General features: G+C 65.6%; 52 protein-coding genes and 4 tRNA genes (2 of these 56 only partly in view). 27 read left to right on the top strand and 29 right to left on the bottom strand.

What is annotated here, in order from left to right; genetic code table 11:
• The 10 genes from YH64_RS11335 to YH64_RS11290 form a co-directional block, all read right to left on the bottom strand.
• On the bottom strand, window positions 1-538 hold the 5' portion of the coding sequence (locus tag YH64_RS11335) for a GntR family transcriptional regulator (RefSeq protein WP_046804181.1). The gene continues 170 nt to the left of window position 1, outside the view; only the first 538 of its 708 coding nucleotides appear in the window; the start codon lies at window positions 536-538; its stop codon lies off the left edge, out of view.
• Between the two features lie 64 nt (window positions 539-602).
• Window positions 603-1,991 carry an AtzE family amidohydrolase gene (locus tag YH64_RS11330; RefSeq protein ID WP_143215334.1) on the bottom strand — a complete coding sequence of 463 codons (1,389 nt, stop codon included), beginning with the start codon at window positions 1,989-1,991 and terminating at the stop codon, window positions 603-605.
• Complete coding sequence (locus YH64_RS11325; RefSeq protein ID WP_046804179.1) at window positions 1,988-2,170, bottom strand: DUF4089 domain-containing protein; 183 nt, start codon at window positions 2,168-2,170, stop codon at window positions 1,988-1,990. The genes YH64_RS11330 and YH64_RS11325 overlap by 4 nt, the downstream gene beginning before the upstream one ends.
• A gap of 115 nt (window positions 2,171-2,285) precedes the next feature.
• A complete protein-coding gene (locus tag YH64_RS11320; protein WP_046804178.1) occupies window positions 2,286-3,107 on the bottom strand; it encodes an ABC transporter ATP-binding protein in 822 nt (273 codons plus the stop codon).
• Window positions 3,108-3,902 carry an ABC transporter permease gene (locus tag YH64_RS11315; RefSeq protein ID WP_046804177.1) on the bottom strand — a complete coding sequence of 265 codons (795 nt, stop codon included), beginning with the start codon at window positions 3,900-3,902 and terminating at the stop codon, window positions 3,108-3,110.
• 90 nt (window positions 3,903-3,992) lie between these two features.
• Window positions 3,993-5,000, bottom strand: coding sequence for an ABC transporter substrate-binding protein (locus YH64_RS11310; RefSeq protein ID WP_046804176.1), 1,008 nt, complete (start codon window positions 4,998-5,000; stop codon window positions 3,993-3,995).
• A gap of 240 nt (window positions 5,001-5,240) precedes the next feature.
• Window positions 5,241-6,230 (bottom strand): NAD(P)-dependent oxidoreductase, encoded by a 990-nt coding sequence (locus YH64_RS11305; RefSeq protein ID WP_046804175.1) that lies wholly within the window; start codon window positions 6,228-6,230, stop codon window positions 5,241-5,243.
• Between the two features lie 127 nt (window positions 6,231-6,357).
• Window positions 6,358-7,317 carry a tripartite tricarboxylate transporter substrate binding protein gene (locus YH64_RS11300; protein WP_046804174.1) on the bottom strand — a complete coding sequence of 320 codons (960 nt, stop codon included), beginning with the start codon at window positions 7,315-7,317 and terminating at the stop codon, window positions 6,358-6,360.
• Between the two features lie 130 nt (window positions 7,318-7,447).
• Complete coding sequence (locus YH64_RS11295; RefSeq protein ID WP_046804173.1) at window positions 7,448-8,248, bottom strand: class II aldolase/adducin family protein; 801 nt, start codon at window positions 8,246-8,248, stop codon at window positions 7,448-7,450.
• Between the two features lie 105 nt (window positions 8,249-8,353).
• Entirely contained in the window at window positions 8,354-9,280 is a 927-nt protein-coding gene (locus YH64_RS11290) for a LysR family transcriptional regulator (protein WP_046804208.1), read from the bottom strand.
• Between the two features lie 210 nt (window positions 9,281-9,490).
• On the opposite strand from YH64_RS11290, the gene YH64_RS11285 reads away from it, so the two are divergent.
• The 5 genes from YH64_RS11285 to YH64_RS11265 all read left to right on the top strand — a co-directional run bounded on the left by YH64_RS11285 (window position 9,491) and on the right by YH64_RS11265 (window position 15,549).
• A complete protein-coding gene (locus YH64_RS11285) occupies window positions 9,491-10,789 on the top strand; it encodes an imelysin family protein (RefSeq protein WP_046804172.1) in 1,299 nt (432 codons plus the stop codon).
• On the top strand, window positions 10,786-12,303 hold the full coding sequence (locus YH64_RS11280; protein WP_046804171.1) for a di-heme oxidoredictase family protein: 1,518 nt from the start codon (window positions 10,786-10,788) through the stop codon (window positions 12,301-12,303). Before YH64_RS11285 ends, YH64_RS11280 begins: the two co-directional genes overlap by 4 nt.
• Before the next feature lie 161 nt (window positions 12,304-12,464).
• Complete coding sequence (locus tag YH64_RS11275; RefSeq protein ID WP_046804207.1) at window positions 12,465-13,493, top strand: imelysin family protein; 1,029 nt, start codon at window positions 12,465-12,467, stop codon at window positions 13,491-13,493.
• Window positions 13,483-14,595 (top strand): DUF1513 domain-containing protein, encoded by a 1,113-nt coding sequence (locus YH64_RS11270; RefSeq protein WP_046804206.1) that lies wholly within the window; start codon window positions 13,483-13,485, stop codon window positions 14,593-14,595. The genes YH64_RS11275 and YH64_RS11270 overlap by 11 nt, the downstream gene beginning before the upstream one ends.
• 108 nt (window positions 14,596-14,703) lie before the next feature.
• Window positions 14,704-15,549, top strand: coding sequence for a mechanosensitive ion channel family protein (locus YH64_RS11265; protein WP_046804170.1), 846 nt, complete (start codon window positions 14,704-14,706; stop codon window positions 15,547-15,549).
• A 114-nt stretch (window positions 15,550-15,663) separates the two neighbouring features.
• On the opposite strand, the gene YH64_RS11260 is transcribed toward YH64_RS11265, so the two are convergent.
• Window positions 15,664-16,425, bottom strand: coding sequence for an IclR family transcriptional regulator (locus YH64_RS11260; RefSeq protein WP_046804169.1), 762 nt, complete (start codon window positions 16,423-16,425; stop codon window positions 15,664-15,666).
• Between the two features lie 160 nt (window positions 16,426-16,585).
• Between YH64_RS11260 and YH64_RS11255 the strand changes: the two genes are divergently transcribed.
• Window positions 16,586-17,575, top strand: coding sequence for a tripartite tricarboxylate transporter substrate binding protein (locus YH64_RS11255; protein ID WP_046804168.1), 990 nt, complete (start codon window positions 16,586-16,588; stop codon window positions 17,573-17,575).
• 75 nt (window positions 17,576-17,650) lie between these two features.
• Here the strand turns inward: YH64_RS11255 and YH64_RS11250 are convergent, their stop codons facing one another.
• A complete protein-coding gene (locus YH64_RS11250) occupies window positions 17,651-18,442 on the bottom strand; it encodes an RNA methyltransferase (RefSeq protein ID WP_104144229.1) in 792 nt (263 codons plus the stop codon).
• Between the two features lie 130 nt (window positions 18,443-18,572).
• Here YH64_RS11250 and YH64_RS11245 point away from each other — a divergent pair, with 130 nt between their 5' ends.
• The 3 genes from YH64_RS11245 (at window position 18,573) to YH64_RS11235 (ending at window position 22,019) form a co-directional block, all read left to right on the top strand.
• Window positions 18,573-19,358 carry an inositol monophosphatase family protein gene (locus YH64_RS11245; protein ID WP_046804166.1) on the top strand — a complete coding sequence of 262 codons (786 nt, stop codon included), beginning with the start codon at window positions 18,573-18,575 and terminating at the stop codon, window positions 19,356-19,358.
• A 192-nt stretch (window positions 19,359-19,550) separates the two neighbouring features.
• The gene (locus tag YH64_RS11240) at window positions 19,551-21,137 is read left to right on the top strand and encodes a TerC family protein (RefSeq protein ID WP_046804165.1); all 1,587 of its coding nucleotides are present in this window, start codon (window positions 19,551-19,553) and stop codon (window positions 21,135-21,137) included.
• 18 nt (window positions 21,138-21,155) lie between these two features.
• Window positions 21,156-22,019: an undecaprenyl-diphosphate phosphatase gene (locus YH64_RS11235; RefSeq protein ID WP_046804164.1), complete on the top strand. Its 864-nt coding sequence runs from the start codon at window positions 21,156-21,158 to the stop codon at window positions 22,017-22,019.
• A 107-nt stretch (window positions 22,020-22,126) separates the two neighbouring features.
• Here the strand turns inward: YH64_RS11235 and YH64_RS11230 are convergent, their stop codons facing one another.
• From YH64_RS11230 to YH64_RS11220, 3 genes are all read right to left on the bottom strand, one after another.
• Window positions 22,127-22,900 carry a UDP-2,3-diacylglucosamine diphosphatase gene (locus YH64_RS11230; protein ID WP_046804163.1) on the bottom strand — a complete coding sequence of 258 codons (774 nt, stop codon included), beginning with the start codon at window positions 22,898-22,900 and terminating at the stop codon, window positions 22,127-22,129.
• On the bottom strand, window positions 22,893-23,402 hold the full coding sequence (locus YH64_RS11225; protein WP_046804162.1) for a peptidylprolyl isomerase: 510 nt from the start codon (window positions 23,400-23,402) through the stop codon (window positions 22,893-22,895). Before YH64_RS11225 ends, YH64_RS11230 begins: the two co-directional genes overlap by 8 nt.
• Before the next feature lie 134 nt (window positions 23,403-23,536).
• Window positions 23,537-24,220, bottom strand: a complete 684-nt coding sequence (locus YH64_RS11220; RefSeq protein WP_046804161.1) for a tetratricopeptide repeat protein — start codon at window positions 24,218-24,220, stop codon at window positions 23,537-23,539.
• A 321-nt stretch (window positions 24,221-24,541) separates the two neighbouring features.
• Between YH64_RS11220 and cysS the strand changes: the two genes are divergently transcribed.
• The 6 genes from cysS to YH64_RS11190 all read left to right on the top strand — a co-directional run bounded on the left by cysS (window position 24,542) and on the right by YH64_RS11190 (window position 30,519).
• Window positions 24,542-25,996, top strand: a complete 1,455-nt coding sequence (cysS, locus tag YH64_RS11215; protein WP_046804160.1) for a cysteine--tRNA ligase — start codon at window positions 24,542-24,544, stop codon at window positions 25,994-25,996.
• A 20-nt stretch (window positions 25,997-26,016) separates the two neighbouring features.
• The gene (locus tag YH64_RS11210; protein WP_046804159.1) at window positions 26,017-26,661 is read left to right on the top strand and encodes a DNA-3-methyladenine glycosylase; all 645 of its coding nucleotides are present in this window, start codon (window positions 26,017-26,019) and stop codon (window positions 26,659-26,661) included.
• A 36-nt stretch (window positions 26,662-26,697) separates the two neighbouring features.
• On the top strand, window positions 26,698-27,663 hold the full coding sequence (locus YH64_RS11205; protein ID WP_046804158.1) for an acetyl-CoA carboxylase carboxyltransferase subunit alpha: 966 nt from the start codon (window positions 26,698-26,700) through the stop codon (window positions 27,661-27,663).
• Between the two features lie 61 nt (window positions 27,664-27,724).
• Window positions 27,725-28,927 carry a tRNA lysidine(34) synthetase TilS gene (gene tilS, locus YH64_RS11200; RefSeq protein ID WP_370512737.1) on the top strand — a complete coding sequence of 401 codons (1,203 nt, stop codon included), beginning with the start codon at window positions 27,725-27,727 and terminating at the stop codon, window positions 28,925-28,927.
• A 144-nt stretch (window positions 28,928-29,071) separates the two neighbouring features.
• Entirely contained in the window at window positions 29,072-30,337 is a 1,266-nt protein-coding gene (locus tag YH64_RS11195; RefSeq protein ID WP_104144234.1) for an aspartate kinase, read from the top strand.
• Window positions 30,338-30,426: 89 nt separating this feature from the next.
• Window positions 30,427-30,519: transfer RNA gene (locus tag YH64_RS11190), tRNA-Ser, on the top strand.
• Between the two features lie 140 nt (window positions 30,520-30,659).
• Here YH64_RS11190 and mnmH read toward each other — a convergent pair.
• Window positions 30,660-31,718: a tRNA 2-selenouridine(34) synthase MnmH gene (mnmH, locus tag YH64_RS11185; protein ID WP_046804204.1), complete on the bottom strand. Its 1,059-nt coding sequence runs from the start codon at window positions 31,716-31,718 to the stop codon at window positions 30,660-30,662.
• Between the two features lie 184 nt (window positions 31,719-31,902).
• Between mnmH and YH64_RS11180 the strand changes: the two genes are divergently transcribed.
• Window positions 31,903-31,979: transfer RNA gene (locus tag YH64_RS11180), tRNA-Arg, on the top strand.
• 182 nt (window positions 31,980-32,161) lie between these two features.
• Window positions 32,162-32,238 (top strand) — tRNA-Arg (locus tag YH64_RS11175).
• Between the two features lie 51 nt (window positions 32,239-32,289).
• Here YH64_RS11175 and YH64_RS11170 read toward each other — a convergent pair.
• On the bottom strand, window positions 32,290-32,511 hold the full coding sequence (locus YH64_RS11170) for a DUF3079 domain-containing protein (protein ID WP_046804156.1): 222 nt from the start codon (window positions 32,509-32,511) through the stop codon (window positions 32,290-32,292).
• Window positions 32,512-32,788: 277 nt separating this feature from the next.
• On the opposite strand from YH64_RS11170, the gene YH64_RS11165 reads away from it, so the two are divergent.
• Window positions 32,789-32,865 (top strand) — tRNA-Arg (locus YH64_RS11165).
• Between the two features lie 197 nt (window positions 32,866-33,062).
• Here YH64_RS11165 and YH64_RS11160 read toward each other — a convergent pair.
• Complete coding sequence (locus YH64_RS11160) at window positions 33,063-33,659, bottom strand: short chain dehydrogenase (protein WP_046804155.1); 597 nt, start codon at window positions 33,657-33,659, stop codon at window positions 33,063-33,065.
• Window positions 33,660-33,804: 145 nt separating this feature from the next.
• Here YH64_RS11160 and YH64_RS11155 point away from each other — a divergent pair, with 145 nt between their 5' ends.
• Window positions 33,805-34,689, top strand: coding sequence for a LysR family transcriptional regulator (locus YH64_RS11155; RefSeq protein ID WP_046804154.1), 885 nt, complete (start codon window positions 33,805-33,807; stop codon window positions 34,687-34,689).
• Window positions 34,690-34,749: 60 nt separating this feature from the next.
• Here the strand turns inward: YH64_RS11155 and YH64_RS11150 are convergent, their stop codons facing one another.
• From YH64_RS11150 to YH64_RS11140, 3 genes are all read right to left on the bottom strand, one after another.
• A complete protein-coding gene (locus YH64_RS11150; RefSeq protein WP_185975366.1) occupies window positions 34,750-35,001 on the bottom strand; it encodes a hypothetical protein in 252 nt (83 codons plus the stop codon).
• A 96-nt stretch (window positions 35,002-35,097) separates the two neighbouring features.
• Window positions 35,098-35,697, bottom strand: coding sequence for a helix-turn-helix domain-containing protein (locus YH64_RS11145; RefSeq protein WP_046804203.1), 600 nt, complete (start codon window positions 35,695-35,697; stop codon window positions 35,098-35,100).
• A gap of 120 nt (window positions 35,698-35,817) precedes the next feature.
• A complete protein-coding gene (locus tag YH64_RS11140) occupies window positions 35,818-36,756 on the bottom strand; it encodes an NAD-dependent deacylase (protein ID WP_046804152.1) in 939 nt (312 codons plus the stop codon).
• Window positions 36,757-36,968: 212 nt separating this feature from the next.
• Here YH64_RS11140 and YH64_RS11135 point away from each other — a divergent pair, with 212 nt between their 5' ends.
• Window positions 36,969-37,595 (top strand): cysteine dioxygenase, encoded by a 627-nt coding sequence (locus tag YH64_RS11135; protein WP_046804151.1) that lies wholly within the window; start codon window positions 36,969-36,971, stop codon window positions 37,593-37,595.
• Window positions 37,596-37,674: 79 nt separating this feature from the next.
• Window positions 37,675-38,439 carry an IclR family transcriptional regulator gene (locus YH64_RS11130; RefSeq protein ID WP_082134423.1) on the top strand — a complete coding sequence of 255 codons (765 nt, stop codon included), beginning with the start codon at window positions 37,675-37,677 and terminating at the stop codon, window positions 38,437-38,439.
• Here YH64_RS11130 and YH64_RS11125 read toward each other — a convergent pair.
• Window positions 38,339-40,054: an FAD/NAD(P)-binding protein gene (locus YH64_RS11125; protein WP_255444327.1), complete on the bottom strand. Its 1,716-nt coding sequence runs from the start codon at window positions 40,052-40,054 to the stop codon at window positions 38,339-38,341. The two genes, YH64_RS11130 and YH64_RS11125, sit on opposite strands and share 101 nt — an antisense overlap.
• Complete coding sequence (locus YH64_RS11120) at window positions 40,051-41,016, bottom strand: tripartite tricarboxylate transporter substrate binding protein (protein WP_046804149.1); 966 nt, start codon at window positions 41,014-41,016, stop codon at window positions 40,051-40,053. Before YH64_RS11120 ends, YH64_RS11125 begins: the two co-directional genes overlap by 4 nt.
• A 312-nt stretch (window positions 41,017-41,328) precedes the next feature.
• Here YH64_RS11120 and YH64_RS11115 point away from each other — a divergent pair, with 312 nt between their 5' ends.
• Genes YH64_RS11115 through YH64_RS11095 form a run of 5 tightly spaced genes read left to right on the top strand, consistent with a single transcriptional unit; the run spans window position 41,329 to window position 46,476 of the window.
• Window positions 41,329-42,498: a CaiB/BaiF CoA-transferase family protein gene (locus YH64_RS11115; RefSeq protein ID WP_046804148.1), complete on the top strand. Its 1,170-nt coding sequence runs from the start codon at window positions 41,329-41,331 to the stop codon at window positions 42,496-42,498.
• A complete protein-coding gene (locus tag YH64_RS11110) occupies window positions 42,495-43,217 on the top strand; it encodes an enoyl-CoA hydratase/isomerase family protein (RefSeq protein ID WP_046804147.1) in 723 nt (240 codons plus the stop codon). Before YH64_RS11115 ends, YH64_RS11110 begins: the two co-directional genes overlap by 4 nt.
• Window positions 43,218-43,249: 32 nt before the next feature.
• Window positions 43,250-44,083 (top strand): CoA transferase subunit A, encoded by an 834-nt coding sequence (locus tag YH64_RS11105; RefSeq protein WP_046804146.1) that lies wholly within the window; start codon window positions 43,250-43,252, stop codon window positions 44,081-44,083.
• Window positions 44,076-44,810: a CoA-transferase subunit beta gene (locus tag YH64_RS11100; RefSeq protein WP_046804145.1), complete on the top strand. Its 735-nt coding sequence runs from the start codon at window positions 44,076-44,078 to the stop codon at window positions 44,808-44,810. The genes YH64_RS11105 and YH64_RS11100 overlap by 8 nt, the downstream gene beginning before the upstream one ends.
• 10 nt (window positions 44,811-44,820) lie before the next feature.
• Entirely contained in the window at window positions 44,821-46,476 is a 1,656-nt protein-coding gene (locus YH64_RS11095; RefSeq protein WP_046804144.1) for a class I adenylate-forming enzyme family protein, read from the top strand.
• Between the two features lie 83 nt (window positions 46,477-46,559).
• Here YH64_RS11095 and YH64_RS11090 read toward each other — a convergent pair whose 3' ends face one another.
• Genes YH64_RS11090 through YH64_RS11075 form a run of 4 tightly spaced genes read right to left on the bottom strand, consistent with a single transcriptional unit; the run spans window position 46,560 to window position 53,077 of the window.
• On the bottom strand, window positions 46,560-47,687 hold the full coding sequence (locus YH64_RS11090) for an ABC transporter permease (RefSeq protein ID WP_046804143.1): 1,128 nt from the start codon (window positions 47,685-47,687) through the stop codon (window positions 46,560-46,562).
• A 2-nt stretch (window positions 47,688-47,689) separates the two neighbouring features.
• Window positions 47,690-50,509: a ribosome-associated ATPase/putative transporter RbbA gene (gene rbbA / locus YH64_RS11085; RefSeq protein ID WP_185975365.1), complete on the bottom strand. Its 2,820-nt coding sequence runs from the start codon at window positions 50,507-50,509 to the stop codon at window positions 47,690-47,692.
• A complete protein-coding gene (locus YH64_RS11080; RefSeq protein ID WP_046804142.1) occupies window positions 50,509-51,576 on the bottom strand; it encodes an HlyD family secretion protein in 1,068 nt (355 codons plus the stop codon). Before YH64_RS11080 ends, rbbA begins: the two co-directional genes overlap by 1 nt.
• 16 nt (window positions 51,577-51,592) lie before the next feature.
• Entirely contained in the window at window positions 51,593-53,077 is a 1,485-nt protein-coding gene (locus tag YH64_RS11075) for an efflux transporter outer membrane subunit (RefSeq protein ID WP_046804141.1), read from the bottom strand.
• Between the two features lie 199 nt (window positions 53,078-53,276).
• Here YH64_RS11075 and YH64_RS11070 point away from each other — a divergent pair, with 199 nt between their 5' ends.
• Window positions 53,277-53,879 (top strand): TetR/AcrR family transcriptional regulator, encoded by a 603-nt coding sequence (locus YH64_RS11070; protein WP_046804140.1) that lies wholly within the window; start codon window positions 53,277-53,279, stop codon window positions 53,877-53,879.
• Window positions 53,880-53,887: 8 nt separating this feature from the next.
• Here the strand turns inward: YH64_RS11070 and YH64_RS11065 are convergent, their stop codons facing one another.
• On the bottom strand, window positions 53,888-54,886 hold the full coding sequence (locus tag YH64_RS11065; protein ID WP_046804200.1) for a GntR family transcriptional regulator: 999 nt from the start codon (window positions 54,884-54,886) through the stop codon (window positions 53,888-53,890).
• A 5-nt stretch (window positions 54,887-54,891) separates the two neighbouring features.
• On the bottom strand, window positions 54,892-55,686 hold the 3' portion of the coding sequence (gene pdxA / locus YH64_RS11060) for a 4-hydroxythreonine-4-phosphate dehydrogenase PdxA (protein ID WP_046804139.1). Its footprint extends 258 nt past the window's final position; the window shows 795 of its 1,053 coding nt (coding positions 259-1,053); the start codon falls outside the window, past its right edge — the gene reads right to left on this strand; it ends in the stop codon at window positions 54,892-54,894.

The following is a 55,686-nucleotide window of genomic DNA, read 5'->3' as shown; positions in this document are numbered from 1 at the left end:
GGTCTTGCAGCGTGAAGTCCAGGCGACGCACGATGCGGATGCGCTCGGTGGCCGCGCGATGCACGCGTGCAATCTCCGGGTTGCCGGCAGCCGCCACCAAGTCGATATGAAAGCGTTCGTCCAGGTCGGCCAGCCATTCGCCGTCGCTGGACCGGTCGCTTGGCGCGACCAGCCAGGTGTCGGCCAATGATTGCAGCGCGCGCAGCGGATCGGGGCCCTGGGCCGGCAAACACAAGGCATGGACCGCGGCGGTTTCCAGCACGCTGCGCAGTTCGTAGAAGTGGTCCAGCGTATTGAAGTCCAACGGCTTGACCAGCCAGCCGTTGCGTTGCCGAACCTCCAGATAGCCTTCACGCTCCAGCCGGAACAGCGCTTCGCGCACCGGCGTGCGGCTCACTTGCAGCCGGTCCGCGATTTCGGTTTCGGTAAAGCGATCGCCCGGGGCCAGCCGGAAATCCAGGATGTCCCGTTTCAATGCACCGTAGGCGGTGTCGGCCAGGGTGCGGGGCATGTCGATGGCGGCGAATGCGGATTCCATAACGGGCCTTGGATGTCGAGTGGTGGGACGGTCGGACGGTGGCGGAAGGCGATGAAAAGAAAGCTCAGACCGGGCGCACGCGCGCCGCGCCGGCTTGTTCCAGCGCGTAGGCGGCGGCCAGGCAATCGGCTTCGCGCCAAGGCGCGCCGATCAATTGCACGCCCAGTGGCAAGTGGCCGTCGTGTTCGGTCTCGGGCCAGGTGGGCGCGGTGCAGACGGGCAGGCCGATACATGAGATGGGTTGCGTCAGCAGCCCCATGCTGGCTCGCGCGGGCAGTTCCTTGCCGGCCAGCGTCAGCCAGTCGGTGCCGATGGGCGTGGCGGACACGGGCGTGGCGGGCGCGATCAGCACGTCGTACTGGTCGAACAGCGCCATGGCCTCGCGGTAGACGCGGTGGCGGATGCGTTGCGCCTGCTGCACCCACGCGGCGGGCACCAGGCTGCCGGCGACCAGCCGGTCGCGCGAATAGGGTTCGTAGTAGTCGTAATGCGTGACCAGCTTGCGCCGATGCAGCGCGCCGCCTTCGGCCGCCGTGATGATGAAGGCCGCGGCGCGCGCTTGCGTGGCGCCGGGCATGTCGACGATGGCGGTGGCGTCCAGCGCGCGCGCGGCGATCTCGACGGCGCGGCGGGCTTGCGGGCTGGCCCAGTCGGCGAAGTAGCCGCCCAGCACGGCCACGCGCAATGTGCGCGCGCCCGAGGCTAGCGTGGGCAACACGGGGTCTACGGCATGCTGGGCGCAGGCGGCGTCGTCCGGGTCCGGGCCTTGCAACGCATCGTAGGCGGCGGCCAGGTCGCTGGCGCTGGCGGCAAAGGGGCCCAGGTGGTCCAGGCTGCCGACAAACGGAAACGACCCCGTGCGCGGCAGGCGGCCATAGGTGGGTTTCAAGCCGAAGACGCCGCACAGCGAGGCCGGCACGCGGATGGATCCGTTGGTGTCCGACCCGAGGGTCAGCGGCACCAGCCCGCCCGCTACGGCGGCCGCGCTGCCGCCCGAGGACCCGCCTGCGATGCGGCTGGTGTCGTGCGGGTTGCGGCAAGGGCCGTAATGCGTGTTTTCGGTGGTGAAGCCGTAGGCGTGTTCGTCCATGTTCAAGGCGCCGATCAGGACCGCGCCGGCGTCCCGCATCCGCGCGACCAGTCGCCCGTCTTGCGCGGCGGGCGGATTGGCGGCGTTGACGCGACCGCCTGCCAAGGTCACTTCATCAGCGATGTCGAACAGGTTTTTGACGGCGTAGGGCACGCCTGCCAGCGGCGGCAATGCTTCGCCACGCGCGCGGCGCGCGTCGATGGCGGCGGCTTCCTGGCGCGCGCGGGCTTCGGTCACGGCGGTAAAGCAGTTGTACGCGGGGTCGCGTTCGCGCACGCGGGCCAAGGTGGCGTCCAACACCGCCAAGGCGCTGCGTTCACCGCTGGCGACCTGGCGGGCGATGTCGATGGCGGGGCCGCTCACGGACGAAACACCGATGCGGATTCCAGTTCGACGGGCAGGGGCTCGTCGACGAAGCTGGCCGCAATGTCATGAATGCGCGAGAACTGTTGCACGACTTCGGCCGTGGCGGCCTCGCGCAAGGCGTAGCCCGACAGCGCCAAGGCGCTGCGCACATAATGGTCGATGGTTTCCTGGGTCATGGCGGATGCTCCGATAGACGCGTTGGGGGTTTGCCTGAAGAGGTTTGGCTGATGGTGCTTGCCTGAGGATCTGCCTGCGCAGTCGCGGTGGTGACCGGCCTACCGGCCTACCGGTCTACCGGCGCACCTCGCGCTGGAAAATCTCCAGGCTCAGTTTCTTCATCTGAATAAAGCTGGGCTCGGACAGCGTATCCACCGTGCGCGGGCGGGCATCCGTGTAGTCCAGGATCTCGGCCACGCGGGTGGGGCGCTTGGTCAGCAGCAGCACCTGGTCAGCCAGGTACACGGCTTCTTCCAGATCGTGCGACACCAGCAACATCGTGGTGCCCGTTTGCAGAAACACTTCTTGCAGCTTTTCGCGGATGAACAGCGTCATCTCGAAGTCCAGCGCGGAGAAGGGTTCGTCAAGAAACAGCACCTCGGGTCCGGGGGCCAGCGCGCGCATGATGGACGCCGTCTGCTGCTGCCCACCACTGAGTTCGTACGGGTAGCGCTTGAGGTCGAACTTGACGTCGAACGAGGCGACCAGCTCTTCCACGCGCGCATCCACTTCGGCCTTGCTGCGGCCTTCCAGACGCAGCGGGTAGGCAATGTTGTCAATGGTGCGCAGCCACGGGAACATGGCTTCGCGGTAGTTCTGGAACACGTAGCCGATCTTGGTTTGCGCCAGGGACTTTCCGTCGAACAGGATCTCGCCTGAATCGATGGGAATGAGGCCCGCGATCATGTTGATCAGCGTGGACTTGCCGCAGCCGTTGGGGCCGAAGACCGACACGATCTTGCCCTTGGGGATGTCCAGGTTGAAGTCTTCGTACAGCGGCCAGCCCGCGAAGTACTTGGTCAGGCCACGGATGGTGATGTGCGTGCCCAAGGGGCCGGGCGCGAACGGCGCGGCGGCGGGGGCGGGGGCGATGATGGGGTTGATGACGGTGGACATTTATCGGCCGCTCCAATGGACCACGCGCTTTTCCAGCACAAGAAAAATAATGTTCAGCACATAGCCCAACGCGCCGGCCGCCAGGATGGCCGCGTACATCTCGCGCACGTTCAGCACCTGCTGCGCGTTGATGATGCGATTGCCCAGGCCGCTGTCGGACCCGATGAACATTTCCGCCACGATCACGATCACCAGCGCCATCGACACGCCGCTGCGCAGGCCGACGAACGTGGGTTGCAGGCTTTCCCAGATCAGCACGTCCTTGAAGATCTGCCAGCGCGATGCGCCCATCACGCGGGCCGCCATCACGCGCTGCTTGCGTGCGTTGATGACGCCATAGGCACTGTTGAACAGAATCACCAGCACGGCGGCGAACGCGGCGATGGCGATCTTGTTCATGTCGGTGACGCCAAAGATCATCAGGAACAGCGGGATCAGCGCGGACGACGGCGTCGACCGAAAGAAGTCCACCAGGAACTCCACGCTGCGATACGCCTTTTCATTGCTGCCCAGCAGCACACCCAGCGGCACGCCGATAACGCCGGCGATCACGAAGGCTTGCAGCGTGCGGTTCAGCGACGACAGGAAGTCCCACAGCAGCGGCCCGCCGGCCAGCCCCTTGACCAGGGCCACGATGGTGGCGCTGGGCGTGGGCAGCAGCACGGGGCTGACCAGTTGCAGTCGCACCACCAGGTCCCAGATCACGAAAAGCGCCAGGGGGCCGATCAGCGGCAGAAAGCGTGCGCCGTTGAACTTGCGCGGCGGCTGCCTGGTGGGGGCGGAGGGGGCGGTCATGGCGGTCGGTGCCTTTGTCGCGGTCGCGGTCGTGGTCGCGCTTGCGGGCACGGTTGAGGTTGCGGAAGTCGCGGTCGTGGCTGTCATGGGTCAGCCCTTGTAAAGCATGGTCGACACGTCGACCTTTTGCGCGAAGATGCCCTTCTCGGTGAACAGGTCGAAGAACTTCTGGAAGTACTGGATGTCGCTGGGCGTGAACTCGTTGTAGAGCGTGTAGGCGGCCAGCGGCACTTCTTCGGTCATGGGGCCTTCGATGGCGGTGTAGCCCTTCATGAAGGGGCGCGCCTCGGCGGGCTTGGTGCGGATCAGTTCGATGCCGCGCGCGTAGGCCGCGATGAATTTCTTGCTTTCTTCCGGATGCTTTTTCAGGAACGCGGTGGTCAGCGAGGCCGAGCCGCCAAACCACGGCGCCATCGGATCGCCCAACACGTACTTGGCGATCACGCCTGTTTCCAGCACGCGCGTGGTGCCGTTCAAGCGGCCCACCGTGCCCGTGGGTTCCAGCGTGTAGCACGCATCCAACTGGCCGGCGGCAACCGCGGCCACGTGCTGGCTGATTGCCAACTCGACCACGGTTGCTCCGGTTGCGCCGGCGCGCTCCAGTACTGCTTTGGCCAGCGTGGCGTTCTGGATGCCGGGTCCAGATCCGACCTTTTTCCCCTTGAGGTCTGCTATGGATTTGATGGGACTATCTTTCGCGACGATGAACTCATCCAGCACGTTCTTGGCGTTGCTGGGGTTGGACGCAAAAATCTTGAACAAGCCGGGCGAGGCGATTTCGCCGATGGCCAGGTTGGCCGAGCCGGTGCCGTTGGCGCTGCCGTCCGCGCGACCGGCCAGCATGGCTTCCATGACCTGCTGCGCGCCTGCGAACTTCAGCGGCTCGACGTTCAGGCCCGCTTCCTTGAAGTAGCCTTTTTCGACGGCCGCGTAGAACGGCAGGCCGGCGGCCACCGGCCAGAAACCGATGCGGATCACCGGGCCCGACTGGGCGCGCACCAGCGCGGGCGCGGCCAGCGTCGCGGCGCCCAGGGCAGCGCCCTGGATCAGGCGGCGGCGGGTGGCGTTGAAGGCGAAAGGCGCATTGCGGTTGATCATGAAGGCTCCTGGAGGGCTTGCTGTGAAAGGTGTTGCGACGCTTGCCTTGTAGACAAGCTTGCATACCAGTCATCAAGCAAAACCCGTGCCAGGTTTGCCGGGGTGGGGTTAGCCCTGGGCGGCGCGCGCGGCGGCCTCGCGCCGGTGCCGCGCGTGAACCATTTTGGTGCATGACGCACCACTGAAGGGGACAGTTCGAACGCCGGGCGGGGCGTCGGCAGGCTGGCGGACGCGGCGGCGTCAGCCCACCAGGCGGTTGGCCAGCGGTTCAGCGCGCGTCCAACGGCGCAGGTTGTCTACAAACAGGCTGCGCACGCGCGCGCGATTGCCGTTCGAGAAACCCGCGCTGTGCGGCGTCACGATGACGTTGTCCAAACACCATAGCGGGGACTCCGGCGGCAGCGGTTCTTGCTGGAACACGTCCAGGAACGCGCCGCCCAGTCGACGCGCCGACAAGGCGTCGATCAAGGCCGCTTCATCAATGACGTGGCCGCGCGCCACGTTGACGACCGACGCGTGCGCGGGCAGGGCGGCCAACGCCTGCTGGTCGATCAGCCCACGCGTGGCCGGCGTCAACGGGCAGGCCAGCACCAGCCAGTCGGCCGGTGGCAGCAGGCTGCGCAGGTCGGCATAGGTGACGCTGTGGCGCGCTTGTGGCACGGGCGTGGCGGAATGGCGCACCACCGACAGCGTCAGCCCCAGCGCGCCCAGCAGCGCGCCGATGCGTTGGCCGATGCCGCCCCAGCCCACCACCACGGCGTGTTGCCCAGCCAGATCGCGTGGCGTGCGATCGCCCAACAGAGGCCGCCACGCGTGTTCGCGCTGATCGGTGGCCAGCAGGGGCAGGCGGCGCGCCAAGGCCAGCACGCCAGCGATGGCGGTTTGCGCAACCACGGCGTCGGTCGCGCCTTGTGACGTGGTGATGGCGACGCCGCGCGCGTGCAGTTGCTGATAGATGTCGCGGTCCGCGCCGGCCGAGTGCACATGGACCCATTGCAGCTCAGGCGCGGACAGCAGCGCGTCGTAGTAACGCGCCGTGTCGGGCGTGATCTGGAACTTGGTGGACGCGCCGGTGATGTCGCGCGAAATAAACGCGACGTGCGCGGGGCACGGCTCGCCGGGCTGCGGGTGGCAGAGCGCGATGCGCGGTGCATCAACGCTGGCAAGCGCCTGGCGCAGCGCGCCCGCCTCGGCGGGCGAACAAAGGATGCGGATCTCGTCGTGCGGCATGGATGGCTCGGTGGTGACGCAGTGGGCGGCTGCTGGGGGGCTACTTAGGGGCGAATGCTTAAGGGCGAGTGCTAAGGGCGGCTGCTTGGAGATGTAGCTGCTTAGGCGTGCTGCTTACGCATGCTGCTTAGTTGGCGGCCGGTTGGAACTTGCGCACCAGCGCGGCCCACTTGTCGTGTTCCGCGCGGATGAACGTGGAGAACTGCGCGGGCGTGCCACCCACGGGCTCGGCGCCTTCATGCAGCATCTGCGCCTTCAGCGAGGGCAGGGCGGCGTTGACTTCGCGGTTGATCACGGTGACCACCTCGGGCGGCGTGCCTTTCGGGCCGAAAAAGCCAAACCATGATCCGGCATCAAAGCCCGGATAGCCGGACTCGGCAATGGTGGGCAACTCGGGCAGGGTCGCCGACCGTTGCAGCGTGCTGACGGCCAGCGGGCGCAGCTTGCCCGCGCGTATCTGCCCGATCACCGACGGAATGGTGGCGAACATGAAGTCGATGCGTCCGGCCAGCAGGTCGTTGACCGCGTCGGCCCCCTTGTACGGCACGTGCGTGGCCTGCACCCCCAGTTGGTCCATCAACATATAGCTGGACAAGTGCGACGACGTGCCCACGCCGGTAGAGCTGTAGTTCAAGTGCTGCGCCTTTTTGACGTAAACCAGAAAGCTCTTGATGTCCTTGGCGGGCGAGGACGGCGGCACGACCAGCACGTTGGGCACGGTGGCGATCTGCACCATCGGCACCAGGTCGGTCAAGGGGTCGAACGACAGTTTGGCCAGCGACGCATTCACCGCGATGGGGCCCACGGAATTGACGATCAGCGTGTGCCCGTCGGGCGCGGCGCGCACCACGAACTCGGTACCGATGTTGCCGCCCGCGCCCGGTTTGTTTTCCACCACGAACGGTTGCTCCAGCTTCTTGGACAGCGCGTTGGACATGCTGCGCGTCAGCGTGTCGGTGGTGCCGCCGGCGGTGAACGCCACGATCACCTTCACAGGCTTGTCGGGGTAGTCGGCGGCTATGGCGGGCGGCGCGGTACAGGCGCAGGCCGCCGCTGCGGCGGCGAGCAGGGCTCGGGCAGTATTCATCGTTGTCTCCGTCCGTGGTTGTCGTTTGGATAGGTCGGCGCCGTGCCGCCACGTCGGCCGGCGCCATTGAAATGCAAGATCGAATGCAGGACTCCAATGCAGGAATCCGTCGTCGCTCAGGACGCCGGGGTCAATCCCGAAAGCCGGGGTCGATGCGGTCCAGCTTGCGCAGCAGGGCCGGCCATTCCATGACGCCGTAAGGGCGACGCGTGCCGGGCTGATAGTTGTTCCAGGTTTCTTCCAGCACGGCGGGGCTGACCTGGCGCAGCGGCGAGCCCGTGGCCATGGCCGCCAATTGGGAGCGGCAGGCCAGCTCCAGCCGATGCATCCAGTTAAAGGCCTCGCCCACCGTGCGGCCCACCGTCAGCGCGCCATGGTTGCGCAGGATCAGCGCTTCGCCCTGACCCAGGTCCTGCAACAGGGATTGCTGCTCTTGCAGGTCCAGCACCACGCCCTGGTAGTCGTGATAGCCAATCTTCAAAAAGCGCATGGCCGTCTGCGTCAACGGCAGCAGCCCGCAGTCCAGCGAGGCCACAGCCATCGATGCCCAGCTGTGCGTGTGGATCACGCAGTCCACGTCATGGCGCGCGGCGTGCACCGCGCTGTGGATCACGTAGCCGGCCTTGTTGATGCCGTAGTGCATGTCGCCAAAGTCCGGCTTGGCCAGGATGGTGCCGTCCAGGTCCACCTTGATCAGGCTGGACGCCGTGATCTCTTCGTACATCATCCCGTAGGGGTTGATGAGGAACGCGTTGTCTTCGCCCGGCACGCGGGCCGAGATGTGGTTGGCCATCATGTCGGCCATGCCGTAAAGCTCGACCAGCCGGTAACAGGCGGCCAGATCGACACGGGCCTGCCATTCCTGGTCGGAACAGTGCGGCCGCATGGAAGCAATGGGAAGCGTGCCCGGGCGTCGGGAGTCAGTGGTCATCAGCTTTGCAGAGGTCCGTTGCCGCGGCACCATGCCACGGCGTTCACCAATGCAATGTATGCGTGTGACCTGGCGTGGCCTAGCCCTGCGCCCGGCATGGGGGCATCACGAATCCAGAAGGGTGGCGCCGGGCCAGCCGCCGTGGCGCACCTGCGCACGCATCACGTCCACCAGCACCACGCGCGCGGCCAGCGCGGCGGGTGACAGTTCTTCGTCGTTGATGCAGTAGACGGCGTTGCGGCGGTATAGGAAGGGGTCGTCGATGGGGTGCATGTTCAACAGTCCGGCCTCGGCCCGCGCCACGGCGGCGCCCGGCTGGATGGTGGCGATGGGGTTGGCCTGCACCAGGTCCATCAAGGTCGTCAGCCCGTCCACTTCCACCGCCACCCAGGGCTCGATGCCGACGCGTTCGAAGGCGGCTTCTACCCAGGCGCGCAGGCCATGGGCCTTGCTGGTCACGGCCAGCGGCAGGCCGGCCAACTGGTCGATGGTGGCGGGTTCGCCGTCGGGCAAGGCGAACACGCCGCGCTGGGCCAGCAGGAACAATTTTTCGTCCAGCACCGGGATGGCGCTGCGGCCCTGGCTGCTGTCATTCTGGAACAGCACCGCCAGGTCCAGACGCCGGTTGTTCAGCTGGTCGCCCAGGTTGCCGGACAAGCCTTCGACCAGATGCAGCCGCACGTTGGGATAGCGTTCGGCCATGGCCGCGTAGAACGGCCGGGCCAACATGGACGCCGTGGTGGGCGCAAAGCCCACGCTGACCATGCCCGACAGCCGGGCCTCGCGCGCGGCGGCCACGGCGTGTTCTGCGTGCCGCAGTGTCAGCCGGGCCTGGCGCAGAAACGCGGTGCCGGCGGCGGTGGGCACCACGCCGGTGTGCGTGCGCATCAGCAAGCGCGTCGCCAATTCGCTTTCCAGGCGGCTGATCTGCTGGCTTAGCGCCGAGGCCACCACGCCCAGATCGCGCGCTGCCCGGCCGATGCTGCCAAGTTCTGCCACGCGCACGAAGTAGCGGAGTTGACGCAGTTCCATGGTCTTCAAAACGGGGACGGTAATAGCGGGATAGTAGCGGCACGCTTTGGTGGCGCGCATTTTTTTGCGCGGATGTCGTTCAAAAAAATGTCAGGTATCTGACTTGGCGCTGAACATCAAACGAAAATTGTTTACACTCGCATCCACAAAATTGAAGTCGGAACGGCCCGCCGCGGGGGCGGACACCGTTCGAGTCACGGGAGAAAGTCGATGCGCAAGTTGTTGTTGGGTGCGATGTTGGCCGCAGCGGTATTCGGGGGAACGGCCCACGCGGCGGCGGAACCCCGTGCTGTCGTCGCCACCTATTCGGATCTGGCGCTGGCGGGCTATGAAGATTCGCTGGCCGCCGCCAAGACGCTGCGCTCTGCCATCAACGCGCTGATCGCCAAGCCCAGCCCCGACACGCTGAAGGCCGCCCGCGAAGCCTGGCTGGCCGCGCGCGTGCCCTACCAGCAGACCGAGGCGTATCGCTTCGGCAACCCCATCGTCGACGACTGGGAAGGCCGCGTGAATGCCTGGCCGCTGGACGAAGGCCTGATCGACTATGTGGATGCCTCGTACGGCACCGACAACGACGAAAACGCCTACTACGCCGTCAACGTCATCGCCAATTCAAAGATTTCGGTCGGCGGCAAGACGGTGGACGTCAGCAAGATCACGCCGCAGCTGTTGTCCGAAGTGCTGCACGAAGCCGACGGCAACGAAGCCAACGTGGCCACCGGCTATCACGCCATCGAATTCCTGCTGTGGGGCCAGGACCTGAACGGTACCGGCCCGGCGCCGGCGGACCGCAAGGGCACGCCGCAAGAACGCCATTCGGGCAACCGCCCGCATACCGACTTCGACACCAAGCAATGCACGGGCGGCCACTGCGAACGCCGCGTGCAATTCCTGAAGGCCGTGACCGACCTGCTGGTGACCGACCTGGAAGAAATGGTCGGCAACTGGAAGAAGGACGGCGCGGCGCGCAAGGCCGTGGAAGAAGATCCCAAGGCGGGCCTGATCGCCATGCTGACGGGCCTGGGCAGCTTGTCGTACGGCGAATTGGCCGGCGAACGCATGAAGCTGGGCCTGATGCTGCACGACCCCGAAGAAGAGCACGATTGCTTCTCGGACAACACCCACAATTCGCACTACTACGACCAGATCGGTATCCGTAACGTCTACCTGGGCACCTACACCCGCATCGACGGCAAGCAGGTCACGGGCGCCAGCCTGTCTGAACTGGTCAAGGCGCGCGATCCCAAGCTGGACGCCGAAGTGCGCGCCAAGCTGGACGCCACCGTGGCGGCCATGCAGGCCATGAAGACGCGCGCCGAAACGGTGGAAACGTACGACCAGATGATTGCGGACGGCAATAAGGAAGGCAACGCCGTGGTGCAGGCCGCCATCGACGGCCTGGTGGACCAGACCCGTAGCCTGGAACGCGTGATCACGTTGCTTGAGCTTGGCAAGGTAGCCATCGAAGGTTCCGACAGCCTGGATAAACCTGACGCCGTATTCAAGTGAAACTCGTTCTAGCCGCCGTACTGGCGGCGTCGGCCTGCGCCGGCGCCGCCGCTGCCACCGAAGTTACTGCCGGGCGTGACGACCTAACGCCCGAAGACCAAAAACGCGTCACCGCCATCACCGCGCCCACGCGCGATTTCTCCAAGGTTGAAACCTTCGAGACCATGCAGGCCGGGGCGGCCACCACCAATAAACTGATCAACGCCGATATCTTTTCCCAGCCCTCGGCCAACATGAGCTTCGAGGGCCGCCAGGAATTTCAGGTGGGCAACGGCCTGTTCCGCAAGGACTGGGTGTCGGCGCCGGCATCGACGCAGGCCTCCGACGGCCTGGGGCCGCTGTTTAACGCGCGCTCGTGCCAGGCCTGTCACACGAAGGACGGGCGTGGCACCGTGCCAGGCTTCGACCCCCTGGAACGCACTGACGCCGTGGCGCTGCTGTTGCGCCTTGCGGTGCCGCGCGGGCCGGACCGTGGTCATCCGACGCTGGCGCCCGGCGAACTGGCCGAGTTGCCCGAACCCGTCTACGGCGTGCAATTGCAGAACTTCGCGGTGGCGGGGCTGCCGGCCGAAGGCCGCATGGAAATCGAATACGCGCCCATCGCGGTGGCATTGAACGGCGGCGAGACGGCCACGTTGATGAAGCCCACGTATCGCATCGAAAACCCGGGTTATGGCCCCCTGCGCGCCGACACGCAGATTTCGCCGCGCCTGGCGCCGCCCATGATCGGGCTGGGCCTGCTGGAATCCATACACGAAGCCGACATCCTGGCCAACGTGGGCGCGGACAAGCGCGACGGCATCGTGGGCAAGCCGAATTGGGTGACCGACGCGCGCAGCGGCAAGCGCGTGCTGGGCCGCTTCAATCTGAAGGCGGGCCAGCCCACCGTTGAACAGCAGAGCGCCGCCGCGTTCTCCAACGACATGGGTTTGTCCACGCCGCTGTTCCCGAAGCATTCGGGCGACTGCACGCCCGCGCAGAAGCAGTGCCTGGATATGCCGCATGGCGCGCAGCCGCGCTTTGGTCCGGAAGAGGTGCCGGCCAAACTGATGGACTTCGTGACCATCTATTCCACCAACCTGGCGGTGCCGCAGCGCCGCGATGCCGACGACGCGCGCGTGCTGGCCGGCAAGAAGCTGTTCTACCAAGCCAACTGCGTGGCGTGTCACGTGCCCAAGTACGTGACCAGCCGCAACGCCAAGCAGCCGGAACACCGGTTTCAGCTGATCTGGCCGTACACCGACATGCTGGTGCACGACATGGGCGATGACCTGGCCGATGGCGTGTCCGACGGCCAGGCCACCGGCCGCGAGTGGCGCACGCCGCCGCTGTGGGGCATCGGCCTGACCAAGACCGTGAATCCCACGGCGACGTGGCTGCACGACGGGCGCGCCCGTACGCTGCTGGAAGCGGTGCTGTGGCATGGCGGCGCGGGCAAACCCGCGCGCGATCGCGTCGTGGCGATGACGCCGGACGAACGCGCTGATCTGATTCGTTTCCTGGAGTCGTTGTGATGGCATCTATGACGCAAGCGGGGGTTAAGGCTGCGCGGGGCAGGGCGATTGCGTGGAATGCCCTGGTGACGAAGAGCGCCGCATTGAAGTCCACCGCGCTGAACGCCTTTGCATTGAAATCCTTGGCATCGAAGGCCACCCTGGCGGCCGCGCTGCTGGCCATGCCGCTGGCCGTGCAGGCGCAACTTTCCCCGGACCTGGGCGAGCGGCTGGCACGCGACTACGCCCGCCCGGCCGTCAGCAAGATGGTGGATGCCGCCGCCGCGCTGGATGGCGCGCTGGGCGGCTGGTGCGCCAGGCCGGATGCCGCCGGTGCCACGCGCGTGGCCGACGCCTATACACAGTTGGCGCTGGCGTGGTCCGGCGTCGAGATTCTGCGTTTTGGCCCGCTGGTGCAAGCCAACCGCTTTGAACGGCTGGCGTTCTGGCCCGACACGCGCGGCGTCATGCCGCGCCAGGTGCAGCAGTTGATCGCCGCGCAAGACGCCGCCTTGCTCGCGCCCGGCGCGCTGGCCGGCCGCAGCGTGGCGGTGCAGGGCCTGCCCGCGCTGGAATACGTGCTGTACGGCGACCCCGCGCTGCTCAAGCAGACCGGCGCGCCGACCTTTGCCTACGCCTGCGGCTATGCCCGCGCGGTGGCCGCCAACGTTACGACGATATCGCGCGATGTGGCCCAGGCCTGGAGCCCGCAAGGCGAGTTCGGCCGCCAGTTCGCCAAGCCGCAAGCCGGCAACGACCTGTACCGCGACCCCCAGGAAATTGCCGCCGAGGCCATGAAGGCCTTGTCGACCGGTTTGCAGTTTGCCCGCGACGTGAAGATCCTGCCGGTGTTGGGCGAGTCCCCCGACGCCGCGCGGCCCAAGCGCGCCGCGTTCTGGCGCAGCGGCATGTCCACGCGCTTGCTGGCGGCGAATCTGGATGGCTTGAGGGCGTTCTATCAGGCGGGCGCCTATGCCTTGCCCGCCGGCAGCGACTGGATGGATGTGTCCGTGCGCGGCGAATTGCAGTCCGCCGCCCAGACCTTGCAAGCCGTGCCCGCCCCGCTGGACGCCGCGCTGCAAGACGAAGAAGGGCGCCGCTTGTTGCTGTTGGCCTCGCTGACCATCCAGAACGCCAAGGCCATCGTCGACCAGGATCTGGCCCCGGCGCTGGGTGTCACCATCGGGTTCAATGCGCTTGATGGTGATTGACCGCCGCCGCTTCCTGATGCTGGCCACGGCGCTGGGCTTGTCGCCCAACGCCGCGCGGGCGGTGCTGCCCGCCGATGGCGGCGCGTTGTATCTCAGCGCGCGCAAGCGCGGCGGCCGCGACGAAGCCGTGTTGCTGAACGAGGCCGGGCACGACCGTCTGGTGGTGCCGATGCCCGCGCGAGGCCATAGCTTTGCCATCGACGCCGCGCGCCAGCGCGCGGTGGTGTTCGGCCGCCAGCCGGGCTTTTTTGCCGTGGCGTTTTCGTTGCGTGACAAGGGCCAGCCGCAGGCTTTGCCTGTGCCGGACGAACGCCATTTTTTCGGACATGGCGCGTTTATTGATGGCGGGCGCCTGTTGGCCGCCACGGAAAACGACTTCGAAGGCGGGCGCGGTGTGCTGGGCATCTACGATGCCTCGCCGGGCGGCGCGTGGCGCCGAATCGGCGAATTCGATTCGGCCGGTATCGGTCCGCACGAAGTCGTATTGATGCCGGACGGCAAGACGCTGTGCGTCGCCAACGGCGGCATCCTGACGCATCCCGATTACGGCAAGCTGGAACTGAACCTGGACACGATGCGGCCATCGCTGGCCTATATCGACGCGGCCAGTGGCCGGTTGCTTGAAAAGGTGGAGTTGCCGCCCACGCTGCATCGCTTGTCGATCCGGCATCTGGCGCTGGCGGCCGACGGCTGCGTGTGGTTCGGCTGCCAGTACATGGGACCGGCATCGGATCGGCCCGCGCTGGTCGGGCGGCATCGGCGCGGCGCGCCGCTGGAACTGTTCGAGGGGCCGGCCGAGACGCTGCGCAATATGCGCAACTACGTCGGGTCGGTCACGGTGGATGCGGCGGGCGGCGTCATCGCCACGTCCAGCCCGGTGGGCGGGCAGGTGATGTATTGGGACGCGGCCAGCGGCCGCTGCCTGGGCACGACGCCATTGGCCGACGGGTGCGGCGTGGCGCCCGCGCCCGAAACCGGGTTTCTGATCAGCAGCGGCCTGGGCGCCATGCTGCGCGCCGATGCCACGGGTTACCAGGCACCGGTGCTGCCGCCTTCGCGCGAGCTGTCCTGGGACAACCACTTCCGCGTCGTCAAAGCCTGACACTGCGCACGGCACTTACAAAGCTTGACATAGCAAGCCCGCGCCGCGCCCCTTTGCGTCGGCGTCATCTGATACAGTTTTCGGTTGTTATTTTTTGTGGAAAATTCCATGGAAGACGCCTTGAACGAATTCCACGCCTGGGCCCCCAGGCTGGTTGATATGGGCATCAATCTGTCGGTGGCCCTGCTGATCCTGATCATCGGCTGGTGGGTGTCGTCGCTGCTGGGCAGTTGGGTGCGACGTGCGGCAACGCGATCCAGCAAGATCGACCCGACCATCGTGCCGATGTTCTACAGCACGGTCGTGTGGGCCGTGCGCATCTTTACCGTCATCGCCGTGCTGGCGCGGTTTGGCGTGCAGACGGCCAGCTTGATCGCCGTGTTGGGCGCCGCCGGTCTGGCTGTGGGCCTGGCGCTGCAAGGTACGCTGCAAAACATCGCGGCCGGCATCATGCTGCTGATCTTGCGCCCCATCCGCGCGGGCGAATACATCGCCCTGAGCTCCGGCGCTGACGGCACGGTGGCCGAAGTGGGCTTGTTCCTGACCCGGCTGGTGCAAGGCGATGGCATCCACCTGACGCTGCCCAACAGCACCGTCTGGAACGCCACCATCACCAACTACAGCCGCAACAAAACGCGCCGCCTCGATATCCCGGTGCCGGTGCGCTATGGCGACGACCTGGATCAGGTGATGAACAAGCTTAAGGAAATCGTGGCCGCGCGCCCGGATGCGCTGATGGATCCGGAGCCGCAGATCAAGGTGTTTGAGTACAAGGAAAGCGGCGTCATCGTGAACGTGCGCGTGTGGGCGGAATCCAGCAAGTATTGGGATCTGCGCTGGGGCCTGTACCAGGAAATCCGCACCTCGCTGGAAGCGGCCGGCTTTCAGCCGCCGATTCCGCTGCGCGAAATCCAGAACCCCAAGACTGCCGGCAAGGCTGACGCGGCCACCTGATGGTCGCCAGCTTGTCGAGCATGCAAACGGGCGCCTTCGGGCGCCCGTTGTTTCATGCGGCCAAGAAGGCGTCCGCCATCTGGTCCGCCATCTGGTCCACCCTCTGGTTCGCCATCAAGCCTGCATCGCCAGCCGCGCCAGTTCCGATTTGATCCAGCCCGCGATCTCGCGTTGACGCTGGGCCGGCATGCGGTCGATGATGGCCGTGACACTGACGGCCAGCAGCGGCGAACCGTGCGAATCCAGCAGCGCGCAGCCCACGCCCAGCGCGCCACGTACCGCATGGTTGCCCACCACGGAATAGCCGCGCGCGCGGGTGTTGTCGATCAGCCGGTACATTTCCTGCGGCGTCATGCCGCCGTATTCGTCCAGCCGACCCGAATTGCGGTCGACGATGCCGCGTGCGATGTCGTCCGGCAGCGCGGCCAGCAGCGCCATGCCGCCTGAGCCCACGCCCAGCGGCTGGCGCTTGCCGGCGTAGGTGGCCAGGATCTGCACCGGATAGCTGCCGATCTCGCGATGCAGGCTGATGGAATCATCATCGTCGCGCACCACCAGGAACACGGCGTCGCCCGTGCGGTCCGCCAGGCGGCGCAACACGGGCAGCAGTTGACGCACGCGCGGATCGCGCGAGCGGGTGTCGGGGTCCACGGCCAGCTGGGCGCGATATTTCTTGGTGCCCGTCACGGGCAGCACCAAGCCGGCGTCCAACAGGGCGGCCAACAGGCGGTAGATGGTGGGGCGCTGTATGCCCGTCAAGCGGGCGATATCGGTCACGCTGAGGCCGTCGGGCCCTTGGTCGCGCAGGGCGGCCAGCACGGCAAGTCCGCGCCGCAACGTACGTGGGCCTGCGGCCGCGGCATCACTGTCTTGCATGCAAATCTCTGAAAACTTAGGGTTATTGCGGAACGGTCAAGGGAAAACCATTGTCCGTAGCGTGGACTCTACCTTGATGCAACCGTCGTGTATAGCTCAAAATGCGTCATCAAATAATTCGAATCGTCCATCTAATGGACAGTACCTGCACGGAGACACTATGACTACAGGTCAAAAGCCTGGCCTGCGGCGTTTTGCCGCCACCCTTCTGGCTACCGCCGCAAGCGCCTTCGCAATGGGTTCCGCCCATGCTGCATACCCTGACAAACCCGTCCGCATCGTGGTCGGATTTTCCGCCGGTGGTACCACCGACGTGATCGCCCGCATCATGGCCAAGGAACTGACCGAGGCCCTGGGCCAGTCGTTCGTGGTTGAAAACAAACCGGGCGCCGGCAGCAACATCGCCACCGACCAGGTGCAGCGCGCCGCCCCGGATGGCTACACGCTGCTGTTCGTGGCCGTCACCAGCGCCATCAACCAGACGCTGTACAAGAACGTCACGTTCGATCTGACCAAGGACTTCGCCCCGGTCGCCCTGGGCGCCAAAGTGCCCAATATCCTGGTCGTGAACCCGGAAGTGCCGGTCAAGTCGGTCAAGGAACTGGTCGATTACGCCAAGAAGAACCCGGGCAAGCTGGCTTTTGCCTCGTCGGGCAGCGGCACCTCCATCCACATGGCGGGCGAGCTGTTCAAGATGAAGGCGGGCATTGACGTGCTGCACGTGCCCTACAAGGGCAGCGCGCCGGCCATGACCGACCTGATCGGCGGCCAGGTGCAATTCATGTTCGACAACATGCCGTCGGCATGGCCGCACGCCCAATCGGGCAAGCTGCGCGCCCTGGCCGTCACCACCAGCGACCGCTCCAAGAGCGCGCCGGACCTGCCCACCATGAAGGAATCGGGCTTTACCGATTTTGACGTGTCCTCCTGGTTCGGCCTGCTGGCCCCGGCGGGCACGCCGCCGGAAGTGATCAACACGCTGAACGCCGCCATGCAGAAAGCGCTGGACAAGCCTTCCGTGCAGACCAGCTATGAAAAGCTGGGCGCCGTGGGCGTGAAGACCACGCCGGCTGAATTCGGCGCGTTCATCAAGTCGGAAGTCGAAGGCTGGGCCCCGGTGGTCAAGGCCTCGGGCGCCAAGGTGGACTGATAGCGGGACGCACCCCGGCCAGCACCAGTTGCTGCCGGGGCTGTGATCCCAAAGGGACGGGCCTTGCGCCCGTCCCTATTTTTTTGCGCCGCCGTTGCGCCGCGCGGTGGCCAGCATGGCGGTGCAGACGCCGCGCATCATGTCCACTTCGTCGCGCGTCAACGCCGGCCGCGAAAACAGATGGCGCATGCGCGGCATTAACTTCTTGGGATGCGCCGGGTCCAGGAACTGGACGCTGATCAGCGCTTCTTCCCAATGCGCCAGGAACGCCTGCACGGCCTCGCCCGAAGCGGGCTCGGCGCCGCGCGACGGCTCTTGCGCGGTCGACGCCGGCAACAGCGCCGCGCCTTGTTCCACCAGCAGGGCGTAGCGCAGCTCCCAGGCGGCCAGCTGCAAGGCCTGGGCCACGTTCAGCGAGCTGTATTCCGGGTTGGCGGGAATGTGGCAAATGCGATGGCACAGCGCGATTTGCGCGTTGGTCAGCCCGGCGCGTTCGGTGCCCAGCACCACGGCGGCCACGCCTTCGGCGGTACCGGCCAGATGCGCGCGGGCCAGGTCGGCCGCCTGACGGATGTCGCAGGGCGGAGGACCCAGGTCGCGCACGCGCGCGGTCAAGGCAAATGCCATGGTCACGGGCGCCAGCGCTTCTTCCAGCGACGGATAGATGCGCGCGTTTTCCAGCACGTCCAGCGCGCCGCTGGCCAAAGCCACGGCTTCGGGCTGGCTGGTTACATCTGGAAATTTAGGCTCTACCAAGACCAATTCGGAGAAGCCCATTGTCTTGATGGCGCGGGCCGCCGAACCCACGTTTCCGGGGTGGCTGGGGTTCACCATAATGAAGCGAACACGTGAAAATGCTTGAGTCATTTAAAATGGCGCGTTTGGCTTCACGCCTTCCTGGTTTTTTGGGTCGATTTCCCCGTTGGGGCGACGACGATTCGGGGGGGCGGCAAGTGGCCTATCATCACGCGAACCCACCGCATACGTACGGAATTTTATGCACCCGATGCTCAACATCGCCATCAAGGCGGCCCGGCGTGCCGGCACCATTATCAACCGTGCCAGCATGGATTTGGAACGACTCAGCGTGGCTCGCAAGGGGCCGCGCGATTATGTCACGGAAGTCGATCGCGCCGCCGAGGAGTCCATCGTCGAGACACTGCATGCCGCTTACCCGGACCATGCCGTGCTGGGCGAGGAATTCGGGCTGCAAGGTCCCGACCAGGCCGAATTCCAATGGATCATCGATCCCCTGGACGGCACCACCAACTTCATCCACGGCCTGCCCAACTACGCCGTGTCGATCGCGCTGACCCAGCGCGGCCAAGTCACGCAAGCGGTCATCTATGACCCCTCGCGCAATGAACTGTTCACGGCCAGCCGTGGCAGCGGCACCTTCCTGAACGACCGCCGCGTGCGCGTCTCGGGCCGCACCCGCTACCACGAAGCCCTGTTGGGCGCGCACTGGCCCAACGCCGGCGATCCCGAACAGGGTTCGCAGCGTTTCCGCCATATGGCCGAAAGCGTCACGGGCGTGCGCCGCATGGGTTCCACCGTGCTGGACCTGGCCTACGTGGCCAGCGGCCGCCTGGACGGCTTCTGCGGCGTGGGCCTGAAGCCCTGGGATCTGGCCGCCGGCAGCCTGATGGTGCTGGAAGCCGGTGGCCTGATCGCCGATTTCGACGGCGAACAAGGCTGGATGGACAGCGGCAACGTCCTGGCCGCCACGCCCAAGATCTTCACGCAGTTGCTGACGTCGCTGAACCCGCCGTCCGCCGCCTGATCGCGCGGGCCGATGCGGCCTGCAACAGACCGGCCTTCGGGCCGGTTTTTTTTATGGCCCTCGCACGGCGAACACAAGCCATGCACATGGCTGAAAACCATTGGCCATCAGGCAAACGGAGGGCCGCGTGTCACCGGCATGTCACGAATTTTCCATGTACGATTACCGGTCGTGTAACTTCTGGAGCTCCTGATGGAGTGGCTGCTAGACCCCGCAGCGTGGGTCGGCTTGCTTACCCTGGTCGTCCTTGAGATCGTCCTGGGCATTGATAACCTGATTTTCATCGCCATCCTGGCGGACAAGCTGCCCCCTGCGCAACGCGACCGCGCGCGCATCATGGGGTTGAGCCTGGCCCTGATCATGCGGCTTGGCCTGCTGTCCGTCATGTCGTGGCTGGTCACCTTGACCACCCCCTTGTTCACAGTCGGTCCGGTGTCGCCTTCGGGGCGCGACCTGATCCTGATGGTGGGCGGCCTGTTCCTGCTATTCAAAGGCACGATGGAACTGCACGAGCGCCTGGAAGGCGGCCAGCACGCGGGGTCCTCCGGGCCGCGCGTGTACGCCAGCTTCTGGGTGATCGTTACGCAGATCGTGGTGCTGGACGCGGTGTTCTCGCTGGACTCGGTCATCACCGCCGTGGGCATGGTGGATCACCTTGCCATCATGATGATCGCCGTGGTCATTGCCATCGGCATCATGCTGCTGGCCTCCAAGCCGCTGACGCGGTTCGTCAACGCGCACCCGACCGTGGTGGTCCTGTGCCTGGGCTTCTTGCTGATGATCGGCTTTTCGCTGCTGGCCGAAGCCTTTGGCTTCAAGGTGCCCAAGGGCTACCTGTATGCGGCCATTGGTTTCTCGGTAGCCATCGAAGCGCTGAACCAGGTGGCGCGCCGCAACCTGCTCAAGCTGGACGCCCGCCGCCCGATGCGCGAACGTACCGCGTCGGCCGTGCTGCGCATGCTGGGCAAGCGCCCGCCCACCAGCGACGAAGCCGACCTGCCCAATGCCGACGGCCCGGCCATCCCGGCGTTCGGCGTGGAAGAACGCAACATGGTCAGCGGCGTGCTGACGCTGGCCGAACGTTCCATCCGGTCGATCATGACGCCGCGCACGGATGTGTCCTGGGTCAATATCGACGACGACCCGGAACTGATCCGCCGCCAGTTGACCGAGGCGCCGCACAGCTTTTTCCCGGTGTGCCGGGGGTCGCTGGACGAAGTGCTGGGCATCGCGCGGGCCAAGGACCTGGTCGCCGACCTGATCACCGAAGGCCGCGTGCGCCGCAACCGGCTGCGCGATCCCATCATCGTGCACGAGTCGATCGGCATCCTGCGGTTGATGGACACGCTGAAGCGTTCGCGCGGGCAGCTGGTGCTGGTGGCCGATGAATTCGGCGCCATCGAAGGGCTGGTTACCCCCATCGACGTGTTCGAGGCCATCGCCGGTGAATTCCCCGACGAAGACGAACTGCCCGACATCGTGGCCGACGGCGACAACACCTGGAAGATCGACGGTGCGGCCGACCTGCACCACGTCGAACAGGTGCTGGAAACCGAAGGGCTGGTCGACGAGGCCCAAGACTTTTCCACCCTTGCAGGCTACCTGCTGTCACGCTTTGGCCACCTGCCCAAGCCCGGCGATGTCTGCGAACACGAAGCCCATCACCAGCGCTTCCGCTTCGAGGTGCTGGAAATGGACGGCCGCCGGATCGCGCTGGTGCGCGTTGAAAAGCGGCCACAGGAAATGCTGTCGGACGAAGCCCCGCTGGCCAACGATTAACCGGAACCCCTACCTATCGTGACTGACAACGCGCTCTATCTGATCAAGGCCTTCATTCTTGGCATTCTTGAAGGCCTGACCGAGTTCATCCCCGTGTCCAGCACCGGCCACCTGATCCTGGTGGGCGACTGGATCAACTTTCAGTCCGGCGATGGCAAGGTGTTCGAAGTGGTCATCCAGCTGGGCTCGATCCTGGCGGTGATGTGGGTGTTCCGCGCGCGGCTGATGCAGCTGATCCGGGGCACCTTGACCGGCGTGGCCAGCGAGGTGGCCTTCACCCGCAACCTGATCATCGCGTTTCTGCCCGCCGCGGTCATCGGCGCCATCTTCATCAAGACCATCAAGTCGGTGTTCTATCACCCCGGCGTGGTGGTGGTGACGCTGGTGGTGGGCGGCCTGATCATGCTGTACGTGGAACGCCGGACGCATCACACCCCGGGCGACGCGCCGGGCGCCGCCGACGACACGGCGTCCGACGAACGGGCATCGGCGCACACGCTGGAACAGATCACCTGGAAGCAGGCGCTGGGCGTGGGCGTGGCCCAGTGCTTTGCCATGATCCCGGGCACGTCGCGGTCGGGCGCCACCATCATCGGCGGCATGATCGCCGGCATCCAGCGCAAGACGGCCACGGAGTTCTCGTTCTTCCTGGCCATGCCCACGATGCTGGGCGCGGCCGTTTTCGATATGTACAAGAACTTCGGCCTGCTGACCCAGCACGACCTGTCCGGCATCGCCGTGGGCTTCATCGCGGCGTTCCTGAGCGCGATGGTGGTGGTGCGCGCGGTGCTGCGCTTCGTGGCCAACCACACGTACCGCGTGTTTGCCTGGTATCGCATCGTGTTCGGCGCGGTGGTCGCCGCGTGGATCTTCACGCGCTAGTCCCTTTCAGTCGCGCATAAAAAATGGCCTCGCGGTTGCGAGGCCATTTTCATGGTGCGGCCGTTGCCGGCATTGCACAGCGTTCGGCTTTGTCCTGAGTCTTACTCTTACGATTCCGTTTCCAGGTCGTAGAACGTCAGCCCATCGCTATCGATGATCAGCCAGCCACCGCGCGGGGGCGACACGTGGTCGCAATCCCAGTCGGGCAGCACCCAGCGTTCACGCTTCTTGCCGTCCACGTCCAGCACGTGACGCGCCGGGCGATGCGTGTGGCCATGGACCAGTACGGGCACGCCGCTGTCGCGGAAGATCGCCTCGATGGCGGCGCCATTGACGTCCATGATTTCCATGGACTTCGTCTGGTTGGCTGCCTGGCTTTCGCCGCGAGCCTGCTGCGCCATCGCCAGGCGCTCGGGGATGGTCTTGGCCAGGAACTCGGCTTGCCACTGCGGATTGCGGACCATCTTGCGGAACTGCTGATACGCGGCGTCGTCCGTACAGAACTCGTCGCCGTGCGTCAGCAGCACCGGGCCGGCATCCGTTTGCAGCAGGGCGGGCTCGGGCAAGAGCTTGGCGCCCACCGCCGTAGCCAATTCTTCCCCGATGAGGAAGTCGCGGTTGCCGCGCCCCAGCCATACCGGGATGCGTGCGCTGGTGTCGCGCAGCGCCGTCAGCACCGTGGCAAGCCACGGCGGTGCGGCGCGGATCACGTCATCGCCGATCCAGGCGTCAAAGATGTCGCCCGGCAGCAGCAACGCGGCAGCTTCCTGCCGCGCGGCCTCCAGAAACGCCAGGAATGCCCCGGAGGTGGCCGGCGTGGCCGGCCCCAAGTGCAGGTCGGACGCCAGCCAGATCGGGCCGGGCAGGGCAATCTTAATCAAGAATCTCGGCCTTCTCGATGATCACGTCTTCGTTGGGCACGTTCTGGTGGAAGCCCTTGTTGCCGGTCTTCACGCCCTTGATCTTTTCGACCACGTCGGTGCCTTCGGTGATGGTGCCGAACACAGCGTAGCCCCAGCCGTTCGGCGTGGGCGACGTGAAGTTCAGGAAATCATTGTTGGACACGTTGATGAAGAACTGCGCGGTGGCCGAGTGCGGGTCGCTGGTGCGGGCCATCGCCAGGGTGTACTTGTCGTTCTTCAAGCCGTTGTTGGCTTCGTTTTCGATCGGGGCATGCGTTTGCTTTTGCTTCATGCCGGGTTCGAAGCCGCCGCCCTGGATCATGAAACCGTCGATCACGCGGTGAAACACCGTGCCGTTGTAGAAGCCTTCCTTGACGTAGGTCAGGAAATTCTCGACGGTCTTGGGCGCCTTGGCGGCATCCAGGGTGATGACCATATCGCCTTGGTTCGTAACAAGCTTGACGCGCGGGTTGGTGCTCATGGCTTTTGTGCCTTCAGAAGTAGTGGTGGTGGAGGAGGCCGCTGGGGCGGCGCTGACAAGCGCTGGGGCAAATGCGGCCAGCGCGAACGAGCACGCCGTCAGGCGCAGCAGGTGGAAGGGTGAGTAACGGGACATCATTTGCCTTGTTTATCCTTCAGCATGGTTTCGACTTCACGGGCCTTCTCCTGCATGCCGGGCACGCCATCGCTGGCGGCCTTCTTGTAAGTGCGCAGGGCCTGTAGAAGTTGCAGATCGCCCAGGTTGGCTCGGGCGGCGGCGTAGCCGGGGTCAGCGCGTAGTGCCATTTGGAGGGCGTCTTGCGCTTTTTCAAGTTCACCGCGGCTGGCATATAGAGCGGCCAGGTTGTTCCAAGGTTCCGGCAACTCGGGGAAACGCGTGGTCATGTCGGTGTAGATGTCGATGGCTTCGCCCGTGCGGTTCAGGGCGGCCAGTGCGCGCGCGTGCTGGAACATCAACTGCACATCGGTGCCGCGTTGGTCCTTGATTTCGGCCTCGCGCTTTTCGATCATCGCCAACGCTTCTTCGTTATCGCCGCGGTTCAGCAGCATTTCGATGCGGTTGGTGATCTGTGAGGGCGACGGCGTCAAGCGCGTGTCGACACCGGGCTTGGCTGCTTCCAGCAGTTTGGCCAGACTGTCCCAGCCGCCTTCGGGGGGGATGGGGTCCAGGGTGGTGCGCGTGGCGTTGGGGCTGGCCCCACCGCCGCCGGCCATCGACTGGGCAAGGGCGCTACCGGCCGGCGCGCCGGCAAAGGCCAGCGCGAGCAGGGCGACACAAAAACGCGGCTTGATAGTCACGTGGGTATCCGTTAAAAGTCGTGGCCGGGCAGCACTTACGCGTGCGACCGGGCCGCTTGCTATACTTGACGACCGCCATTTTAGCCCCGGTTGCGTTTTTGTTTCGGCAAGAGCTTGAGCTGGAACAGAGATGTCGAGCTGGAGCCCCCCGGCAGGACGCACGGTACCGGGGATATCACCGGTACCGGGGGTATCGAGGGTATCGGCGGTACCGGGGGTATCGGTGACACCGGTGATACCGGTGATACCGGCGTATCGTCCCGCCCCAGCAACTTTTTCCGATTTCGCCGCGGAAAGCAATCAGACCAATACATAAGCGCCATGCTGCAAATCTACAACACGTTATCGCGTACCAAAGAACCGTTCAAACCGGCCCAGGCTGGTCAGGTGCGCATGTACGTGTGTGGCATGACCGTGTACGACTTCTGCCATCTGGGCCATGCCCGCATGCTGGTGTCGTTTGACGTCGTGCAGCGTTGGCTGCGCGCCAGCGGTCTGGCCGTGAACTACGTGCGCAATATCACCGACATCGATGACAAGATCATCCGTCGCGCCGTGGAAACCGGCCGCCGTATCGGCGAGGTGACCGAGTTCTATATTGCCGCCATGCATGCCGACGAGCGCGCGCTGGGTGTTCAATCGCCCGACCGCGAGCCGCGCGCCACGCAATACGTGGGCGACATGCTGGACATCATCGGCAAGCTGGAGCAGAACGGCCTGGCCTACCAGGCCGACGACGGCGACGTGAACTACGCCGTGCGTGGCTTTGCCGGTTACGGCAAGCTGTCCGGCAAGACACTGGACGACCTGCGCGCCGGCGAACGCGTGGCGGTGGGCTCGGCCAAGCGCGACCCCCTGGACTTCGTGCTGTGGAAGTCGGCCAAGGCCGACGAACCCGCCGACACCAAATGGGAATCGCCCTACGGCATGGGCCGCCCCGGCTGGCACATCGAATGCTCGGCCATGAGCCAATCCTTGCTGGGCCTGCCGCTGGATATCCACGGCGGCGGTCCCGACCTGAAATTCCCGCACCACGAAAACGAAATCGCGCAGACCGAAGGCGCGTTCGGCGGCACGCTGGCCAACATCTGGATGCACTGCGGCCCGCTGATGGTGGATTCTGACAAGATGTCCAAATCGTTGGGCAACTTCCGCACCATCCGCCAGACCGTGGCGTTGGGCGACCCGGCGGCGGACGACGCCGACTACCGCGTCAACCCGCGCGAAGCCGAAATGGTGCGCTTCTTCATTGTGCGCAACCACTATCGCAGTTCGCAGAACTACACCCCCGACAACCTGGTCGACGCGCAAAACGCACTGGACCGCCTGTACCAGGCCTTGCAGAACGTGCCGGCCGACGACCAGGGCATCGACTGGAGCGAGCCGCAGGCCCAGGCCTTCAAGGCGGCCATGGACGACGACTTCAACAGCTCGGGCGCCGTGGCGGCCCTGTTTGAACTGGCCACCGAGGCCAACCGCGACAAAAACGCGCGCAGCGCCGGCCAGTTGAAGGCGCTGGCGTCGTTGTTGGGTTTGTTGCAGCAGGACCCGGCAACGTACTTCCAGTCGCCCACGCGCTATTCGGCCGCCGCTATCGAGCAGGGCCCGCGCGCCACGCTGGACGCGGCCGCCATCCAGTCGCTGATCGATGCGCGCGCCGCCGCCAAGGCCGCCCGTGACTTCGCCGAGGCCGACCGCATCCGCGCCGAACTGCGCGAGGCCGGTATCGAACTTGACGACAAGCCGGGTGGCTTGACGCAATGGCGGCGGGCCTGAGCCCAGTGGATACGCCTGATATGTCCGCTGCCGATCTCGACATTCCCAAGCCTGACTATTGGGAAGCGGCCGTCGCCCATCTGATGCGGCGCGACCGCATCCTGAAAAAAGTCATCCCGCAGCATCCCGAGGTGTGGCTCACGTCGCGCGGCACGCCGTTCGTGACGCTGGCGCGCGCCATCATCGGGCAGCAGGTGTCCACCAAGGCGGCCGACGCCGCCTGGACCAAATTCATCGAAGCCGTCGGCAAGCGCCCCACGCCCGTGGCCGTACTGCGCGTAGGCGTCGATGGCTTGCGCCGCGCCGGCTTGTCCCAGCGCAAGGCCGAGTACGTGCTGGACCTTGCCGTGCACTTCGGCGAACGCCGCGTCCACCCTGAAAAGTGGGCGGCCATGGACGACGAAGCGGTTATTTCTGAATTGGTCGCCATCCGGGGCATTGGGCGCTGGACGGCGGAGATGTTTTTGATTTTCAATCTACAGCGGCCTGACGTCCTGCCGCTGGATGATCCAGGGTTGCTCAAGGCAATCTCGCTTCACTATTTCAGTGGCGAGCCTGTCTCGCGCTTCGAGGCTCGCGAAGTCTCGCTGGCGTGGCAGCCCTGGCGTACCGTGGCGACCTGGTATCTATGGCGCAGTCTGGAACCGACACCGGTTCAATACTGATGCACACCAGGCAGCCCATCTACGGAACCACACTACATGCGCAATACATTTCTGGAATTTGAACAGCCGCTGGCCGAACTTGAAAACAAGATCGAGCAGCTGCGCTATGTGCAGGCCGATTCTGCGGTAGACATCTCCGACGAGATCGGGCGTCTTCAGCAAAAAAGCCAGACCTTGGCCAAGGAGATCTACGCCAAGCTCACGCCGTGGCAGACGGCCCTTGTCGCCCGCCACCCCCAGCGTCCCTACACGCTGGACTACGTGCGCGAAATGTTCACCGACTTCCATGAACTGCACGGCGACCGCATGTACGCCGACGACCAGTCCATCATCGGCGGCCTGGCGCGCTTCAATGGCACGCCCTGCATGGTCATCGGCCATCAAAAGGGCCGCGACACCAAAGAACGCGCCGCCCGCAACTTCGGCATGCCGCGTCCGGAAGGCTATCGCAAGGCCCTGCGCCTGATGCGCCTGGCTGAAAAGTTCGGCGTTCCCGTGTTCACCTTCGTGGACACCCCCGGCGCATACCCGGGCATCGGCGCCGAAGAACGCGGCCAGTCCGAAGCCATCGGCCACAACCTGTACGCCATGGCCGAACTGAAAGTGCCCGTGATCTGCACGATCATCGGCGAAGGCGGTTCCGGCGGCGCGCTGGCCATTGCCGTGGGCAATGCCGTGCTGATGCTGCAATACGCCACCTACGCCGTGATTTCGCCCGAAGGCTGCGCGTCGATCCTGTGGCGCAGCGCCGACAAGGCGCCCGATGCCGCCGAAGCGCTGGCCATCATCGCGCCGCGCCTGAAAGACCTGGGTCTGGTTGACCGCGTCGTCAACGAACCCGTGGGCGGCGCCCATCGCGACCCGCGCGTCATGGCGCGCTTGCTGCGCCGCGCACTGGCCGACGCCCTGCGCCAACTGCAAGGTATGACGCCCGAACAGCTCGTAGAGCAGCGTGTGCAACGCCTGCTGTCCTACGGCGCTTATACGGAAGTGCGCGCGTAGCCCCGGCGAAGGCGCCGGCTGGTACGCCGGCGCCACGGCCGCGCTGCCCGCGCTCCAAATCATGAATGCGCACCCCACGCCCGACACGCCCGACCAGGCCGAGTCGGGCGTGTCGCATTGCGCGTCCGCAGCGCCGTCGGCGTCGACGGAAAAGGGGGCGGTGCCATCCGCTGCGTCTTCGGTGTCGACAGCCGGGCAGACGGTGTTGCCGGCCAAGGCGTCGGTGTCGGCCGCAGGGCGACCGGCGTCAACGGTTGTGCTGCCGACATCGCCCGCGCTGACCGTGGCGTTGCGAGACGCCTTGCACGCGCTGCCCGCCCGTCCCGCACGGCTTGCTGTCGCGTTGAGCGGGGGCGCCGACTCGGCCATGCTCGCCGTGCACGCGGCGGCCGTTGCGCATGATCTTGGCATCGGCCTGTCGCTATTGCACGTGCATCACGGCTTGCAGGACGCGGCCGATGAATGGGGCAGGCAAGTCCATGCGCTGGGCGCATTGCTGGGCCTGCCGGTGCAGGAAGCGCGCGTGCAGGTCGAGCAAGCGGCGGGCAAGGGCATCGAGGCCGCCGCGCGCGATGCCCGCTATGCCGCGCTGGCGCGGTTGGCACAGGCAGAAGGCGCGACTCACGTATTGCTGGCGCATCACCGCAACGATCAGGCGGAAACCGTTTTGCTGCGGCTGCTGCGCGGCACCGGCCTGCTGGGCATGGCCGCGATGTCGCCGGTCTCGCAACGCGACGGCATCGCCTATGTGCGCCCCTGGCTTGCGCAGGACCGCGCGACGATCCTGCTGGCCGCCGACGCCGTGCGGCAAGCGTGCGGCTGGCAACCCGTACAAGACCCCACCAACGCCGATCCCCGCTACACCCGCGCCGCCGTGCGCGAACTGCTGGCGCCCGTGCTGGACAAGCGCTGGCCCGGCTGGCGTGCCATCGTGGCGCGGCATGCCACGCACATGGCCGAAGCGGCGCAGATCCTGGATGAAGTCGCGCGCGAAGATTTTGCCCGTCTGGACCCCGGCCCCGACGGCGCCAGCTTTTCACTGAAGGCGTGGCGCGAATTGTCCCCGCCGCGCCAGTCGCAGGTGCTGCGCTTCTGGTTGCAACAAAACGGTGCGCGCATGCCCACGGACGCGCGCCTGCGCGACCTGCTGCGCCAGCTACGTGAACTGCACAGCCTGGGGCATGACCGGCAACTGCGGGTGCGGCAACCCGGCCATGTCGTGCGCTGCCATCGCGGGCGCGTGTGGATCGAAGCGCAGGAATAAATCCCGGTTTCAGGAAAGAATCCACGAAAAATAGCCGCGCAATGAACATAAATTTCCTCAAACTGAGCAAATTTTTACCGCCGCGCTAGAATATATGGTTTTGCCCGTCACCACTTTGCGGCGGGTTTCCAGCCAGAGTACGAGATGTCCCTGATCGTTCATAAATATGGCGGTACTTCGATGGGCTCGGTCGAGCGCATTCGGAACGTGGCGCGTCGCGTCGCGAAGTGGCACGCCGCCGGCCACCAGGTTGTTGTAGTGCCGTCGGCAATGGCGGGCGAAACGAATCGCCTGCTGGGTCTGGCGCGCGAAATTTCGCCGCAGCCCGATAGCCGCGAACTCGATATGATCGCCGCCACCGGCGAGCAGGCCAGCAGCGGTTTGCTGGCCATTGCGTTGCAGGCCGAAGGCGTGCCGGCGCGCAGTTATGCGGGTTGGCAAGTGCCCGTGCGCACGGATTCGTCCTTCACCAAGGCGCGCATCAGCTCGATCGACGACGCCCGCATCCGCGGCGACCTCGACGCAGGCCGCGTGGTGATCGTGACCGGCTTCCAGGGCATCGACCCCGAAGGCCACATCACGACGCTGGGCCGTGGTGGTTCGGATACCTCGGCCGTGGCCGTGGCCGCCGCCATCAAGGCCGACGAATGCCTGATCTACACCGACGTGGACGGCGTCTACACGACCGATCCGCGCGTGGTGCCCGAAGCGCGCCGTATGGCCGTCGTTTCCTTCGAGGAAATGCTGGAAATGGCCTCGCTGGGCTCCAAGGTGCTGCAAATCCGCTCGGTGGAATTCGCCGGCAAATACCGTGTTCCGGTCCGGGTCCTGTCCTCGCTGACCGACCCGCTCATTCCGCTCGACGAAGAAATGGTCTCGGGCACGCTGATTACTTTTGAGGAAGACGAAAAAATGGAAGCCGCCGTTGTCTCCGGCATCGCCTTCAGCCGCGACGAAGCCAAAATCACCTTGCTGGCGGTGCCCGACAAACCGGGTATCGCTTTCTCCATCCTGGGCCCGGTCGCCGCCGCCAACATCGATGTCGACATGATCGTGCAGAACCAGTCCGTGGCTGGCACGACCGACTTCTCGTTCACCGTGAATCGCAACGAATTCGCGCGTGCCGTCGACCTGCTCAAGCGCGAAGTCATCCCCGCCGTGGGCGCGCGTGAACTGTCCACCGACGAGAAGGTCGCCAAGGTCTCCATCGTCGGCATCGGCATGCGTTCGCACGTGGGCGTGGCCAGCCTGATGTTCCAGACGCTTTCGCAAGAAGGCATCAACATCCAGATGATCAGCACCAGCGAAATCAAGACGTCGGTCATCATCGACGACAAGTACATGGAATTGGGCGTGCGCGCGCTGCACAAGGCCTTTGGCCTGGACCAGGCACCCGCCGCCAAGGAATAAAGGCAGCGGATCGGCACGTTTTTTTTGATTGATGGCCCCGTTGGCGGGCAAGCACCAAAAAATTCGTGCTAGAATCTCGTTCTCTTTTCGGAGACGTGCCCGAGAGGCTGAAGGGGCTCCCCTGCTAAGGGAGTATGTGGCTAAAAACTGCATCGTGGGTTCGAATCCCACCGTCTCCGCCAGATCTTCGGCGCTGGTCCTAAACAACCAGCGCTGAATTAAAAAACCCGCAATCGCGAAATCGATTGCGGGTTTTTTTCATTGGCGCGTGTCGTTCGTGGGGGTATTGGTCGTCGGCGCTTTTTTCATCAGCGTTTTTTCATCAGCGCGTTTTGCATTCCAGCGCGGATAGCAAACCGTGCGCCTGCTCCACGACATCCGCATCGTTCGGCCTGAACGGCATCGGCAACGCTTGCGACAGGCCCTGGTATTGCGCGTGGCTGCTGCGGGCGTAGGCGGGGTCGTAATGGCGGTCGATGAGCTCGCGCGCCAGATCGATGCGGCGGCCGTCGTCCACCATCTGCTGCCAGCCCTGGATCACTTCGCGGCTATGCAGGCCCAGCATGCGTTGCAGCTGGGCTTTCAACCATTCCGGGTTTTCGAATAGCTGCGCGTAGTCCTGTTGAAGGAACGCGGCGCGGTCTTCGCGCGTGGATGCCACGTTGACGCATACGCCTTCATGCATGGCTTGCAGCAAGGCGGGCGGCAACTCGACGGCGCCTATCTTGCGGCTCTCGGCTTCAACGAACACGGGTTGTGATGCGTCCAGCGCGCGAAGGCGTGCGGCAAGCAGCGTGTCGAAGTGCTTTTGCGAAGGCTGCGCCACGCCGGGCAGGGCGCCCAGCAACGAGCCCCGGTGCGAGGCCAGTTGTTCCAGGTCCAGCGTCTGCGCGCCGGCTTGCGCCAGCGCGTTCAGCAAGCGCGTCTTGCCGCTGCCGGTGGGGCCGACCAGCACCACGCAGTGCAAGGCCGCAGGCAAGGTCGCCAGCGCTTGCAGCGTGGCGCTGCGATAGCTTTTGTAGCCGCCGTCCAGCTGCCGCGCGCGCCAGCCTATCATGTTGAACATCAGCGTCATGGAGCCGGACCGCTTGCCGCCGCGCCAGCAATAGATCAGCGGGCGCCAGCCTTGCGGCCGGTCGGCGAAGCGCGTTTCCAGATGCTGGGCGATGTTGCGGGCGACCAGCGCGGCGCCCAGTCGAGACGCTTCGAACGGCGACGCCTGGCGGTACAGCGTGCCGACCTGTACGCGTTCTTCATTACTGAGCACGGGCGCGTTGATAGCGCCCGGGATGTGATCGTCGGCGTATTCAAGCGGCGAGCGTACGTCGATGATTTCATCGAAGTCGTGCAGCTTGTCCAGACTTACCAGCAGGTGTTTCACGATGACGGCCAAGAGATAAGGGGGCAATGGAAGCGGCCACTAGGATAGTGCTTTCTGGCGGCGTGGGTTCACGATTGCGATGGCAATGGCTGCCGTATCCGACCCGCGCCGCCATGCGATATTCCAACGCCCCGACTTGCACGTTTTCTGAAACAACGCTATTATTCAAGGCTTGCTTTTTGACGCGCCCGTAGCTCAGCTGGATAGAGTACCTGGCTACGAACCAGGGGGTCGTAGGTTCGAATCCTGCCGGGCGCACCAAGTTTTCTAGAGTGGTTTTTTTGTAGGGTGGTTTGTAGAACGTAGCGGATTCGTTTCGCGAAATTCGGCAAAAGAACTTGCGAAAAAAACTTCAAAAAAAAACTCAAAAAAACTTAGAAAAAAAAAGCAAAAGCAGTAAAAATGGTGAAATTGTTCTGATATAATTTTGCCTCTTTGTCGGAGCGCCCGTAGCTCAGCTGGATAGAGTACCTGGCTACGAACCAGGGGGTCGTAGGTTCGAATCCTGCCGGGCGCACCAAGTTTCACGTCACACTGAAACGCCGAACAAAGAAAATGAAAAGGCCTTTGATCATTGATCGAAGGCCTTTTTGTTTTGCGCGGACGCTTCTTTGCTTTCGTCTTCAAAGCCCCAGTTCCCAACGCTTGCCCAATCGTCGCCCAGCAGTTCAGCCGGGTGCATCGTGCGGTCGGAACCGTTGCCGCATTTCATGGCGTCGGATGCGCAGTATTGATCGCAGCCCCAGCAGACCCGTTCGGGGCGCTTGGGATGCATCGGAAATTTCTTGGCCATGCTGTGCCTCATCAGGGAATCGCTGTCGCGCAGATGCTCGCGGCCTGCCGTGGCGGGCAGCTGAAATTTCAGCGTACTGCGCGGCCCGCACCGCGTTCCTTGACTTGAAGCAAACGATGATGAAGCCCAGGGCATGAAGCAAACGTGATGAAGCAAACGTGATGAAGCAAAGGGGATGAAGCCGACAAGGGCGCAGCCGTGCCCGCTACCCAGTGCATTTTCCCGCACCGATTTGCACGATGTGGTTTTTCCATGTTATAAACACGCCTCTTTCGGGGCGCCCGTAGCTCAGCTGGATAGAGTACCTGGCTACGAACCAGGGGGTCGTAGGTTCGAATCCTGCCGGGCGCACCAACTTATATCGAACACGTGATGGCAATGCGATAAGCAACGCAATCGCGGTTCCGCCAAAGCGCAACAGCGCGTAGGCCTTGCAAGAAAACGAAGCGGCTTGATGGTCATCCATCAAGCCGCTTTTGTTTTGTCCGGGGCGGACCGTCAGACCCGTATCGTCAGACCCGTATCGTCAGACCCGTATCGTCAGACCCGCATCACCATACCCGTATCACCCGGCCCGTCTGCGCGCCTTCCACGCTGCGGCGATAGGCCAGGGCCACCCGCGATGCGGGCGCCGCTTCAAAGCCCGGAAAATACGGCCCGTAGGCCTGCATGGATTCCTGCAACACCGTCGGGCTGACCGCGTTGATCCGCAAACCTTGCAGCTCTACCGCCGCGCCGCGCACGAAGCCGTCGATGGCGGAGTTCACCGCCGATGCGTTCGCGCCATACCGGATCGGTTCGTCACTGACGATCCCGCTGGTCAGCGTGATGGACCCGCCCGCGTTCAAGTAGTGTTGCCCGATCAGCGCCACGTCCACCTGGCCCAGCAGCTTGTTGTGCAGCCCGATCTTGAACTGTTCGGCCGTCATCTCGGCCAGCGGGCCGAAGTGCATCGCGCCGGTGGTCGAGACAATGGCGTCGACCTTGCCCACGCGTTCGAACAGGTTGCGGATGCTGTCGCTGCGCGTGATGTCCACTTGGTACTGGCCGCTGGTGTTGCCCACGGCGATGATGTCGTGGCGTTGGCCGAGTTCTTCGGCAACCGCGCGGCCGATGGTGCCGGTTGCGCCGATCAGGATTAATTTCATGGAAGCCTCCGGGCCGTGCCCGTTGTTTGGTTAGCATTTGCGAAGCGCTGGCGCCGCGCCAGTGCATAGAGGCATTCTCGCTTTTCGCTATCCGTGGAAAAATCCGCACATGGTGCAAACACTTCACACTCCGGGTGCGTAATTCATGGATCGCTTGCTCAGCATGGAAGTCTTCGTGGCGGTCGTTGAGTTGGGCAGCCTGACCGCGGCGGCGGCGCGGCACGAGATGTCGGCGGCCATGGCGGCCAAGCACGTCAAGGCGCTGGAATCGCGATTGGGCCTGCGCCTGTTGAACCGCACCACGCGCCGACAAAGCCTGACCGAAGCGGGCCAAGCCTATTACGCGCGCAGCAAGACCATTCTGGAAGACATCCGCGACGCGGAGCAGGGCGCCGAGGCCTTGCGGCTGACGCCGCGTGGGCATCTGCGCATTACGTCCACGGTGACCTTCGGTTCGCTGGCGTTGACGCCGGCCATTGCCGACTATCTGTCCGTCTATCCCGACGTGAGCGTCGAGCTGGTGCTCAGCGACATGGTGGAAGACATTGTGGCCGCCCGCTACGACGTGGCGGTACGTATCGGCGAGCCGGCCGATTCTGGATTGATCGCGCGCACAATCGGCCGCTACCAAATGGTGATCTGCGCCGCGCCCGCGTACCTTGAACGCTATGGCACGCCCGCCACGCCAGACGATCTGATGCAGCATCAATGCCTGGATTTTTCGTACTGGAGCCGCCGCACGGGCTGGCAGCTGTCGGGGGACGACGGCAGCCAGGCCGGCTACCCCACCGGCCGCTTCGTGTCGAACAACGGGCAGGCGCTGCGTCAAGCCGCGCTGGCGGGCTTTGGCGTGGTGTTGCAGCCCGAGCTGTTGCTGCGTGAGGATATGCACGCCGGCCGGCTAGTGCCGATCCTGCAACCGTATTGGCCCGCCGCGCGGCCCATTACGCTGCTGTACCAGAAGGACAGGCAGGCGCTGCCCAAGCTGACCACCTTTGTGGACTTTCTGGTCGAACGCTACACACGATAGTGGCCGGCGCCCAAGGCAAGGCGCCTGTTGTCAGCGTTTTGCCGGCCTCTTACCGGCCTCTTACCGGCCTCGTCGCCGGTCCACCGCGGTCAACGAAATACCGTTCTTGATCATCCGATACGCCTGGCCCCCCAGCCACGTGACCTGCTCGCCGGAACTTGTGCGGCAGATGCAGTGCGTCTTGGGATCGAAGCGCGAGGTACCCAGCGCGGAATATGCCTCCAGGTCCGCAACGAAGCGTTCGATGCGATACAGGGTGCCGTCGGGAGATGTGACAAGCACATCGGTCAATCGTCTTGCGGTGCCGAGCATACTCAGTACCTCCAGGGGCCGTCGGTGTTGCGGCGGCAAAGCCTTGTGGACGCTTCTGCGTGTAGCGACGCGTGCGCGTGTGGCGCGTTTGCGGCACTACCGAAGGCGGCCTCCAAACAAAGAATCATCAAGCTGGTCGGGTGACACGCCCAGCGCCTCGGAGATGCGGTCCAGCACTATCTGCCGTGGGCGTGGCCGTGGCCGTTCCAGTTCAATGTATATGGAATGATCAACGCCAAGGCGGGCAGCCATATCAGCGGTAGTGATATTGAGGTGCTCGCGCCACGCGCGTATCAGACTCCAATCGTTGCCGGTTTTTAAGTTGACGACAGCTAGTGGTAGGGGGTTGTGTCCGACGGCCAGTCTGTGGTGCGGGCCTGCCGGGCTGGGGTCGAGCACATTGCGTTTGGTGGCGCCGCTTTTGCGGGGTTCGCCACGAGGCGTTGTGACATCGGGTTCTGCGGTGAATATAGCGCCGCCGTTGATTTGCCGATACTGATCATTGCCGATCCAGGAGATTGCCTCGCCGTTATCGAGCATGCACTCGCAATCCAGGTGGTAATTGCTGGGAACGCTCTCAAGTTTGGCAATGGTTTCCGTGGTCGTGGCGTGGCGCACCACACGATGCAATGCGCCGTCGGATGAACGCACGAATACGTCGGGAAGTCTCCAGGAAAATGGGATGATGATCTCCACGGTCAAAGCCACTTTGCCACTGTAGCCCGGTGGCAAAACGGTGAGATTTGGGGTTTCCCCTCGGCTGTTGTGGCTAGTTCGTTTCTACTCGATCTTCAACGTAAAGATCTTCACAAATGTTCACGGTGCCTGATCGCCCTTTAACCCTTCATCGCGTTGATCGAAGGCGGCCGCCAGCACGCGCGGCATGATGTCGGCGGCGGCGCCATGCAGATTGCAGTGCGCATGCGCGTCCAGCGGTGTGGCGTTGGGATTGACCTGCACGACCGTGGCGCCGGCGGCCAGTGCGCGCTGCGGCAGTTCGGCGGCGGGATACACCAGCGCCGACGTGCCGATACTGAACAGCAGGTCGCATTGCTGCGCGGCGTGCAACGCCGTGCTCCAGGCGTCCGACGGCAAGCTCTCGCCAAACCACACCACGCCGGGCCGCACGGGGGCGCCGCACTGTGTGCAGGCGGGCGGCGGAATGCGGCGGCCTTCGTCGGCGTTGCTGGCGGCGTGGGTGTCGGCTTGGGTGTCGGCGTAGGTGTCGGCATTGCTGCCAGCGCGGGTCTCAGCATGGGTCTCAGCATGGGTCTCAGCATGGGCCTCGGCGTGCGTTTCGATTTCCGAGCTAACCGTTGCCGGGCCGTCGTCGACAACGTGTGGCGCGCCGCATGCCGAGCAGCGTGGGGCGTGCAGGCTGCCGTGCAGATGCACCACTTTGGTGGCCCCCGCGCGCTCGTGCAGATCGTCCACGTTCTGGGTGATGATCGTCAGCGCGGGCACGTGGCGTTGCAGCGCGGCGATGGCGTAGTGCGCGGCGTTTGGCGCGGCGCGCAGCACTTGCGCCCGGCGCCACTCGTACCAGCCCCACACGATGTCAGGATGCTCGCGAAACGCTTGCGGCGTGGCAAGCGCCTGCGCGTCAAAGCGCGACCACAATCCTGTCAACGCATCGCGAAACGTCGCGATGCCGCTTTCCGCCGACACGCCGGCCCCCGTGAATACAACGACGCGCTGCGCGTTGCGCAATGCCTCGATCAGGGCAGGCGGAATATCGTGATGCGTATTTTTCATTTCAAACCTTCAGGACAGTTCGATACGCTGCGCGCGGGGGCGCCTGCCTGTCAAGCTCGCGCTGTGATGGGCACCCGTGATGGGCACCCGCGATGTGCCCCGGCGATGTGCACCCGTAATGTGTACCCGTAATGTGCGCGTGCGCAAGCATCCCGAATGATGGATACTGCTTTTCTCATCTGGGATTTCCCCTCCCGCACTGGAGACCCGCAATGCCCGAATCCGCCGCCGGTCTGGACCGGCTTCGCCACTTTATCGCCACTGCCACCCGCCTGGCCGGCGCAGACTCCCTGGCGCAAACGCCCGCCCTGCAAGAGGCGTTTGCCGATCTGGTGCGCCACGATGACTGGCTGCCCGAGGCCTGTACCGCCCCGCATCCGCAGTATTACCAGCAATATCTGCTGCACTGCGACCCCTTGGAACGTTTTTCGCTGGTCAGCTTTGTGTGGGGCCCGGGCCAGTCCACGCCCGTGCACGACCATGAAGTGTGGGGCTATGTGGGCATGCTGCGAGGCGCTGAAATCAACCAACGCTACGTGCGCCACGCAGACGGCAGCATCGAAACCGCCGGCGAACCCACCACCCTGCGGCCCGGCGACATCGAACGGCTGGACCCCGCCCAGGGCGACATCCACCGCGTGTCGAACGCCTTCGCGGACCAGGTGTCGATCAGCGTGCACCTGTACGGCGGCAACATCGGCGCGGTGTCGCGCCATGTCTACGATCCTCAGACGGGGCAGCCCAAGCCTTTCGTGTCCGGCTATTCCTCGGCCAACCTGCCGAACCTTTGGGACCGGTCTGCCGCCGTGCGCGCCACCATCCCGGGGTTGAAAGCCTGAGCGTGGCGCGTGTGACGCACGTTGTCCGGCGGCCGCTGCCCGTGCTATGTTCGCGTCCTAAATATTAGGAAATACAAAGATGGACAAGACGCTGCTCAAGGGCCTGATGGTATTGGAAGCGGTGACCGACGTGGACAACCCGCCGCGCACCATCGACGCCCTGGCCGCGCGGGTCGGGCTCACGCGCAGCAACACGCATCGCACGCTGCAAACGTTGATCCACGCCGGCTACGTCATCAAGGACGATGACGGCGGTGGCTACCGTGGCGCGGTGCGCCTGTTTGAATTGGCCGCGCGGCAGCTTGCCCAACTGGACGTACGCAAGCTGGCCGCGCCGTTCATGCGCACGCTGGCGGACCAGACGGGCGAGACGGTGCATTTGTCGGTGCTGGACGGATTCGATGTGGTCTACGTGGACAAGATCGACAGCCCGCAACCGATACGCGCGTATTCCATGGTGGGCGGCCGCGCGCCCGCCTATGCGGTGGCCACCGGCAAGGCGCTGCTGGCCTATCAGCCCGAAGGCTATGTCGAGCGCTATGCCGAACAACTGGTGCGCCACACGCCGTCGACCATTGTTTCCATGCCCCTGCTGAAAGACGAACTGCGCAAGATCGCGCGCGCCGGATATGCCGTGAACCGCGGCGAATGGCGCGAGGGCGTGGGCGGCCTGGCCGTGACGCTGTTCAACAGCCTGGACCAGGCGGTGGCGGCGGTGGGCATCTCCGGCCCGCTTGACCGCCTTAGCGCGGCCAGGATGAAGCAGCTGGCGCCGGATGTGTCGGCCTGTGCGCAGTCCATTTCGCAAGGGATGGGCTACCGGCGAGGCTATCTGAATCAATAGCATCCGTGCGCGGCGACAGCGCCGCGGCGATGCGCATGGCCTGGTCGCGCGCCAGCCGCGCATTCACATCCATGGACGTGGTCCAGAAATACGTGCCGCCGGCAAGGCTGCCCAATACCGACACCTGTTCCCACACCGCACCCTGCGCGTTCCTGACGCAGCCCGTGTCGAAGTCCAGCGCCAGTCCGCCAAACGGGTCCGACACCGCGTGGCCGTCGCGTATCAAGCCGGCCACCAGCGCATCGTCGGTGCGCGCCACGTCCACCGAAAAACTGGTGGCGTTGATGAGGGCGTCGCTGCGATGCTCGGCGTTGCCGTCTGGCATGCTTAGCCGGGTATGGAACTGACCGGTGCCTGCGTCATGGCGGCTGTCCACGAAGCCCGCGCGCACTTGCAACTGACCTGTCTTGAACAGCGCTTGCAGCTTCAAGGCGTTGCGCATGGGGAAGGTGGCGCGGCGTGCCATCCACAGCGCACGCCAGCGCGATTGAAAGCGGTGGCGTTCCGTGTCGGGCAGCAGGCGCCAGATTTCGTCCACCGCTGCATTGGTGGCGGCGGCCACGGCCTGCCAGGGGCGCGCGGCTTGCGACGACCGGCGTATCTCGTCGTCCAGGGCGCGCGCCGCGTCGGTGGCCAGGCCGAAGATCTCGTCGGCGTCCAACGCGCCGCCCATGGCCCGCACTTCATCTTGCAAAGCCTGCGCAATGACCTCTAGCGATAAGGCGCCGCCGTGCCGCATGGCAAGCGCCACGGCGCCTTCACGGCTAAGGTGGCGCAGCGCCGTCGGGGGCTGGTTGTGCGGGCTGCGCACCGACGGCAACCGGCCATTGCGCGACACGCACAACAGCGGGCCGCGATGGCCTGCTTGCTGCAAGGCCGCCACCGCGTCCACCGCGCTGAGGCTGGTGCCGACGATGCAGACGGACGCATCGGGTGCGATCCGGGCCGCCAGATCAGCGACGGGGTAGGGGCTGTTGAAATAGCCCGGCGCGTCGCGAAGCGCGGGGAAGGCTTGCGACGGCAAGTTGCCATTGCACAGGACGGCATAACGGGCCACGCACGGGGGCGCGCCGTCGGGCTCGACGTACACCGTGCCGTCCGCCAGCGGCAACACGCGCCGCACGCGGCAGGGTACATGAGCCAGCGCGATGCCCAGTGCATGCGCAAGGTCCCGACAGCGCGCGTAGACCGCGCGCAGATAGGCGCCGAACAGCGGGCGGGGAAGAAAGTCGGAGGGCTGAATATCGGTCACGCCATATCCACGCAACCAGGCGGGGTCCTGCGCGCGCAGCCACTCGACAAAGTCCAGGCGATGATCCGCCCGCGCCGACATATTGCCTGCGGGGATGTTCAACAGATTGCTGGGCAGGTCTTCCTGATAGGCGCCGCCGGGGCCGGGCTCCGCTTGCGGTTCGAATAGCGACACGGTCAGCGATACGGATCGCGACGCCGCCAGCGGGCACGGCACGCCTTGCGCTTGCCATGACAACAGCAACTGATACAGGAAGCTAACGGCGACCGAGCCGCCGCCCACGATGGCGACGTCGACCGGCAACCGCGTATCACCGCCCAGGCCCATCTGGGCCGTGCCCGGCTTCACGTGAGCGTCGCTCATTTGGCGGCCGACATGCGCACCACGTCGCCCCAGCGCGCCACCTCCTGCTTCAGCACACGGCTGGTGTCGGCGGGCGAAGTGGCTACCGCATCCGCGCCCAGCTTCAACGCGGCCTGCTGCACCGAAGGCATCGCGGCGGCTTTCTGCATGCCGGCCGACAGCTTGTCCACCACGTCGGGCGGCGTGCCGGCGGGCGCCAGCAAGGCGTAGGCGGTTGCCACGGAATAATCCTTTACGCCTTGTTCCATCAACGTGGGCAGGTCGGGCAGCGCGGTGGCGCGCTTGGCGGTGGTCACGCCCAGCAGACGGATCTTGCCGCTGGCCACCTGGGGCAGCAGGGCGGGCAGGGTTTCGATAACCATGTCGATCTGGCCGCCCAGCAAATCGGTAATGGCAGGGCCGCTGCCGCGATACGGCACATGCATCAAGCGCGTGCCCGTCACCACCTGGAACAGCTCGCCCGCCATGTGCTGAGAGGTGCCGGGGCCGGCCGAGCCAAACGTGATGGTGCCCGGCTTGCTCTTGGCCAGCGCGATCAGCTCCTGCACGTTGTTGGCGGGCACCTTGCTGTTGACGGCAACGGCCATCGGCATGCTGGTGGCCATGGAAACGCCGACGAAGGCGGTGGCGAAGTCGTAGCCTGGCTTGTCGGGCATGGCCGCGTGGATGGCGTGGCTGCCCACCGCGCCCATCAGCAGCGTGTAGCCATCGGGGGCGGACTTGGCGACGTATTCCGCGCCGATCTCACCGCCCGCGCCCGCCTTGTTTTCAACCACCACGCCTTGTCCCAGGAAGTCTCCCAGGTGCTGCGCATAGATGCGGGCCGCGGCATCGGTGGCGCCGCCCGGCGGAAAGGGCACGACCATGCGTACCGGTTTGGCCGGCCAGGTCTGGGCTGGGGCCGGGGCGGCCGCCAGGGCAAGTACCGCGCCCGCCAGGGCAATGCGCCATGTCTGCTTCATGAATGTCTCTCCTTGGTGTGATCAAACCGTCAGACGTGTACCGGCCCGTGTCGACCGTGCCCGGCACCGCTGCGACTCGTTTTTATAAATCCTAAAATATAGGACTCGTATTCCAAAAGATGGTTTACGTAGAATTCCACACGGTGATATGCTGGTCAACAATTAAGCGCAGCACCTAGGGATTGCACTAGGAAACATGCGGAAACCTGGCGCTTGGTATCGGGCGACAGGCATGATGCCATCGACGAAAGCCGCGCTCTTATATTATTTTTTGCATCCCAAATATTGAATTTTCATAATGAGAGGTCAGACATGACACCCAGTTCGGCACTGGCCGGCATCACCGTGCTTGAAATTTGCAACGTCGCGGCGGGACCCTTCTGCGGCATGTTGTTGGCGGATATGGGCGCCGACGTCATCAAGGTTGAAAACCCGGAGGGCGGCGACACGCTGCGCAGCTGGCCGCCCATTTCCAACGGCTATAGCGAGAACTTCGCGTCGCTGAACCGCAATAAAAAGTCGGTGACGCTGAACCTGAAAGACCCCGCCGACCTGGCACTGGCGCGCGAACTGGCGCAAACCGTTGACGTGCTGATCGAAAACAACCGGCCCGGCGTGATGGACCGCCTGGTGCTGGGTTATGCGCAGTTGCGCAAGGCTAATCCCAAGCTGGTGTATTGCTCGATCTCGGCCTACGGCCAATCGGGGCCGCGCTCGCAAGAAGGGGGGTTCGACCTGACCATCCAGGCCATGAGCGGCATCATGAGTGTGACGGGCGAAGCCGGCGGCGAACCCGTGAAATGCGGCGTGCCGGTAGCCGACTTTTCGGCCGGGCTGTACGGCGCGTTTGCGATTGCGTCGGCGTTGCGCGCGGCGCAGGCCAGCGGGCAGGGCACGCATATCGATGTGCCGATGCTGGGCGCCACGCTGGGCATCGCCGCGTTGCAGACGTCGGAATTTTTCGGCAGCGGTAAAGACCCCGTGAAGCTGGGCTCGGCCCATCCGCGCAACGCACCGTATCAGGCGTTTCGTTGCAAGGGCGGTTACTTCGGCATGGCGGCCGGCAACCAGGCCTTGTGGAAAAGCGTATGCGCCACCGTGGGCCGCGACGACCTGCTGGCCGACCCGCGCTTTACCGACACCAGCGCGCGCGCCCGCCACCAGACGGACCTGCGCGAAATCCTGGAGGCCATCTTCGCCACCGAAGACGCACAGACCTGGTTGACGCGCTTTCGCGCGGCGGGCGTGCCGTGCGCGCCCATCAACACCTATTCCGAAGTGCTGGCCGACCCGCAGGTGGAACACATGGGCTGGGTGCAGCCCGTGGAATTGCCCAACGGCGTGCAGACGCGAACCTTCGGCCTGCCCGTGCGCTTTGATGGTCAGACCACGGCGCTGCGCCTGCGTCCGCCCGCGCTGGGCGAGCACAACGACGAAGTGCTGGGCGCGTTGCGTGCGGCCAGGAAAGGGGTGCCGGCATGAGCGGCGTGTTGCGTATCGACAAGCAGGGCGCGCGCCATGTGCTGACGCTGACGCGCGCTGAAAAAATGAATGCGTTGTCCGCCGAGCTGGTGGACGCGCTGATCGCCGCGCTGGACGAGGCCGAGGCGCAGGGCGCCAAGCTGATCGTGATCAAGGGCGAAGGCAAGAACTTCAGCGCCGGCTTTGACTTTGGCGACTGGCAGACGCAAAGCGAAGGCGACCTGCTGCTGCGCTTCGTGCGCATCGAGACCTTGCTGCAACGCCTGGCCGCGTCACCGTGCCTGACGGTGGCGCTGGCGCACGGCCGCAACTTTGGCGCGGGCGTGGACCTGTTCGGCGCGTGCAAGTGGCGCATCAGCGCGCCCGACGCCACCTTCCGTATGCCGGGCCTGAAGTTCGGACTGGTGCTGGGCACGCGCCGCTTTGCCGCGCTGGTGGGCGCCGAACGCGCCCGCACCGTGTTGGAACAGGCGGCCACGTTCAACGCCGAAGAAGCGCTGCGCGATGGCTTTGCGACGCGCCTGGCCGTTGCCCAGGAATGGGCCGACATTGAACAGCAGGCGGCGGAAACGGCGGTCGCGCTGACCGACGCCAGTCGCATTCAGCTGTATGCCGCGCTGTCCCAGGAAACGCCCGACGCCGACCTGGCGCGCCTGGTGCGTTCGGCGGCGGCGCCCGGCTTGAAGGACCGCGTGGCGGCTTACCTGCAAGCGCGCTAAGGGCACAGGAACCTGCAAGGGAGAGGAAGACGATGGCTTCGGGATTCAACCAAAAGAACAAGCAGTGCACGGTGGCCGAGCTGGCCGCGCTGGTGCCCGATGGCGCGTCGATCGCGCTGGGCGGCAGCTTTCTGCATCGCGGCCCGTTCGCGTTCGTGCGCGAACTGATCCGGCAAGGCAAGCGCGACCTGGAACTGGTCAAGCAATCGCCCGGGTATGACGTGGACATTTTGTGCCGCGCCGGCGTGCTGCGCCGCGTGCGCGCGGGCATCGTCGCCATGGAAGGCAATTTCGGCCTGGCGCCCTGGTATCGGCGCGCGGTGGAACAGCGCCAGATCGAACTGGAAGAACACGCTTGCGCCAGCCTCACGGCGGGCTTGCGGGCGGCGGCGTTCGGCGTGCCGTTTCAACCCTGCGGCGGCCTGCATGGCAGCGGCCTGCCGGAACTGAACGGCTGGGCCTGCCTGGACGACCCTTATGGCAGCGATCAGAAAACGTATGTGGTGCCGGCGATTCGCCCCGACTTCGCGGTGATCCAGGCGTCCGAGGTGGACGCGCTGGGCAATGTGCGCGTGCACGGCACCGCGCATTGGGACCGCATCATGTCGCGCGCGGCGGGCAGCGTGCTGGTGGTGGCGGAAAAGCGGGTCGACAGCGCCGTGTTCGAAGCGCAACCCGAATCCACGCTGGTGCCGTACTTCATGGTGCAGGCCTACGCCGTGGCACCGGGCAGTGCGTGGCCCGGGTCGTGCTGGCCCGACTACGCCATCGACTATCCGGCGGTGGAAGCCTACATGGACAAGAACAGCGATCTACAAGCGCATCTGGCCGCCGCGCCCGAAGCACAAGGGGGCAATCATGGCTGAACAGTGGTCGGGCTTTTCCTACATCGTGACGAACCTGGCGCGCTTCATCCGGCCAGATGAAATCACCTTCAGCGGCGTCAATTCCACCATGCCGATGCTGGCGTGCCTGCTGGCCAAGCGCGCCTATGACTGGGACTTCGTCTACATCAACGTGGCGGGCGGCGTGAACCCGCGCCCCTCGCACATTCCCATTTCAAGTTCCGACCCGGTGTTGGCCGAACACACCGCGTCGATCTTCTCGAACGAAGATTTCTACGACCTGTGCACGCGCGGCCGCATGGACCTGACCTTTCTGGGCGCGGCCCAGATTGACGGCGCGGGCTGCGCCAATAACTCCTGCATCGGCGACTGGCACGCGCCCAAGGTGCGCTTGCCCGGCGGCGGCGGGGGCGCGGTGATGCTGCCCACGGCCAGGCGCGCCTGCACCTGGCGCACGGAGCATTCGCGGCGCACCTTCGTGCCCAAGCTGGACTTCATGACATCGTGGGGCGGCTTTCATGGGGTGGTGACACCCATCGCGGTGTTCATCAAGCGCGACGGGCGCTTGGCGCTGCAATCCTGGCATCCGGAATCCAGCCTGTCGGAAGTGCGCGAGCGCACCGGCTTTGAGTTCGATGCGACCGGCGCGGCGCCGACTGAACCGCCGACCGAGCAAGAGGCTCGCGCGCTGCGCGAACTGGACGCCGACGGCCAATTTGAACGCGACGCCGCCGTTGCGCTGCGCTAGGGAGGCCGCCATGACTCTTGCCGAACCGACGCTGGTCGCGGCGTTTGCGCGTGCCTGGCGCCAGCCGGAGTGGGCATCGCGCACCGCCATCGTCACGGCCGACACGACGGTGACGTATGCCGACCTGCACCAGCGCGTGGCGCGCATCGCGGATGGCATCCGCGCGGCGGGCGTGGCGCCGGGCAGCTATGTCGCCATCGCCATGGAGCGGTCGCTGGAGCAGGTGTTGACCCTACTGGGCGTGATGGCGGCGGGGGCATGCCCCTGCCCGTTGGAACCCCGCTTGTCGGCCGAGGAAACGGCGCGCCGCGTCGCGGCGGTGGGCCTGACCTGGCTGCTGCACGACAAGCCCAATGCCGCGACGGCGGCGGCCAGCGGCCTGGCTCCGGCGCGGGTGCTGGAGGCGGCAAGCGTGGCAAGCGTGGCCGACGTGGCGAGCGTGGCCGACGTGGCGAACATGGCGAACATGGCGAACATGGCGAACGTGGCGGGCGGGGCAACTGTGGCGGACGTGGCGGACCCGGCAACTGTGGCCGATCTGGCGCGCCCGGCACATCCCGCGCGTCCGGACTACGCGCCGGCGCTCGGATGCGCCGACCAGATCTTGCCCGATGCACCCGGCCTGTTGCTGTTCACCTCCGGCAGCACCGGCAACCCCAAGGGCGTGTTGCTCAGCCATCGGGGCTTGGCCAACAATGCGCGCGGCGTGTTGGCGCATACCGGCCTGACGCCTGACGACCGCTTGCTGCACGTGATGCCGCTGCATCACACCAACGCCTTGAACAACCAGATCTTCGCGCCGTTGCTGGCGGGCGCCAGCGTGGCGTTGGCCGGCCGCTTTCGCGCCGACGACATGCCGGGCTTGCTGGGCACGTTCCGGCCCACGATCATCACGGGCGTGCCCACGATGTACGCGCGCATGCTGGAACTGGAGTTCGATGCCGCCAGCCTGGCCGGCCTGCGCTTTGCGCGCTGCGGATCGGCGCCGATCACCGAAGCGCTGCATCGGCGCATCGAAGCATTCCTGGGCTGCCCGCTGGTGGTGTCCTACGGGCTGTCAGAGGCCACCTGCACGTCCACGATGAACCCGCCCGACGCCCGCCGCGTGGGCTCGGTGGGCACCGTGCTGGCCGGCCAAAGCGTCACGCTGCGATTGCCGGACGGCGCCGAAGCCGCGCCCGGCGGCGAAGGCGAAATCTGCATCGCGGGCGACAGCCTGATGCTGGGCTACCTGGGCGTGGACAACGGCAACGATGGCGCGCAGGCGCTGTTGCGCACGGGCGACCTGGGGCGCTTCGACGACGCCGGCTACCTCAGCATCACGGGCCGCATCAAAGACGTCATCATTCGTGGCGGCGAGAATATTTCGCCCGCCTTGATTGAAGGCGTGGTGACGGGGCTGCCCTTTGTTGCCGCGTGCTGCGTCGTGGGCGCGCCGGACGATGACCTGGGCGAAGTGCCGGTGATCTTCGCGCAACCCCAGGCCGATGCCACGGCGGGCGCGCAGGAAGCCGCCGCGCTGCAAGCGGAAGTGCAGTCTCGGCTGGGGCGGATCTACGTGCCGCGCGACGTGTTCTGGGTCGAGCGGCTGCCGGAAAACGCCGTGGGCAAGGTCGACCGCAAGGCGCTGGCCGGCATGGTGTCACGCAAGCCCGAGCACGCGTGATCCCTCTGCTGCAAGCACGTTGACCCCAAGCGGCCCAGTGGCGCATCCACCGGGCTGCCCGCAAGATCCCGGGGCGCAAGGCGTCACGCCATCTGGCTGAGCGTCTTGCGAAAGCGCTTCAACGAAAAGGCAAACAACACACTGCCGATCAGCGCCAACGCCAGAAAGGGCTGCCAGACCACGCTTAGCCCCGCGCCGCGATACAGGATGGCCTGGCCCAGCTCCACGAAATGCGTGGTGGGTGCGGCCAGCATGATGTCCTGAACCAACTGCGGCATGCTTTCGCGCGGCGTTGTGCCGCCCGACAGCATCTGCAACGGCAGCAGCACCAGCACCAGCAGCATCCCGAACTGCGGCATGCTACGCGCCAGCGTCGCCATGAAGATGCCCATGGATGTGGTGGCAAACAGGTGCAGCGCCACGCCCGTCAGGAACAGCGCCACGGACCCTTCGATCGGTACGTGCAGCAGCCCCCGCACCACAAACGTCAGCGACAGGCCGGCGGCCACCAGCACCACCAGCCCCATGGACCAGACTTTGGCCACCATGATTTCCGTCGGCGTCACCGGCATGACCAGCAGGTGTTCGATCGTGCCATGTTCGCGCTCGCGGATGAGGGCCGCGCCGGTCAGGATGATGGACAGCATCGTGACGTTGTTGATGATCTCCATCAGGCTGCCGAACCAGGCTTGCGTCAGGTTGGGGTTAAAGCGCATCCGCACCGCCAGCTCTACCGGCAGTTCGGTGGGCTTGCGGTAGCGCCTGACAAATTCGTTGATTTCGTCGCTGACGATCTGCTGGATGTAGTTGCTGCCGGTGAAGGCCTGGCTCATCCGCGTGGCATCCACGTTCAGCTGGATCTGCGCGGGCTTGCCGGCCAGTACGTCGCGCTGGAAATTTGGCGGGATGTTCACCGAAAACGTGTAGCGCCCGTCGTCCATGCCGGCGTCGGCCTGGGCCGCCGTGACCATCCGCGGCGGCGTGAAATGCGGGGGATAGAACGCCGACGTGATGCGCGAGGACAGCGGCGAGACGTCTTCATCGACCACGGCGATGGCCGCGTTGTGCAGCGATTCCGGCACCGCGGTTGCCGCCGTGTAGATCATCAGGGTGAACGAGATGAAGATCAGCACCAGCATCATGGGATCGCGCGCCAGGCTCCACAGCTCTTTCACGCCCAGCCGGTAGATATTGGCGACATGTCGCGGCATGGTCAGGCCTCCTGCTTTTTCAGTAGCAGCACCGACGCGCCCAGGATCACGGGTATCGCCAGCAGCAGCGGCCAGAACGAGCCCTGCAAGCTGGCAAAGTCCAGCCCTTTGCTGAACACGCCACGGCTGATGGTCAGCATGTGGGTGGCCGGATAGACCTGCCCGATCAAACGGCCCATGCCTTCCAGCGACGACACCGGATTGAGCAGCCCGGCAAACTGCACCGCCGGCACCAGCGTGCCGATCATGGTGAAGAACAGCGCCGCGATCTGGCTGCGCGTGAAAGTCGAGGCCAGCAAGCCGATGGCGGTCGCCACCACGTTGTAGATCAGCGCGGCGGCCAGCAAGGTCGTGAAACTGCCGGTGATGGGCACGCCGAAGACGGTTACCGCCAGCAGCGTCATGAGCAGAAAGTTAAGCATCGCCAGCGCCACGTAAGGCAGCTGCTTGCCCAGCAGGAACTCCAGCCGTGTGACCGGCGTGACGTACAGGTTGATGATCGACCCCAGTTCTTTCTCGCGCACGACGGCCAGCGCCGTCAGCATGGCCGGCATCATCAGCAGCAACAGCGGGATCACGGCCGGCACCATGGCCGGAAGGCTGCGCACGTCCGGGTTGTAGCGAAAGCGCGTTTCGATGCTGATCTGCGGCGCGGCCGCGCTGCCCAGCCGTTCGCGCGCCTGTTGTTGCAGCCAGCCCTGGTGCATGCCCTGCACGTATCCCCGTATGGTCTCGGCGCGTTGCGGCATGGCGCCATCGATCCAGACGCCGATCTGCGCGTTGCGCCCGCGTTCGACATCGCGGGCGAAGCCCTGCGGGATCTCGATGGCCAGGGACAGCTCGCCGCTGCGCATGCGGGCATCCATGTCCTGGTAGCTGGCAATGGGCGGCTGCTCGATGAAGTAGCGCGAGCCCGACAGGTTCAAGGCGTAGTTCTGGCTCAGGCTGGTCTGGTCGCGGTCCATGACGCCATAGCGCAGGTCTTCCACGTCCAGGCTGATGCCAAAGCCGATGACGAACATCAGCAGCAGCGAGCCGGCCAGGGCCAGTGTGGCGCGCACCGGGTCGCGGCGCAGTTCCAGCGTCTCGCGCCACAGGTAGCTGATCATCCGTTGCAGGTTGAAGCCACGCTGCGTGGCAGGGCGCGTTTGGGGATGCGTGGTGGTGCTTTCCGGCGATGCACTCATGTCTTGCGCCGGGCCGGCGGGCGCCGGTGTGTCGGTGGCTGGCGGGGTGGCTGGCGGGGCGGGCCGCGTGCCCGCACCGGCGTCGATCAGATAGGCGATGAAGGCCTCTTCCAGCGTCTTGGCGCCGCGCATCCGGATGATGTCGGCGGGCGAGGCACTGACCAGCACCTTGCCTGCGTGCATCAGCGACATCCGATCGCAGCGCTGGGCCTCGTTCATGAAGTGGGTGGAAATAAAGATCGTGACCCGGTCCTCGCGCGCCAGCGAAATCAGAAGGCGCCAGAAATTGTCGCGGGCCACGGGGTCCACGCCCGAGGTCGGCTCGTCCAGAATCAGCAGCTCGGGTTTGTGCACCATGGCCACCGCCAGAGACAGGCGCTGGCGCACGCCCATCGGCAGCTTCTCGGGCAACGCATCCAGCACGTCGGTCAGGTCGAAGCGCGCCACCATTTCGTTCACGCGGGCGGGGATATCGGCTTCGGGCACATGGAACAGCCGGGCGTGCAGCACCAGGTTCTGGCGCACGGTCAGTTCCCCGTATAACGAGAACGCTTGCGACATATAGCCGACCCGGCGCCGCGTATCGATGTTGCGCGGGTCGACCTCGGTGCCGAACAGCCAGGCCTGGCCTTCGCTGGCCGGCAACAGGCCCGTCAGCATCTTCATGGTGGTGGATTTGCCGCAGCCGTTCGATCCCAGGAACCCAAAGATCTCGCCTTGGCGGATGCGAAAGTTCACATGGTCCACAGCCACAAAATCGCCGAAGCGCATGGTCAGGTCGCGCGCCTCGATGGCGATGGGGGCGTTGTCGTCCAGCGCCAGTGGCGTGATCTGCACGGGCTTGTGGCCGCGCCGCTTGGCTTCGGGCAACAGGGCAATGAAGGCGGCCTCCAGCGAGTCGGCGCCGGTGCGTTGTTGCAGCTGGGCGGGCGTGCCGGTCGCCAGCACGCGGCCTTCGTCCATGGCGATAAGCCAGTCAAAACGCTGCGCCTCGTCCATGTAGGCGGTTGCCACGATGACGCTCATGCCGCGGCGTTCGCGGCGGATGTCGTTGATCAGGTCCCAGAACTGCGCGCGCGCCAGCGGGTCGACGCCGGTCGTCGGTTCGTCCAGGATCAGCAGGTCGGGGTCGTGGATCAGCGCGCAGCACAGGCCCAGCTTTTGCTTCATGCCGCCCGACAGCTTGCCGGCCGGCCGCGACAGGAACGCGGCCAGGCCGGTGCTGCGCGTCAGGCTGTCGATACGGCGGCGGCGCTCGGCTTCGCCATGGCCGAACAAGCGCGCAAAAAATTGCAGGTTCTCTTCCACCGACAGCGTTGGGTACAGGTTCTTGCCCAGGCCCTGTGGCATGTAGGCGATGCGGGGGCAGACGGCGTCGCGATGACGCTTGCTGGCCATGTCGCCACCCAGCACGTTCACCGTGCCGGTCTGAACGGCGCGCGAGCCGGCGATAAGCGCCAGCAGGCTGGACTTGCCCACGCCGTCCGGGCCGATCAGGCCCACCATGCGGCCGGCGGGAATGTCCAGCGTGATGGCGTCCAGTGCAAGGGTCTTGCCGTAGCGCAGGCTCACGTCCGCCAGCGTGACCACCGCGCGGGTGGGCTCGGCGGCGGGGGCCGTCGTGGGCGTGTCCATCAGGGCACCTTGACTTCCAGGTTGGCGGGCCACGCGGCATCAGCGTCCAGCTTCAGCCAGGCAACACCGGGCACGCCGGTCTTGACCTGCTGCAAATGCTGTTGCAGCAGTTTGGGATCGATCTGCGCCTTGACGCGGAACATCAGCTTTTGCCGCTCGGAGGCCGTCTCCACGGTTTTAGGCGTGAACTGCGCGGTGCTGGCCACGAACGATACCTTGGCCGGTATGACGTATTGCGGCGCGGCGTCCAGAATGATGCGCACGTCCTGGCCCAAGGCCACGCGGCCGGCCGCCCGCTCCGGCAGGAAGAACGTCATGTAGACGTCGGCCAGGTCCACCATGTTCAGCACCTTGCCGCCAGCGCCCAGTACTTCGCCGGGTTGGGCCACCAGGTACTGGACGCGGCCGGCGCGCGGCGCGCGCAGTTCGCTGTCGGTGATGTCGGCGTCGATACGCGCGATGGTGGCCAGCGCCGCGTTCACTGCCGACTGCGCGCCCACCTGCGCCGCGCGCGCTGCCTGGATGGCAGCCTGGGCGGCGTTCACTTGCGCGCGCGCGGCATTCACCGCCGCCTGGGCGCTGCGGACGCGGGCCCGGTCGTCGTCCAGTTCCTGGATGGACGAGGCGCCTTCCTTGGACAAGGTTTCCGATCGGGCCAAGCGTCGGCGGGCCGCGTCCAGCTCGCTTTCGCGTTGCACCACCACGGCTTCGGCGGCCAGCTTGTCGCTTTCGCGCTGGGCGATCTGCGCGCTGGCGCTGGCGGCGTTGTTGATGGCTTGCTGATGCTGGGCACGGGCTTCCTCGCGCTGGGCATTGAGCGTATCGATCTGCATGCGCGCCAACGCCTGGCCCGCGGTGACGAAGTCTCCTTCGGCCACCAGCACCTCTTGTACGCGGCCGGCCAGCTTGGTGGCGACGTCGATCTCCGTGGCTTCGATACGCCCGTTGCCGCTGATGAAGCCTTCTCCCGGGCCGTTGTCGGCCAGCATGCGCCAGCCGGTGTACGCGGCAACGGCCACGGCCAACACGAGCACGACGGGTATCAGTTTTCGGGTGGGCAGCTTCATGGTTTTTGTCCTGTTGTTATTGCGGGGCGGGCGCTTGAGTTGCCGCGCCGTCAGGGCCGGCTGCCGACACGCCCGCCTGCGTGCCGCCTCCCAGCGCGGCGTACAGGCCGACGCGCGCCGATAGCAGGGCGCGGCGCGTCTGCGCCAGCGCCTGCTGCGCGGCCAGCAGGTCGCGCTGCGCGTCCAGCACTTCCAGGTAGGGCGACGCGCCATGGTCGTAGCGCAGCTTGGCGAGCCTGGCGCGTTCGCTTTGCGCGGCCACGGTGGCGCGCAACACCTGCACCTGTTCGGCCAGCCAGCGGCGCGCGGCCAACGCGTCGGACACGTCCCTGAACGCGCTCTGGATGGTTTGTTCGTAGTTCGCGACGGCCTGGTCGCGGCGTATCTCGGCCAGGTCCAGGTTGGCGCTGCGCCGGCCGGCGTCAAAGATCGGCAGGTCCAGGCTGGGCGTAAAGGTCCAGGCGCCACTGCCGCCGCCGAACAGGCCGTTCAGTTCGGCGCTGGCGCTGCCGAAGGCGCCGGTCAACGTAATGCGGGGAAAGAAGGCGGCGCGCGCCGCGCCGATATTGGCGTTGGCCGCCCGCAGCTGATGTTCGGCCGCGACAATGTCGGGGCGCTGCGTCAAGAGGTCGGACGGCAGCCCGGCGGGCAGGTCGCGCATCACGGCCGCATCGTTCAGGCCGGTGCGAGGCAGCGGCAGGTTCAGCGGCTTGCCCACCAGCAGTTCCAGCGCGTGCGCCTGCGTGGCGCGCGCCTGTTCCAGTTCGGCGCCCAGCGCGCGGGCCTGCTGCCACAGCGTTTCCACCTGGGTCAGGTCCAGCTTGGCGATGGCGCCGACTTCGTAGCGGCGGCGGAAGATGCGCAGGGATTCTTCGCGCGAGGCGATGGTCTGGCGGGTGAGCGCCAGCCGTTCATCCAGTTCACGTAGCGACAGGTAGCTGTCCGCCACCTGCGCAATCAGGGACAAGGTGACGGCCCGCGCGGCGGCATCGGACGCCAGGTAGTTTTCCAGCGCGGCGTCTTTCAGGCTGCGCACGCGACCCCAGAAATCCAGCTCCCAGGTGGCCATGCCGACACCGGCCTGGTACTGGTTGGCCACCACGGGCCGACCCGTCAGGTTCAGGTCCGCCGGCGTGCGCGAACGGGTGCCCGTGGCCTGCACGCCCAAGGTCGGAAACTGGTCCGACCGCTGGATGCCGTACAGCGCGCGCGCTTCTTCCACGCGCAGCAGGGCCTGGCGCAGGTCGCGGTTGTTGGCCAGCGCTTCGTCGATCAGGCCTTGCAGAACCGGGTCCGAAAAATAGCTGCGCCAGCCCACGTGGGCGGCGTTCAACTCTGCATTCGGTTCATTGGATGGTGGGGTGGCCCAGGTGGCGGCCACTGGCAGGGCGGGGCGTTGGTAGGGCGGGGCCATGGACACGCAACCCTGCGCCAGCAGCACGGCCAGGGCGGCCGGCGCCAGGCGGGCAGCGTTCCATGCCGAAACTGGACGGCGAGTCATGTGTCGTTCTCCATCGCGTCAATGGAAGCCTTACGTCCAACGGCGGTAACCGTGGCGTCTTCACGGAGTCTATTTTGCCCGGCGCGTAGCGGCGAATCCTTGATCGACATCAAGCTAGCGACTGACTGGTCGGTTTTTAATAAGGCCGCAGGACGGCGTGCGACGTCTACGCCGCGCGTCATTTCGCAAGGAGCCACGAATGCGTACGCAACGCCAGCGTCTGCCTCCCACGGTGCGGACGGGGCAGATTCTGGATGCCGCGCTACAGGAATTCTCGGCGGCGGGTTACGAGGGGGCGCGCATGGAAGACATCGCGCTGCGGGCCGGTTTGTCCAAGGGCGGCCTGTACGCCCATTTTTCCAGCAAGGAACAGGTCTTTCGCGCGCTGCTGGAACGTCACCTGACCCCGGCCCGCCTGGACGCGCGCGCCATCGTCGAGGCCTCGGCGTCGGTCCGGCAATTGGCGGAACGCCTGGTGGACCATCTTTACGCCAGCCTGGCCAACCCGGCCATGATCGTCACCATGCGGCTGCTCCTGGCCGAAAGCGCGCGAGTACCGCATCTGGCGCGGCGTTGGCGGCAAGAGACGGCCGACGCCCATCTGGCCGATATCGTCAGCTTGCTGGCCTTGGCGCGTGAGCGCGGCTTGTGTGAAGGGGGCGTGGCGGCGCGGCACCCCGAGCTGTTGCTATCGCCGGTGGTGCACGCCATCGTCATGGCGATCCTGGCAAGCGCGGACGAGCCCTTCGATCTGGCGGCGCGGCGCGACGCGCACGTGGCGCTGATTTGCGGGTTGCTGTAGGGCGAAGGTCAGGCCTGGCCGCGCAGCCGGGCCAGCTCGGCCGAAAGCTCGGCAACCAGCGCCTGCGCACGCGCCAGGGGATCGTGCGGCGATGTGGCGTCTTGCGGGGTCCGGGGCTCGGGCTTGAAGGCGACGTCGGCCACCTCGGCCGGGTCGGCCAGGTTCGCCACGCTGGCCGAGTGGGCCGAGTGGGCCGGTTTGGCCGGCTCAGCCCCTTCCGCCGGCGCATCCTGCAAACGCGGATGCACGCTTTCGTGGCCCATGCTGACGTCCACGTCGAACACCAGCTGCTCGGCGCGATGCCAGGTGGTGAACCACTCCAGGGGACGATCATGCTGATCCATGCCCTGGCCCTGCAACATCAGCAGCGGCGTGCCGGTCTGGGTGTGCAGCAGTTTGGCGAGCTTGGCGTCGGCGGCCACGGCGCGGATCTGGTTGCGGCCCGCGCCGGGTCGCAGGCCGAAGCGCCGCGTCAACACGCCATGCAAGGAAGCGTCGGCCAGATCGTCGGCGCGCAGCCCGGGCACGGCGTCGGCCGGCAGCCACGTACGCACATACGCCAGCGGCGCGTCGGCCACATGACGCAAGCGTTCCAGCATCAGTAATTGCGTGGTGCCAAAAAACGCCGCCACGTCGGCGGGCGGTTCGGCGCGCGCGAACGCCAGCACGCGCGTCTGCAAGGCCACGCCGGACTGCGCGAATTGTTCGTACAGCCCGGTGGACCGCTGCACCAGCCGGCGATGTTCCTGCGGCGCGGCAACCGTTGCCGGGCGCCCGCTTTCGCGTTGGATCAAGCCTTCGGTGGCCAGCGCTGCCAGCGCCTGGCGGACCACGCTGCGCGCCACGCCAAAGCGTACGCACAGCGCGGCTTCGCTGGGCAGCACGGCGCCCGCCGCCAGCTTGTTCGTCCGGATAAAGCCCCGCAGCAAGGCCGCCACCTGGGCGTGCAGCGGGGTATCGCCAGAGCGATCAAGAACGGGCAGTGCGTCGTGCGTGGCGGGCGCCATGGAAATCAACCTCCGGTTTGTGCCCGCGCAGTTTCCCATACATGCGTCCAGCCCGGGGCCAGGTGCGCGGCGCGCTCGGCGGCCAGGATCAGGCTGTCTTCGCGCGCGATGCCCTTGCCCGCGATGTCGAACGCGGTGCCGTGGTCCACGGACACGCGCACGACGGGCAGGCCGACGGTGATGTTGACGCCGTCATCGCCATACACGGCCTTGAACGGCGCGTGCCCTTGGTCGTGATAGCAGGCAATCACGAACTGCCACTTGCCGCGAACGGCTTGCGGGAACAGGGCGTCGGCGGGGATCGGGCCGGCGGCCAGGATGCCGGCCGCGTTGGCTTCGGCCACGGCCGGGGCCAGGATATCGGCGTCTTCGCTGCCGAAGATGCCGTTTTCACCGGCGTGCGGGTTCAGGCCCGACACGGCCACCGGCTGGTCGCCACGGCCCAGCGCCTTGGCGAACGAGCCCGCCAGACGCAGCACGGCGCGCATGCGCGTGGGCGTCAGGTCGTCGATGGCCTGGCGCAGCGATACGTGCGTGGTGGCGTGGAAAATGTAGAGGTCGCCGGCCGACAGCACCAGCGAGAACGTCTTGACGCCGAACTCGTGCGCCAGCAGTTCGGTGTGGCCGGGCCATTTGTGGCCGGCGGCGTGCATCGCGGCCTTGTTCAGCGGCGCGGTGACGATGCCGTCGACCTCGCCGGCGCGCGCCAGGGCGCAGGCCGTGGTCACGAAACGCACCGAACCGTCGCCCGCGTCGGCGCTGATTTCACCCAGCTTGACGTGGGCCAGCGACGGGCCGGC

It is taken from the genome of Achromobacter sp. LC458 (genome assembly GCF_001005835.2).
In the GTDB taxonomy this organism is placed as follows: domain Bacteria; phylum Pseudomonadota; class Gammaproteobacteria; order Burkholderiales; family Burkholderiaceae_B; genus Achromobacter; species Achromobacter spanius_B.
Note: the sequence above shows the minus strand (reverse complement) of the source record. Positions and strands in the feature narration are given on the sequence as shown.

What these genes read in the sequence shown, in the direction of transcription:
- YH64_RS11075 (WP_046804141.1), bottom strand. Translation starts at nt 53,077, where the DNA reads ATGACTCGCCGTCCAGTTTCGGCATGGAACGCTGCCCGCCTGGCGCCG.
- YH64_RS11130 (WP_082134423.1), top strand. Translation starts at nt 37,675, where the DNA reads ATGGACAAGACGCTGCTCAAGGGCCTGATGGTATTGGAAGCGGTGACC.
- YH64_RS11295 (WP_046804173.1), bottom strand. Translation starts at nt 8,248, where the DNA reads ATGACCACTGACTCCCGACGCCCGGGCACGCTTCCCATTGCTTCCATG.
- YH64_RS11320 (WP_046804178.1), bottom strand. Translation starts at nt 3,107, where the DNA reads ATGTCCACCGTCATCAACCCCATCATCGCCCCCGCCCCCGCCGCCGCG.
- YH64_RS11135 (WP_046804151.1), top strand. Translation starts at nt 36,969, where the DNA reads ATGCCCGAATCCGCCGCCGGTCTGGACCGGCTTCGCCACTTTATCGCC.
- YH64_RS11115 (WP_046804148.1), top strand. Translation starts at nt 41,329, where the DNA reads ATGACACCCAGTTCGGCACTGGCCGGCATCACCGTGCTTGAAATTTGC.
- YH64_RS11275 (WP_046804207.1), top strand. Translation starts at nt 12,465, where the DNA reads ATGCCGCTGGCCGTGCAGGCGCAACTTTCCCCGGACCTGGGCGAGCGG.
- YH64_RS11070 (WP_046804140.1), top strand. Translation starts at nt 53,277, where the DNA reads ATGCGTACGCAACGCCAGCGTCTGCCTCCCACGGTGCGGACGGGGCAG.
- YH64_RS11300 (WP_046804174.1), bottom strand. Translation starts at nt 7,317, where the DNA reads ATGAATACTGCCCGAGCCCTGCTCGCCGCCGCAGCGGCGGCCTGCGCC.
- YH64_RS11315 (WP_046804177.1), bottom strand. Translation starts at nt 3,902, where the DNA reads ATGACCGCCCCCTCCGCCCCCACCAGGCAGCCGCCGCGCAAGTTCAAC.
- YH64_RS11170 (WP_046804156.1), bottom strand. Translation starts at nt 32,511, where the DNA reads ATGGCCAAGAAATTTCCGATGCATCCCAAGCGCCCCGAACGGGTCTGC.
- YH64_RS11095 (WP_046804144.1), top strand. Translation starts at nt 44,821, where the DNA reads ATGACTCTTGCCGAACCGACGCTGGTCGCGGCGTTTGCGCGTGCCTGG.
- YH64_RS11325 (WP_046804179.1), bottom strand. Translation starts at nt 2,170, where the DNA reads ATGACCCAGGAAACCATCGACCATTATGTGCGCAGCGCCTTGGCGCTG.
- YH64_RS11100 (WP_046804145.1), top strand. Translation starts at nt 44,076, where the DNA reads ATGGCTGAACAGTGGTCGGGCTTTTCCTACATCGTGACGAACCTGGCG.
- YH64_RS11105 (WP_046804146.1), top strand. Translation starts at nt 43,250, where the DNA reads ATGGCTTCGGGATTCAACCAAAAGAACAAGCAGTGCACGGTGGCCGAG.
- tilS (WP_370512737.1), top strand. Translation starts at nt 27,725, where the DNA reads ATGAATGCGCACCCCACGCCCGACACGCCCGACCAGGCCGAGTCGGGC.
- YH64_RS11205 (WP_046804158.1), top strand. Translation starts at nt 26,698, where the DNA reads ATGCGCAATACATTTCTGGAATTTGAACAGCCGCTGGCCGAACTTGAA.
- YH64_RS11290 (WP_046804208.1), bottom strand. Translation starts at nt 9,280, where the DNA reads ATGGAACTGCGTCAACTCCGCTACTTCGTGCGCGTGGCAGAACTTGGC.
- YH64_RS11245 (WP_046804166.1), top strand. Translation starts at nt 18,573, where the DNA reads ATGCACCCGATGCTCAACATCGCCATCAAGGCGGCCCGGCGTGCCGGC.
- YH64_RS11155 (WP_046804154.1), top strand. Translation starts at nt 33,805, where the DNA reads ATGGATCGCTTGCTCAGCATGGAAGTCTTCGTGGCGGTCGTTGAGTTG.
- YH64_RS11195 (WP_104144234.1), top strand. Translation starts at nt 29,072, where the DNA reads ATGTCCCTGATCGTTCATAAATATGGCGGTACTTCGATGGGCTCGGTC.
- cysS (WP_046804160.1), top strand. Translation starts at nt 24,542, where the DNA reads ATGCTGCAAATCTACAACACGTTATCGCGTACCAAAGAACCGTTCAAA.
- rbbA (WP_185975365.1), bottom strand. Translation starts at nt 50,509, where the DNA reads ATGGACACGCCCACGACGGCCCCCGCCGCCGAGCCCACCCGCGCGGTG.
- YH64_RS11210 (WP_046804159.1), top strand. Translation starts at nt 26,017, where the DNA reads ATGTCCGCTGCCGATCTCGACATTCCCAAGCCTGACTATTGGGAAGCG.
- YH64_RS11310 (WP_046804176.1), bottom strand. Translation starts at nt 5,000, where the DNA reads ATGATCAACCGCAATGCGCCTTTCGCCTTCAACGCCACCCGCCGCCGC.
- YH64_RS11080 (WP_046804142.1), bottom strand. Translation starts at nt 51,576, where the DNA reads ATGAAGCTGCCCACCCGAAAACTGATACCCGTCGTGCTCGTGTTGGCC.
- YH64_RS11305 (WP_046804175.1), bottom strand. Translation starts at nt 6,230, where the DNA reads ATGCCGCACGACGAGATCCGCATCCTTTGTTCGCCCGCCGAGGCGGGC.
- YH64_RS11120 (WP_046804149.1), bottom strand. Translation starts at nt 41,016, where the DNA reads ATGAAGCAGACATGGCGCATTGCCCTGGCGGGCGCGGTACTTGCCCTG.
- YH64_RS11285 (WP_046804172.1), top strand. Translation starts at nt 9,491, where the DNA reads ATGCGCAAGTTGTTGTTGGGTGCGATGTTGGCCGCAGCGGTATTCGGG.
- YH64_RS11110 (WP_046804147.1), top strand. Translation starts at nt 42,495, where the DNA reads ATGAGCGGCGTGTTGCGTATCGACAAGCAGGGCGCGCGCCATGTGCTG.
- YH64_RS11160 (WP_046804155.1), bottom strand. Translation starts at nt 33,659, where the DNA reads ATGAAATTAATCCTGATCGGCGCAACCGGCACCATCGGCCGCGCGGTT.
- YH64_RS11225 (WP_046804162.1), bottom strand. Translation starts at nt 23,402, where the DNA reads ATGAGCACCAACCCGCGCGTCAAGCTTGTTACGAACCAAGGCGATATG.
- YH64_RS11260 (WP_046804169.1), bottom strand. Translation starts at nt 16,425, where the DNA reads ATGCAAGACAGTGATGCCGCGGCCGCAGGCCCACGTACGTTGCGGCGC.
- YH64_RS11090 (WP_046804143.1), bottom strand. Translation starts at nt 47,687, where the DNA reads ATGCCGCGACATGTCGCCAATATCTACCGGCTGGGCGTGAAAGAGCTG.
- YH64_RS11150 (WP_185975366.1), bottom strand. Translation starts at nt 35,001, where the DNA reads ATGCTCGGCACCGCAAGACGATTGACCGATGTGCTTGTCACATCTCCC.
- YH64_RS11125 (WP_255444327.1), bottom strand. Translation starts at nt 40,054, where the DNA reads ATGAGCGACGCTCACGTGAAGCCGGGCACGGCCCAGATGGGCCTGGGC.
- YH64_RS11065 (WP_046804200.1), bottom strand. Translation starts at nt 54,886, where the DNA reads ATGGCGCCCGCCACGCACGACGCACTGCCCGTTCTTGATCGCTCTGGC.
- YH64_RS11250 (WP_104144229.1), bottom strand. Translation starts at nt 18,442, where the DNA reads ATGACTCAAGCATTTTCACGTGTTCGCTTCATTATGGTGAACCCCAGC.
- YH64_RS11265 (WP_046804170.1), top strand. Translation starts at nt 14,704, where the DNA reads ATGGAAGACGCCTTGAACGAATTCCACGCCTGGGCCCCCAGGCTGGTT.
- YH64_RS11270 (WP_046804206.1), top strand. Translation starts at nt 13,483, where the DNA reads ATGGTGATTGACCGCCGCCGCTTCCTGATGCTGGCCACGGCGCTGGGC.
- YH64_RS11140 (WP_046804152.1), bottom strand. Translation starts at nt 36,756, where the DNA reads ATGAAAAATACGCATCACGATATTCCGCCTGCCCTGATCGAGGCATTG.
- YH64_RS11240 (WP_046804165.1), top strand. Translation starts at nt 19,551, where the DNA reads ATGGAGTGGCTGCTAGACCCCGCAGCGTGGGTCGGCTTGCTTACCCTG.
- YH64_RS11255 (WP_046804168.1), top strand. Translation starts at nt 16,586, where the DNA reads ATGACTACAGGTCAAAAGCCTGGCCTGCGGCGTTTTGCCGCCACCCTT.